The following is a 57671-nucleotide window of genomic DNA, read 5'->3' on the forward strand; positions in this document are numbered from 1 at the left end:
GAGATAGCTGACGCCGCGCAAAAAGAACATCCCCGCAAGCGTAATGATAAATGCCGGGATCTTCAGGGCGTCGATCAGAAGCCCCATAAATGCGCCGAAGGCACAGCCCATCACCAGCACTAGCGGAAACGCCAGCAGCGGCGAGAGGCCGAAATCGCCAATCACTTTTGCCAGAAACACGCCAGTAAAGGCGATCACCGAACCGACGGAGAGATCGATCCCACCTGAGAGGATCACAAAGGTCATGCCAACGGCAATGATCCCAAGAAAGGCATTATCGGTCAGGATATTGCAGATCACTCTTGTGGAAGCAAAACCGGGAAACTGGGTCAGGCAGTAAAGATAACCCAACACAAAGACGCCGATGGTGATCATCAGTGGCAAATTACGTTTTATCACGGCTACGTACTCCTTTAATCAGACTGATAAAGCGTTGCGACTGAACAATCAGCACGCAAAGCACCACCACCGCTTTCACCACCTGGTTCATCTCTGGCGGAAAGCCCGAAAGCAAAATTCCGGTGTTCATCCCCTGAATAATCAGCGCCCCCACCACCGAAAGTAGCAGGTTAAAGCGCCCGCCCATCAGCGATCCGCCGCCAATCACCACCGCGAGAATGGCGTCCAGCTCCAGCCATAACCCAGCGTTGTTGGCATCGGCACCGCGAATATCCGCCGCCACGATAATGCCCGCAATCGCCGCACACAGCCCGCTCAACACATAAGTGAGCATGACGATGATTCGCGTGTTTACCCCGGCATTTTTTGCCGCCCGAATGTTGATACCAACGGCTTCGATAAACATCCCCAGCGCCGTTTTGCGGGTCAACAGCCAGAACAGGATAAGCGTCAGCACCGCGATAATGACCGGCGTTGGCAGGAACAACAGCGATCCACTGCCGAACCATGAGAGATCCGGCGAGTTAAACGTGACGATCTGCCCGGCGGTGATCAGTTGCGCCACGCCGCGCCCGGCGACCATCAGGATCAGAGTGGCGACAAACGGCTGAATTTTGAGGATCGCTACCAGTATGCCGTTCCACAATCCCGCCAGGATGCCGGTGCCCAGGGCGCTTAACAAAACAATCGGCAGGCTGAATCCCGCGACCGTCATCGCAGCCGTTGTGGCTCCGGCGATAGCCATCACCGCCCCTACGGAGAGATCAATCCCACCGGTGGCGATCACCAGCGTCATGCCAATCGCCAGTAACGCAACGGGAGCTGCACGGTTAAGAATGTCTATGGGGCTACCGAACAAACGCCCATCCTGAAGCACCACCTGCCAGAAATGCGGGGCTACCAGGCTATCGACCAGCAGCACCAGCAATAGTGCTACCAGCTGCGGCATCCCCGTCGGCCAGCGAAAGCGCCTTTTTGGCGTAGTGGTGTCCGGAAGAGATTGAGGCATCACACTGTTCTCCTTACGCCGCAATGGCGTTCATGATCGCCGGAACGGAAAGCTCTGCCAGCGGGATCTCCGCCACCTGTTTGCGATCGCGCATGATAATCACCCGATCGGCATAGCCCACCAGCTCTTCCAGTTCGGAGGAGATCACCAGCAGCGCCAGACCATCGGCGCATAGCGTTTCAATCAGGCGGATGATCTCGGCGTGGGCACCAACATCAATGCCGCGGGTTGGCTCATCGAGGATCAGAAATTGCGGTCGGGTCAGTAGCCAACGTGAAAGCAACACTTTTTGCTGATTGCCGCCGGAGAGAAATTCAATCGGTTGTTCAGTTGAAGGTGTGCGAATGCCAAGCTGGCGGATAAAGCGTTCGGCAATCTCTTGCTGTTCTTTGCGGGAAATGGGACGTAGCCAGCCGCGCTGGGCCTGGAGAGCGAGGATGATATTTTCCCGCACCGAGGCGGCAGCGATGATGCCATCGGTTTTCCTGTCTTCCGGGCAGAAGCCAATGCCCAGTACCGAAGCCTGATGTGGCGATCGCAGGTTTTGCGGTTTGCCTTTGATCAACGCCGTGCCGCTGTCAGCAGGTTTGATACCGAAGATCACTTCGGCGGTTTCGGTACGTCCTGATCCCAGCAATCCAGCCAGACCGACGATCTCGCCGGGGCGTACTTCGAGATCAAACGGTGCGATCGTTCCTTTTTTGCCGTAATTTTTGAACGCGGCAACGGGTTTGTCGCTCAACAATGTTCGCCCGGCACGCTGTAGCGCGTGGGTATCCAGCTCGCGCCCCAGCATCATTTTTACCAGTTCGATCTGCGGTAGCTCGCACGTTTCCCGACAGCCTACGAAACTGCCGTTGCGTAAGACGGTGATCCGATCGCTGACCTGATAGACCTGATCGAGAAAGTGAGTGACAAAAATCAGGCTGACGCCGCGATCGCGCAACTGACGCATCAGGTCAAACAGTAACTCCACTTCCTGGGTGTCGAGACTGGCGGTGGGTTCATCGAGGATCAGCACTTTGGCAGAGAGATCGATAGCCCGACAAATAGCGACGATTTGCTGCATCGCGACTGAAAAGCGGTTGAGCGGTTCGCGCACGTCGAGGGAGAAACCGTAAGATGCCATCAGTTCGGTGGCGCGCTTTTCCATCTCTTTGCGGCGTAGAAGGCCGAAGCGTTTGGGTTCGCGGCCTATAAATAGATTATCAGCGACCGACATATTGGGTAGCAGGTTGACTTCCTGATAGACGGTGCCAATGCCGAGTTGTTGCGCGTGGGCGGTATTTTTCGGTGAGATAGCCTGGCCTTCCAGCCAGATGGTGCCGCGATCGGCGTGGTATACACCAGTTAATGCTTTGATTAGCGTTGATTTTCCCGCCCCGTTTTCACCGAGCAGCGCCATGATTTCGCCACGGCGCAGGCTGAAATCAACGTTGTCTAACGCTTTGACGCCGGGGAAAAATTTACTTAATCCTTCGGTGCGGAGGATCTCCTGGTGTTGGTCGGTCGTCATGGTTTCCCCCGGTGTAAAGCGTGCTCCCAGTAGGCATGATAAGACGCGGTAAGCGTCGCATCAGGCTTCAGTGCACCATCGCCGGATGCGGCGCGAGCGCCTTATCCGGCCTACGAATCGGCATCAGGCATAGCAACCCTCAATACCCCATATTTTTCTTCTTCTCTAATTCTTCTTTTGCGGTATCAGGCAGGTAAAGGGTGGATTTGGTTAACGTCAGCTTTTCAGGCATGGTGCCGTCTTTTTTGTATTTCTCCAGCGCGTCGAAGGCGGGACCTGCCATATTCGGCGTCAGTTCAACACTGGCGTTCGCTTCGCCATCCATCATCGCTTTGTAGATGTCCGGTACACCGTCAATGGAACCCGTGAGGATATCTTTGCCCGGTTTCAGGCCCGCTTCTTTAATTGCCTGAATTGCACCAATCACCATGTCGTCGTTATGGGCGTAAACCATGCAGATGTTTTTGCCGTTGTTTTCCGCTTTGATAAAGCTCTCCATGACTTCTTTGCCTTTACTGCGGGTGAAGTCACCTGACTGCGAGCGGATGATTTTGATATTTGGCGCATTCTTAATGGCTTCGGCAAAGCCTTTCTTACGGTCAATGGCGACGCTGGCCCCAACGGTGCCCTGCAGCTCCACCACGTTGCATGGTTTGCCATTCACTTCTTTTACCAGCCAGTCACCAATCAACTTGCCTTCGAGGATGTTGTCGGCAGTGACGGTGGTCATATAGAGAGATTTGTCTTTCACATCAATGGAACGATCGAGCAAGAATACCGGGATTTCGGCATCTTTCGCCTCTTTTAATACCGGTTCCCAACCTGTCGCGACCACCGGAGCGATAAAGATCGCATCCACCCCTTGTGCAACGAAGGAACGTACCGCTTTAATCTGGTTTTCCTGCTTTTGCTGACCATCGGCAATTTTCAACGTGATTCCGCGCTTTTCGGCTTCACTTTTCGCCACATTGGTTTCTGCGGCACGCCAGCCTGATTCCGATCCGACCTGCGAAAATCCAACGGTTAATGGAGCGGCCAACGCCATAGACGACATGGCTGCCGAGACTGCAGAGACTATAAGTAAGCGTTTCCACATAGGGTTGTCCTCGTCGGGGTAGTTATTATTGGTTAAAAGATGTTCGCGAAAAAACTATAGACAATTCGTTATGTAACAGATTGCGTTACATCACACTTCAAAAAAGTAAATAAAACGTTAATCACAAGTTTGTAATCGCTTTCATCTCACTATGAAAAATGCGGCTACGGTTATGGATTTTCCTGCTCTGTATACCGTCTTAAAACTGGTGAAAAAGGAAAATGAAGACGAAAACAAGCGAAGACATTCGGCGCGAGTTGGCTATAATACTCGGCACTTGTTTGCCACATATTTTTAAAGGAAACAGACATGAGCTTACTCAACGTCCCTGCGGGTAAAGATCTGCCGGAAGACATCTACGTTGTTATTGAGATCCCGGCTAACGCAGATCCGATCAAATACGAAATCGACAAAGAGAGCGGCGCACTGTTCGTTGACCGCTTCATGTCCACCGCGATGTTCTATCCATGCAACTACGGTTACATCAACCACACCCTGTCTCTGGACGGTGACCCGGTTGACGTACTGGTCCCAACTCCGTACCCGCTGCAGCCGGGTTCTGTGATCCGTTGCCGTCCGGTTGGCGTTCTGAAAATGACCGACGAAGCCGGTGAAGATGCGAAACTGGTTGCGGTTCCGCACAGCAAGCTGAGCAAAGAATACGATCACATTAAAGACGTTAACGATCTGCCTGAACTGCTGAAAGCGCAAATCGCTCACTTCTTCGAGCACTACAAAGACCTCGAAAAAGGCAAGTGGGTGAAAGTTGAAGGTTGGGAAAACGCAGAAGCCGCTAAAGCTGAAATCGTTGCCTCCTTCGAGCGCGCAAAGAATAAATAAGTTCTTCTGGCGTAATAACCCTGAACGCCGGGCTTCGGTTAGTAAGGGTTTTTTTATGCCCGCGATAAATAAACACACCTTATTCCACCACCGCCTGCAAGCGTAATAACGCCTCTTCCACCACCTCATCCGCAGCCAGACCAATACGCTTTGCCAGCCGGGCGTGTAGATCCATCATCCGCACCTGATTCACCAGCACCACGCCGTGCACATCGCCTTCTTCGCAATGTAAAGGAACGCTAAATCCGGCATAACGGGCAAAATTTCCGCCCTGCGTAATGGGGGCCACCAGCGTCATTCCCAGTTGATTAAAGGCTTGAACGGAGAGCACAAGCGCAGGTCGACCAGCACCTTGCTGTTCATGGCCGCTTGCTGGATCAAAGCCAACCAGCACAATGTCTCCCCGTTCAAATTCACTTTTCTTTACCATATTTCGTCACCCGCAGGGGTGGATTTACCCCAGACATCCTGCTCGCTAAGTTCCGCGGCGTTCATGTCACACTGTGCCAGCAGTTCATCAAGCGAGTAGCGCCTGGAGATGGGTGTCAGAATCAGTTGATTGTTGCTCACTTGCGCCTCCACGCTCTGCCCCGGCTGTAAGTTAAGTTCTTTCATTACGATATTGGGAATGACCATACCTGCACTGTTCCCCCATCTTTTTATGGTAATACGCATCTGCACCTCCTTAAGTTATACAAAGTATAACTCACGGTGCTACAGGAAACGTTTTACCCCTGCGCATTTGTGAATGCCAGCAGAGTTTTTTATGCGTTAATAGATATGGAAAGCGGCTCGGAGAGAAAAGCAAAAGGTGAGGAAATTACAAAACAGAATGCGAGTCGTCTCGCAAAAAACAACGCCACCCGAAGGTGGCGTATGCATATGGTTACTTATCCCTGTCTAACCAGTCGCCGCTTTCAATTAGCTTTAATCCATCGACGGGTCGTTGATAAACGTACATCCATGCACTCCCGTACGGCGTCTGAATCAACTGGCGCGCGTATTCACCGCCCCTGGTGCGCAAGGCATCAAGTTCGGCCAGCGTGGCGTTGTCAATACGATAAACTTCACCGTGTACCGTTCCGTTCCCCGGAACTGCGCCTGGATAGTGGCCCAGGCTATACAACTGGTAGTTATCGATACTGAAATCGCCCAGTAACTGGGCATTGGTCATCCAGTGACTGTTGCCTTGTTTGTGGCGTAAACTGCCGTAGACAAATATTCGCATTGCTAAAACTCGAACTGATAGAGCAAATCCAGTGCCTGGTCTACACCAGACACGGCTTCCAGATATAGCTTAGGCATCAGGCGATAACGTAACGTGAGTGTTGCTATAGAGTCAAATATACCCACGCCGTATTTCACTTGCAGACCTGGCAATACATAGCCGCTGACCACTACCTGGGAGGAGTCGCCTACTCCCTGGGTGTCGAGCGCTAAATTGCTTACGCCAAACGTCTCGCCGATTTTACCCACAATCTGGCCACTTTGCGCAACCCCCAAACCAATCAGCATCGAGGTCATTGCCGCACTGTCGCTCTGATCGCTCTCCAGCCCTTGTCCACGTAGCAAATAAGACAAGGCAGCTTGTTGCGACATCGCCGGGTCAGAGAAGATCTCCGCTTTCGGTTCGTCCGCCAGACCAGTGACGCGAACTCCGGCGATTACGTCGTCTTCTGTAGCATCCGGGTTACGAATAGCTTCAATATTAAGATACGGTTGATCTGGCGGACCAGAGAACAGTAACTCACCTTTACGCACAATCAGATCCTGACCATAGGCATGGAAGCGCCCTTCAGGGATGTTGATCTGCCCGTTCAGACCCAGCCCTTGTTTGTCCTGAACGACATTGAGATCGCCCGTCAGCCGCGCTTTCAGGCCAAAGGCGTCAATGCGCACATTGTTGCCAACGTGGACAATCAGGTTACTGTTAATCGGAATCGACGCCGTTTTCGGCTCTTCCGGTTGCAGGTTATCGTTAAGCATCACCACATCGCTGGAGACGCCTACTGCGCTTTCCGGCAGATCGTGCACCACGATGCGCGCCCAAGGGACATCCACGCGACCATCGAGGGTAAACAGGTTTGGTGTAGCCTCGAATACAACATCTGGCGATACATCCATTCGTACCATCGGCGGCACGGTGATCCGCACTTTACTGCCTTTCGCCGTTACCCGCGCCCGCCAGTTTTCAATTTGGCTCCAGTCGGCATCACCGTTCAGGTAGATTTCACCCTGCTGGGTCCGTACTGTACCGGCAAGCGTCGAGCGCATACCGTTAAAGTTGACCGCAAGCTGGCTCGGTTGCATATCAAACGGCATAAAGTTGCCATCGATATCCACACCCGTAACCTGAAGCTGACCAAACAACTGCGGGCTTTGCACATCACCACCCAGACGCAAGTTGGCACTCACCATCCCCGCTGCTTTTTCCCCACGGGTAAAGATGGGGTTTATCATCGCAAGGTTGAAGTTACGGATATTGACGTTGCCACCAAGATTACGGCGGCCTTGCGGATCGGTCACCTGCACCTGTCCATCAAACTGGCCGTTATTGGTCAGGCGGATGGTCCAGCCCAATTCGGCACGGTTGTTACGCAATTCCGCCGTCAGATTCAGTGTCTGAAACGCCACGGGCAACGCCGCATCGTTGACGGTTTGCGTTACCTGCACGTTACGCCCCGAAAGGGTGATACTGCCCTGCGGCAGCCCCTCTTTCGTGGTGTCCCAGGCAACGTCCGCTTTACCCGTGAAGATACCGCTGGCCTGAGTGGTTTCTGGCATAAACGGTTTCAGCATGGCGAGGTCGAAGCGGTTGAGATTCACCACCGCACGCCCTTCGGCCCCCGCATCGATAGTTTGCGGCACGCACAGTTCCGCATTCGGGTTAAGCCAGCAGTGTGGCCCGATGCTGATTTTTTGCTCCTTATTGCGGTAATCCAGCGCAATATCGCGGGTCAGCGACCACGGGCCAACCGGCGTCTGGAAGCGGGTATTGCTAAGAGTTCCCTTCCAGCGTTCTTCTTTGCGATCAAAACTTCCTGCCAGATTAAGCTGCCCGGAGACAGGCTCCCCCTGAATCCGCAACTGTAGCTCGTGCTGCTTTTCGCTGCCTTTGGCATTCAGGGTGACGAGGTTGATATTTACATCCGGCTGCGAAATTTGCTCAACGCGTACGTCGAGTTTCCCGGCGATCTAATCGGTGGATTTGATATCGCCTTCCACGCGAACCTGCGCCACGGAAAGTTCCTGCCAGCGCAGGCCGCGCGCGGTGATATCTGCCAGTAGTTGTGGCGCTTCCACCGTGCCGCGTACTTTCACCAGCCCTTTCGCTGTACCGCCAAGCCCCGGCAGCGCGTTATCCAGCCCCGGCGCGTTGATGGTGGCATCAAGATTGAGATCTTTTACCCCCAGCTCGCCTTTCACTTCGGCACTGTTTGGCCCGAGTTCCAGATGAAGCCCTGGGATCATCCACTGCATATAACTGTTGCCTTTCAGCGTGCCGTCAACGTTCACTTTGTTCTGTTTAACGTTACCGGTCAGCTTCAACTCCGGCACGTCCATCTGCCAGGTGCCGCCGTACAGGCTACCGCGGGTTTTAATCAAGCCATTGAGTTTCGACGGCCAGTCCGGGAACTCTTTGGCGGTGTTAATGCCGTTAAGCGTTAGCTCACCGCGCCAACTAATGGCCTGTTGCCAGTCGAGCAACGCCTTGAGTTCAGTTTTCCCTTCCAGCGCCGCGACGGTGAGTTTGTCGAGATTGACCTGCTGTTCATTACCTTTGGCGTCGAGGGTAATAGTCGCGGACGGGATCTCCTGTCCCTTCACTGCCGTACGCATAGAGAGCGTGTAATCGGTCATTTTGCCGGTAAGTTTCAGTTTCAGATCATCCGCCTGATACTGCTTCTCACCAGTGAACGGCCAGTAAAGCTGTTTGCTGTTCACTTCCACGTTGAGCGGCAATCCGGCTTCCGCCAGTCGCGTCTGGGCGCGTAAATCCATATCCACCGGACCGGAAAGATTAACGCCAATCTCCAGCTGTTCGCGCAGCGCGCCGCCCATTTTCAGCTTCACTTTTTCACCTTTCAACGGCTCCACGTTCAGTGTACTGTTGAGAGTGATGTCCACCGGCCAGTTGTCTGACAGCTGCGCCGTGCCGCTGGCGTTGACGATCCCTTGACTGGAATCGATATCCAGGGCGTCCAGTTTAGTATTGCCGTCAATGCTGCTCACTTTCAGCAGCATGGTGCTCACGGTGATGTCCGTGTCGCCCGTCACGCGCAGCTGCTCGCCCTTAAACTCTTCAATGTTCAGGTTAAGCGGCAAATGCACGTCGGTCATTTCCGGCAATACCGGGCGAGAAAAGAGATCTTTCAGCGTTTCGCCGAGCGGCTTTTCATCCGGCTGCGGATTTTCAATTTTCGGTTCGACCACTTCTTCCTGCGCCACTTCCGCCACTTTCGGCAGAGCAATCAGCAGGCCTTTCAGCGACGTCGGTTTCAGGGTCAGGGTTTTCTCCTGCCAGTTCAGGCCGGAGGTGAAGTCCATCACCGATACCGTGGTGTCATCAATCTTAATGTTGACGTTGTCCAGTGCCACCCGTGTCAGGGTGATGGGATACGGCGTGGAGAGATCCAGCGGACCGCTATCTTCCTCTTCTTCAACCTGTTCAGAAGGAGGCATTTTTTTACTGTCGATGTTGACCTGAATGTCTTTCAGCGCCAGATCATTAATACAAACACTGCTGTTCCACAGGCACTCAAGCCCGACAGCCAGATGCAGATTGCCCGCTTTTACCGCCACGCCTGGCTGCTCATAACGAACGTCAGACAAGGTGAGATCGCGCCAGCCGCCGGTGACCTTGCCAATATCCAGTCCTGGCACCCAGCGATCCGCCGCTTTAAATACCAGATGCAGGCCGCTGGTGGTGCCCACCAGAAACGCCACCGATCCCAGCAACAGTAAGATAACGATAACCACGCCGAGGCTGATTTTTTTCCATAAACTCATAATTCTGGCCCCAGACCGATGTAAAACTGTAACCCGTGTTCGTCTTTATCCGCGACCGGTACGGCAAAATCGAGTTTGATTGGCCCGACCGGCGATTCCCAGCGCACGCCGACCCCGGTACCGGTTTTAAAGTCGCTGCGGCGAATATCGCTTACCGCTTCGCCACTATCGACAAACACCGCGCCCCACCATTTTCCGGTCACGTTGTACTGGTATTCCAGCGATCCGGTTATCAACTTCGAGGCCCCTTTCAGGTCACCGTTGGCGTATTTCGGAGCGATAGATTTGTATTTGTAGCCACGAATACTGCGGTCGCCCCCGGCGAAGAAACGCAGATCCGGCGGTACTTTGTCGAAATCACCGGTTTCAATCCAGCCCAGCGTGCCGCGTGTAACAAAACGATGGCGATCGTACAGTGTGCGGATCCAGACGTTCTGCGCCTGGAAAACGGAGAAATCGACATCTGAACCCCAGGCCGTGTTGGAGTAGTCGATAGAGTAGCGTTGCGAGTCGCCCCAGGTTGGCATCAGGCCACCACGAGAACGCGTGCGGCTAATCATCACCCCAGGATAAAACAGCATCGTGGTATTGGTAATTTCACCCTGAGTAAAGTGGTCGAGACTCCAGCGCAGGTTAATGGCACGCTGCCAGCCGCTGGAGAGATCCCAGTAGCGAGAAGCCACCAGCGTAGTGGAGTCAGATTCGGTATCGTTCAGGTCAGTGCGCTTAAAACCGCCCTGCACCAAATAATATTGTTCCAGTGGATTCTTCAGCAGCGGCATTTTATAGCTGAAGTCGAGGGTCTGTTCCGGCGCGGAAATACTAGTACTGGTGGTCAGACTGTGACCATAAGAGTTCATCCACGGCTTTTTCCACGTCGCTTTCACGCGCGGTCCCACGTCCGTAGAGTAACCGACCCCGGTTTCGATGGTGTTTTCTGTTCGCGGCGAAACCACGCCCGTCAATGGTAATACTTTCGTTTCGCGCGCTTTATCAAATTGTGGAGCCACCACCACCGAGTTAAACCAGCCGGTAGCAGAAAGTCGGCGGTTCAGTTCTGCCAGATCTTTCGATTCGTACTCATCGCCCTCTTTAAACGGCACCAGATTTTGCAGGTATTCATCGCGGATTTGTGATCCTTCAAAGGTCACATGCCCAAAGCGGTAACGTTCGCCACTGTTATAATCAATATCCCAGAAGGCTTTATGCAGGCCGAGCGCAATGCCCAGCTGCGCTTTGGTAAATTCGCTATCGAAATAACCTTTACGCAACGCAATGCTGGTTAAGGACTTTTTGAAATTTTCATAATCGCCCTGGTTCAGTACCGTGCCAATAGCCGGGCGAGTATCGAGCAATTTCAAATAGTCTTTATCGGTCCGCGCGCCGCCGCGCAATACCACATCGGTGCCGCCAATTAACACCGGCACGCCTGGCGTGACTTTGGCGATCAATACCTGCCGCCCTTTCTTTGGCGGTGGACGGAGATCAAATTCAATGGTCGGCTGGTAATAACCCAGCGCTTTCAGACCTTCGCGGATGGCATCATCGACGCGTGCGCGAAAGCGACGGTCTGGCGTCACTTCATCACTTTCAATCGTAGAAAGCTGCGCACGAACGTTCTTTTCCAGCTGTCCCGATAACCCCTCGACCTGTAGACGGACGTTCGCGGCGACGGCAGATCCGCTTAAGCAGAGTAAGCTTACACAGCATAACTGTCGGATATAGCGCACATTTTCTCCTGAATATCCTTTTTTCCTGCCCCTGGAACGCCGTTAAACGGCTTAACAAAAATCCAGTAATATGGATTAAAAAGCAGACTAAACCCCAAATATTTCTTATGTTTTACTTTAGACCTATTCACGGTGGTTATTGTGTGCAAATACGCCTCTTGTTACAACCTTAACCCCAATGACCGATTTTCGGGAGAGCGACACCATGAGTTTATTTGATAAAAAGCATCTGGTTTCCCCCGCCGATGCCCTGCCTGGACGTAACACCCCGATGCCCGTAGCCACGCTGCATGCGGTCAACGGTCACTCAATGACCAATGTACCTGACGGAATGGAGATTGCCATTTTTGCGATGGGTTGTTTCTGGGGTGTGGAGCGTCTGTTCTGGCAGTTACCCGGCGTTTACAGCACCGCCGCAGGCTATACCGGCGGCTATACGCCAAATCCGACTTATCGGGAAGTGTGCTCCGGTGATACGGGTCATGCCGAAGCGGTACGCATTGTTTACGATCCTTCCGTCATCAGCTATGAGCAGTTGCTACAGGTATTTTGGGAGAATCACGATCCCGCCCAGGGAATGCGTCAGGGCAATGACCACGGCACGCAGTATCGTTCAGCGATTTATCCGCTGACCCCAGAACAGGATGCCGCAGCTCGCGCCAGTCTGGAACGTTTTCAGGCGGCGATGCTTGCCGCCGATGACGATCGTCACATCACCACGGAAATCGCTAACGCCACACCGTTTTATTATGCCGAAGATGACCACCAGCAATATCTGCATAAAAACCCGTATGGTTACTGTGGAATTGGCGGAATTGGCGTCTGTCTGCCGCCGGAAGCATAGCGTTACGGGTACAAATGTAGTTTGTTGATAAAGTGCTCTTTGTCTATGCCTGATGCGGCGTAAACGACTTACCAGGCCTACAAAATCGTCCAAATTCAATATATTGCAAGGACTGCGTAGGCCTGATCGGCATAGCGTATCAGGCAGTTTTGCATTTTTCAGCTGTCTGAATTTTAACCCTCTGGCGGCTTTACAGTACCTTACGCTATACTAGCCACTGAAAATGCCGGTTCACTTTCTTCGAATCGGCTTTCAATGTGTATTTCACACAAATTAATCAACTTCCCCTTCCGAGGATCTGGCCTGAAAGGTCGGATAAGATATGTTAAACAGTATTTTAGTCATACTCTGCTTGATCGCTGTAAGTGCGTTCTTCTCGATGTCCGAGATCTCGCTTGCCGCCTCACGCAAAATCAAACTTAAACTGCTGGCTGATGAAGGCAATATAAATGCCCAACGCGTTCTGAATATGCAGGAAAATCCCGGCATGTTCTTTACCGTGGTCCAAATCGGTCTGAACGCAGTGGCGATTCTCGGCGGTATCGTCGGTGATGCGGCATTTTCTCCAGCTTTTCACAGCCTGTTCTCCCGCTATATGTCGGCAGAGCTCTCTGAGCAACTGAGCTTTATTCTCTCTTTCTCGTTAGTGACTGGCATGTTTATCCTGTTTGCGGATTTAACCCCGAAACGCATCGGTATGATTGCGCCAGAAGCTGTGGCTTTGCGTATCATCAACCCGATGCGCTTCTGCCTGTACGTTTGCACCCCGTTGGTGTGGTTCTTCAACGGCCTGGCGAACATAATCTTCCGTATTTTCAAACTGCCAATGGTACGTAAAGATGACATCACTTCTGATGACATCTACGCGGTAGTGGAAGCCGGTGCGCTGGCGGGCGTGTTACGTAAACAGGAACACGAGCTGATTGAAAACGTCTTTGAGCTGGAATCCCGTACCGTTCCGTCTTCAATGACACCGCGTGAAAACGTGATTTGGTTTGATCTCCACGAAGATGAGCAAAGCCTGAAGAATAAGGTGGCGGAACATCCGCACTCTAAGTTCCTCGTCTGTAATGAAGATATTGACCACATCATCGGTTATGTCGATTCTAAAGACCTGCTGAACCGCGTGCTGGCTAACCAAAGCCTGGCACTGAACAGCGGCGTACAAATTCGCAACACGCTGATTGTGCCGGATACGTTAACCCTTTCAGAGGCGTTGGAAAGTTTTAAAACCGCAGGTGAAGACTTCGCGGTGATCATGAACGAGTACGCGCTGGTGGTGGGGATCATCACCCTCAATGACGTGATGACCACGCTGATGGGCGATCTGGTCGGTCAGGGGCTGGAAGAGCAGATTGTCGCCCGTGATGAGAACTCATGGCTGATTGACGGCGGCACCCCAATTGACGACGTCATGCGCGTGCTGGATATTGACGAGTTCCCGCAGTCGGGCAACTACGAAACCATCGGCGGCTTTATGATGTTTATGCTGCGTAAGATCCCGAAACGCACCGATTCGGTGAAATTCGCCGGCTACAAATTTGAAGTGGTGGATATCGATAACTACCGCATCGACCAGCTGCTGGTGACCCGGATCGACAGCAAGGCCACCGCCCTTTCGCCAAAACTGCCTGACGCTAAAGATAAAGAAGAAAGCGTCGCGTAACCCCCAGAAACATCAACGGCTCCTGAATCAGGAGCCGTCTTATTACTGCATAGCACTTTTTACTGCATAGCACTTTGGTTAAGCCATCTCTGTTTGCAGACGCATAACCTGACGGTTAACTTCGGACATCACTGACAAATGCAGCTTATCCTTCACTTTTGGGATAAGAATCTTACCCTTATCGAATTCAAAAGCGCCAACGTCCTTGATGTATAACCGTCCACGGAACAGGATCTTTACGTACTTCGCCACCTGAAGTGGGTTGTACCGTTGGAAAATTTTCATTGTTATCTTCTGCTGAGTATTACGCCTGTGCGGTGCCACAATCGGCCCAACTATTATGAGGCGCAAATTTTAATGCTTAGTGACTATAGACTATCCGGGCAATGTTTCCACCGCGTATAACTTTTTTTACCTAAAGGTTACAATTATTCAGAATTATCTTTTTACCGAAGCGCGGTCTTCAGTATAAGCATTCATTTTTCATATGATTTGTGCGCTTGACCGCAAACTGGCATCACACTTGCGGGAAATTCGATAAATAGCACATATGATTAAAACTCAGACCCAAGTGGTCGGATCACCTGCATATCATAAGAAGGAAACACCATGACCCTACGCAAGATTCTGGCACTCACCTGCCTGCTGTTGCCGATGATGGCTTCCGCACATCAGTTCGAAACCGGTCAGCGAGTGCCGCCGATTGGCATTACCGATCGGGGCGAGTTGGTGCTTGATAAAGATCAGTTTAGCTACAAAACCTGGAACAGCGCGCAGTTAGTGGGAAAAGTGCGAGTACTGCAACATATTGCTGGTCGCACCTCTGCAAAAGAGAAAAACGCGACGCTGATTGAAGCGATTAAATCAGCGAAGTTACCGCACGATCGTTACCAGACCACCACCATTGTTAACACCGACGACGCGATTCCGGGTTCAGGGATGTTTGTGCGCAGCAGTCTGGAGAGTAATAAAAAGCTTTATCCCTGGTCGCAGTTTATTGTCGATAGCAATGGCGTCGCGCTCGGTGCCTGGCAGCTGGATGAAGAAAGTTCCGCTGTAGTGGTGCTGGATAAGGATGGTCGCGTGCAATGGGCCAAAGACGGGGCGCTCACACCGGAAGAGGTGCAGCAAGTGATGGACCTGCTGCAAAAGTTGCTCAAATAATGGCAATAACATAAATTCTGCAAAAATAATTTTCCCCTATCGTTATCTATGGGATAGGGGAATTAAGTCTCTGAGTTCTTACGCCGAACTAATACTGGTAACGCTAGTTGCTCTTTTTTAAACGCCTCAATGGTCGATTTATATTTCTCGCAAATCTTTTCTTTGGTAATATCGCTATCTGCGGCCAGATTCGCACTTACTATCGCATCCACTTGTTCGGCTAATTCGACTTGTTGGCAACCTGCATTAACCAGAAAATTATAAATAAGAGAGTAATCTTCATCCTCCAAAACAACAGAGGAACCATTACGAAAACGTTCATCCCCTCCATAGATTTTAAGCGCAAAGCCCAAAGATTCTATGACTATGGCAAAATTATCATCAATTATTTTTTCGTAAATATACCATCCATCGCATTCTTTAATTCCACCTCCTGGTATTTGGAGTTCAAATTTACCCCGTTTTAATTTGCTTACTATATCCTCCAATAAGGCATAACCTAAAGACACGTCACCAATCGCCTGGTGAATATAACCTTTAATCCTTTTCGGTATGTCAGACTGTTTTTTCTGTAGAATATCCCAGGCATACAATCGTCTGTTTTGTTCTAACGGAAATTCACGGTTTTTGAAATCCATGAATGAGTTATATTCATTTATTGTTATGGGTATTTCTTCGTATTCAAATCCACTACCTCGCAATGTCATTGTATATTCGGCACCGTTATCTTTAAGGCTGAAACTGATAAGAAACTTATCCATGGCGTGAACAGTTTCATTTTTTGATGAAAGCACCTGATAACCACTTTTATCAATCTAAGTTGCGCAACGAAAGAACTCCCTCAAAGTTAACAGGCTATCATAATTCGAAATCCAATCTTTTTTCTTAAATGCATGATGGATGTTGTTAAAAAAATTGTTTGAATGTGTTTTTGTATACGAAGACTTTACAAATAACTCCACCGCACCAATAAAATTATTGTGTCTGATCCTGGGTAACATATGACAACCTTATTTTATTTGGTTACTTTATGTCGCCATTAAATATCTCACTATAGAAGTAAACTATCAAAAAACGCTCATTATTAAAATGTAACTTATTAGCAATTGAATTTTTGCACTTTAAATACAATCTCTTTTTATTTATAACTTTTTAGGTTGGGAGAAATCAGGATGGCAGAATCAGGAAATACACTGTTTCTGCCATCTGAATTTAGTAAATAGACACTCTGAACCCCGGATTCAGGAACGACTCACGCGGAGTGTAATCCAGCGGTTTACCCTGCCAGTCGTGAACGTGCGCTCCGGCAGCTGCAGCTACAGCATGTCCAGCGGCGGTGTCCCAAATATTCGTTGGTCCGAAGCGCGGGTACAGCTGCGCCTGTCCTTCCGCCACCAGGCAGAATTTCAGCGAAGAGCCGATGGACGTGGTCTGATGTTCGCCAAGCTGTTGCAGATACTCTTTCAGCTCCGCATCCGCATGGGAACGGCTGATCACCACCAGCGGCGGGCGCGCATCGCGGACCTGAATCTGCTTGCGCACACCGCACTCTTCTTTCCACGCTTTGCCTTCTGCCGCGCTGTACATTACGTTCATTACCGGCGCATACACCACGCCTAAAATCGGTTTGCCATGGTCAATGAGCGCAATGTTAACGGTGAATTCGCCATTACGTTTAATAAACTCTTTAGTACCATCCAGCGGGTCTACCAGCCAGTAACGCTGCCAGTGCTGACGGACTTCCCAACCGGGAGGATCTTCTTCAGAAAGGACCGGAACATCCGGTGTCAGCGTACGTAAACCGTCCATGATAACGGTGTGAGCGGCAATATCCGCTGCCGTTACCGGAGAATTGTCCGCTTTGCTGACGACGTCCATCGGTTTCGTCCCGTCGTAGACCTGCATAATGGCATCGCCTGCATTCCGTGCAAGCTGGCATACTTGATCTAACATTTCTCCACCTCGTCTCTGTGAGCGGTGTTAACTTATTGTTTTACTTATACCCTATCGTTAATGAATGCGCCAACTGTGATAGTGTCATCATTTTCAAAGCGTAAAATTGTGGCATTCTTCACTGTTCTATAAGTAAGACGTTTATTCTCCCTTTTCTTTCGTATTCCCGATGATAAAAGGATGTCCCTGATGATTAAGTTTAGCGCAACGCTCCTGGCCACGCTGATTGCCGCCAGTGTGAATGCAGCGACGGTCGATCTGCGTATCATGGAAACCACTGATCTGCATAGCAACATGATGGATTTCGATTATTACAAAGACACCGCCACGGAAAAATTCGGACTGGTACGTACGGCAAGCCTGATTAACGATGCCCGCAATGAAGTGAAAAACAGCGTACTGGTTGATAACGGCGATTTGATTCAGGGGAGTCCGCTGGCCGATTACATGTCGGCGAAAGGATTAAAAGCAGGTGATATTCACCCGGTCTATAAGGCATTAAATACGCTGGACTATACCGTCGGAACGCTTGGCAACCACGAGTTTAACTACGGTCTGGATTACCTGAAAAATGCGCTGGCAGGAGCGAAATTCCCTTATGTAAATGCCAACGTCATTGACGCCAGAACCAAACAGCCAATGTTTACACCGTATTTAATTAAAGACACCGAAGTGGTCGATAAAGACGGAAAAAAACAGACGCTGAAGATTGGCTATATTGGCGTCGTGCCACCACAAATCATGGGCTGGGATAAAGCTAATTTATCCGGGAAAGTGACGGTGAATGATATTACCGAAACCGTGCGCAAATACGTGCCTGAAATGCGCGAGAAAGGTGCCGATGTTGTTGTCGTTCTGGCACATTCCGGGCTATCTGCCGATCCGTATAAAGTGATGGCGGAAAACTCAGTTTATTACCTCAGTGAAATTCCGGGCGTTAACGCCATTATGTTTGGCCATGCTCACGCCGTTTTCCCAGGTAAAGATTTTGCTGATATCGAAGGGGCTGATATCGCCAAAGGCACGCTGAATGGTGTTCCGGCGGTAATGCCAGGCATGTGGGGCGATCATCTTGGTGTGGTCGACTTACAACTCAGTAATGACAGCGGTAAATGGCAGGTGACGCAGGCGAAAGCGGAAGCACGACCGATTTACGACATCGCTAATAAAAAATCCCTCGCGGCGGAAGACAGCAAGCTGGTAGAAACACTCAAAGCCGATCACGATGCCACACGCCAGTTCGTCAGCAAGCCAATCGGTAAATCTGCCGACAATATGTATAGCTATCTGGCGCTGGTGCAGGACGATCCGACCGTGCAGGTGGTGAACAACGCGCAAAAAGCGTATGTCGAGCATTACATTCAGGGCGATCCGGATCTGGCAAAACTGCCGGTGCTTTCAGCTGCCGCACCGTTTAAAGTCGGTGGTCGCAAAAATGACCCGGCAAGCTATGTGGAGGTGGAAAAAGGCCAGTTGACCTTCCGTAATGCCGCCGATCTTTATCTCTATCCCAATACGCTGATTGTGGTGAAAGCCAGCGGTAAAGAGGTGAAAGAGTGGCTGGAGTGCTCCGCGGGACAGTTTAACCAGATTGATCCCAACAGCACGAAACCACAGTCACTCATCAACTGGGATGGTTTCCGCACTTATAACTTTGATGTTATTGATGGTGTGAATTATCAGATTGATGTTACCCAGCCCGCCCGTTATGACGGCGAGTGCCAGATGATTAATGCCAATGCGGAAAGGATTAAGAACCTGACCTTTAATGGCAAGCCGATTGATCCGAACGCCATGTTCCTGGTTGCCACCAATAACTATCGCGCTTACGGCGGCAAATTTGCCGGTACGGGCGACAGCCATATCGCTTTTGCTTCACCGGATGAGAACCGCTCGGTGCTGGCAGCGTGGATTGCTGATGAGTCGAAACGTGCGGGGGAAATTCACCCGGCGGCAGATAACAACTGGCGTTTAGCACCGATAGCTGGCGATAAGAAACTGGATATCCGTTTCGAAACCTCTCCGTCAGATAAAGCCGCAGCGTTTATTAAAGAGAAAGGGCAGTATCCGATGAATAAAGTCGCGACCGATGATATCGGGTTTGCGATTTATCAGGTGGATTTGAGTAAGTAAAACACTTCTTTTTCGGCCTATAAATCATCAACCGCATCCGGCATTTATTGGCGGATGCGATGCTGGCGCATCTTATCCGCCCTACAAGCCATGCACCGTAGACCAGATAAGCTCAGCGCATCCGGCAGTTATGCCGCACGTTCATCCCGCACCGCCAACACCTCGGGCAAATTCAACTCAATCCAGTCCGCCAGTGCAGCAACCTTTTCGCTCACCTGCTCGCCCAGCGGCGTGAGGCTATATTCCACATGCGGCGGCACCACCGGATACGCGATACGGTTAAGAAAACCATCCTGTTCTAACGCCTGTAACGACTGCGCAAGCATCTTTTCACTCACCCCACCGATTTTGCGCCGCAGGTCGCTAAAGCGATGAGTACCTTCGCGTAGCGCCACCAGAATCAACACCCCCCAACGGCTGGTGACGTGTTTCAACACCTCGCGCGACGGGCACTGTTCCGCAAAGAGATTACCCTCTTTCAGTTGTTGCGACAGGCTAACCTGACTCATTTCATACTTACCTTTTTGTACGTACTTACTAAAAGTAAGTTTAGGTGTTAGCGTATTTAAACACAAGACAAAACGATGGAGACTTCCCATGATCGCTATTACTGGTGCCACTGGCCAACTTGGTCACTATGTTATTGAATCCTTGATGAAAACGGTTCCTGCCAGCCAAATAGTGGCTATCGTTCGTAATCCGGCAAAAGCCCAAGCCCTGGCAGCACAAGGCATTACCGTGCGTCAGGCTGACTACGGCGATGAAGCCGCACTGACATCTGCACTTCAGGGAGTGGAAAAACTACTGCTGATCTCTTCCAGCGAAGTGGGTCAACGTGCCCCGCAGCATCGTAATGTTATTAATGCCGCAAAGGCGGCTGGCGTGAAATTTATCGCTTATACCAGCCTGCTACATGCAGATACCTCCCCGCTCGGCCTCGCCGATGAGCACATCGAGACGGAGAAAATGCTGGCTGATTCTGGCATCGTTTACACCCTGCTGCGCAACGGCTGGTACAGCGAAAACTACCTCGCCAGCGCCCCGGCAGCACTGGAACACGGCGTATTTATCGGTGCGGCGGGCGATGGCAAAATCGCCTCAGCAACGCGGGCAGATTATGCGGCAGCTGCGGCACGCGTGATTAGCGAAGCCGGTCACGAAGGCAAGGTTTACGAACTGGCGGGCGATAGTGCCTGGACGTTGACACAGTTAGCGGCAGAGCTGACCAAACAGAGCGGCAAACAGGTTACCTATCAAAATCTGAGCGAAGCCGATTTCGCCGCGGCACTGAAAAGCGTCGGACTGCCCGACGGACTGGCGGATATGCTGGCGGATTCTGACGTTGGCGCATCGAAAGGCGGTCTGTTTGATGACAGCAAAACACTTAGCAAATTGATTGGCCACCCAACGACAACGTTAGCCGAAAGCGTAAGCCATCTTTTTAATGTTAATAACTAGTTAATTAAAGTGGCATCCTCCCGCATCCTCTCTGATAATGACGGGATGCCGGGAGCAATCATGTCTGCTTCCTGAACTTTCTTCTGACAGATCAATGGATGCCAGTAATGATTAGCGGCGTGCTGTACGCCCTGTTAGCAGGGTTGATGTGGGGGCTTATTTTTGTCGGGCCGTTGATCGTGCCGGAATACCCGGCGATGTTGCAGTCGATGGGGCGTTATCTGGCGTTAGGGTTAATTGCGCTGCCCATTGCCTGGCTGGGACGCGTGCGTCTGCGTCAGTTGGCGCGTCGCGACTGGCTTACCGCCTTGATGCTCACTATGATGGGCAACCTCATCTATTACTTCTGCCTTGCCAGTGCCATTCAACGTACTGGCGCGCCTGTTTCCACGATGATTATCGGCACCCTGCCGGTGGTCATTCCTGTCTTTGCCAATCTGCTTTATAGCCAGCGCGACGGCAAACTCGCGTGGGGAAAACTCGCCCCAGCACTGATTTGTATTGGCATCGGCCTGGCGTGTGTGAATATTGCTGAGTTAAACCACGGACTCCCCGATTTTGACTGGGCACGTTATACCTCTGGCATCGTGCTGGCGTTAGTTTCCGTGGTCTGCTGGGCGTGGTATGCCCTGCGCAACGCCCGCTGGCTGCGGGAAAATCCCGACAAACATCCGATGATGTGGGCAACAGCGCAGGCGCTGGTCACACTGCCGGTTTCACTTATCGGCTATCTCGTCGCTTGTTACTGGCTGAATACGCAAACGCCGGACTTCTCCCTACCCTTTGGCCCCCGTCCGCTGGTGTTTATTAGTCTGATGGTTGCGATAGCCGTGCTTTGCTCATGGGTTGGCGCACTCTGCTGGAACGTCGCCAGCCAGCTATTACCGACAGTGATTCTCGGGCCGCTGATTGTTTTCGAAACGCTGGCAGGTTTGCTGTACACCTTTTTACTCCGCCAGCAAATGCCGCCGCTAATGACGCTGAGCGGTATCGCGCTGTTAGTGATTGGCGTGGTCATCGCGGTCAGAGCAAAACCAGAAAAACCTTTAACTGAATCTGTCTCAGAAAGTTGACACGCTGGCAGTGAGTTAAATAAGCCTCTGCTACGTAAGGGTTATAGCTTTTGCCTTAAAGATGCATTTAAAATACATCTTATCTTATTAAGAATGAGGTATCAGCTATGGCTTATCGCGACCAACCTTTAGGTGAACTGGCGCTCTCTATTCCTCGCGCTTCAGCTCTGTTTCGTAAATATGATATGGATTACTGCTGTGGCGGTAAGCAGACGCTGGCGCGCGCGGCGGCACGTAAAGAACTGGATGTTGAGGTCATTGAAGCTGAACTGGCAAAGCTCGCTGAACAACCGATTGAGAAAGACTGGCGTAGCGCCCCGCTGGCAGAAATCATCGACCATATCATCGTGCGCTACCACGATCGTCACCGCGAGCAACTGCCGGAGCTGATTCTGCAAGCGACTAAAGTCGAGCGCGTTCACGCCGACAAACCGAGCGTGCCAAAAGGGCTGACAAAATACCTGACCATGCTGCATGAAGAGCTTTCCAGCCACATGATGAAAGAAGAGCAGATCCTCTTCCCGATGATCAAACAAGGCATGGGCAGCCAGGCAATGGGGCCAATCAGCGTAATGGAAAGCGAGCACGATGAAGCGGGCGAACTGCTGGAAGTGATTAAACACACCACCAATAACGTCACACCGCCGCCAGAAGCCTGCACCACCTGGAAAGCGATGTATAACGGCATTAATGAACTGATTGATGACCTGATGGATCACATCAGTCTGGAAAACAATGTACTGTTCCCACGCGCGCTGGCGGGTGAGTGATCTAAAAGCTGGATGGCATTGCGCCATCCAGCATGATAATGCGGTTATTTCCGCAGTTCAGCAGCCCGCTTCTTACCAATAAACAGCCAGCCCAACCCCAACGCGATAAACCACAGCGGGGTAACCAGCAGCGCCTGGCGAGTGTCATCTTCCAGTGTCAGCAACACGACCACGAACACAAAGAACGCCATACATACCCAGCACATCAGCTTGCCGAGCGGCATCTTGTAGATCGACTTCTCATGTAGATGAGGACGCTGTTTGCGATACACAAGGTACGAGCAAAGGATAATCGTCCAGACGAACATAAACAGAATCGCGGAAACGGTTGTAATCATCGTGAACGCGCCAATCACACTAGGATTCACATACAACATCACCACGCCGCCGAGCAGACAGATACACGAGAACGTCAGCCCTTTCGCGGGTACTGCGCGCTTAGAAAGTTTAGCGAACGCTTTCGGTGCCACACCTTCCTGCGCCAGACCAAACAGCATACGGCTGGTAGAGAAGACGCCGCTGTTAGCGGAAGACGCCGCAGAGGTCAGCACCACAAAGTTGATCACGCTTGCGGCAGCAGGCAGCCCTACCAACACGAACAGTTCAACAAACGGGCTTTTCTCCGGGACTACCGAACTCCACGGCGTCACGGACATAATCACAATCAGCGCGAAGACGTAGAACATAATGATACGGATCGGAATGGAGTTAATCGCGCGTGGCAGTGATTTCTCTGAATCTTTGGTTTCCGCAGCTGTTGTACCTACCAGCTCAATCCCCACGAAAGCGAAAACCGCTATCTGGAATCCGGCAAAGAAGCCACTTAAACCTTTCGGGAACCAGCCGCCGTCATTCCACAAATGCGCGAATGACGCTTCCACACCAGTCGGTGACTGAAAGTGCATCGCCACCATGACCAGGCCGACGACAATCAGCGACACAATGGCGACGATTTTGATCATCGCAAACCAGAACTCCATCTCACCGAACATTTTCACGGTGGCGAGATTGAGCGTCAGCAGCAGCACTATCACCGCCAGCGAGGCGACCCAGTCGGAGAGATCGGGGAACCAGAACTGAGCATAAGCCGTGATCGCCACCACGTCTGCCATACCGGTTACAACCCAGCAGAACCAGTAAGTCCAGCCGGTGAAATATCCTGCCCACGGCCCGAGTAAATCGGAAGCGAAGTCACTAAAAGATTTGTATTCCAGATTCGAAAGCAGCAATTCCCCCATTGCCCGCATCACGAAAAAGAGCATAAAACCAATGATCATATAAACGAAAATGATCGACGGCCCGGCAAGGCTAATCGTTTTGCCAGACCCCATAAACAACCCCGTACCAATGGCACCGCCAATGGCAATAAGCTGAATATGTCGGTTTGTGAGATTGCGCCGTAGCGACTGTTCAGCCGGAGCCTGATCATCGGCAACGACTTTTACCTGATCTACCATGTTTTTTTCTTCCTGTACCTGTCTGTGTTGTTCAGGCTCTACGGCCTTTAGTCAGTCTATGATACGACGAATCTGTATCGGGACTCATCGATATTAGGTAACAATACGCGGGATGAATACTAAGATTTAGATCTAATGTTAATTTTATGTTTAAAGTGAGTGTCATATCACGGTGATAACGCGAAACAGCTCACAAAAATACACGCTTACGGGGTCTTTGCAACACAAAATAGCGCCGTTTGGCAAACTGAAGGGTTTATTGCTGAATGCCTGCTCCCCTCTCGTTCGAGGGGAACAGAATGCGCTGCTTAGAGGATTTCCAGCAGTTCGACTTCAAACACCAGGGTGCTGAACGGAGGGATGGATGCGCCTGCGCCGCGCTCGCCATATGCCAGTTCCTGCGGGATAGTCAGTTCCCATTTAGAACCTACCGGCATCAGAGTCAGTGCTTCAATCCAGCCAGGGATCACGCCATTAACCGGGAATTCAGCGGGTTCACCACGAGCAACGGAGCTGTCAAACACGGTGCCGTCGATCAGTTTACCGGTGTAATGAACACGAACGCGGTCGGTACGTGCCGGAATTGCGCCTTCACCCTGGTTGATCACGCGGAATTGCAGGCCAGATTCGGTGCTATTCACACCTTCTTTTTTGGCGTTTTCTTCCAGGTATTTCACACCTTCAGCAGCCATCGCCTGGAAACGCTGACGACGAACGGCATCGGCGCGCTCGTGGATTTCACGCAGCGCGCGATGCACCACATCAACCGGAACAGCCGGATGTTTGCCTTCCAGCGCATCGGCAATACCTGCAACCAGTGCTTCTGGCAGCAGCCCTTCCAGGCCAGATTCACTCAGTTGTTGCCCTACCTGCAAACCAATGCCGTAGCTTGCTTGCGCTTCGATGGTGTCAAAAGTTGGGGTGGTCATCGTATTTCCTTTCTTAGGGTATAAAGTAGCGGGCAGCATATCAGCCACACTTCTTTGGGTAAAACTTTGTCGCGGGAATGATGACAAATCCCAGGGAAAAAGAAACAATAGCAATATCCCGTATGAATATAATAAAGGCGGGTTTACCACGGACATCATAGCGTTAGCTTATTCATAGGCTATGATTGAGGAACAAGACGCGGAGCAGGAGGAAACCATGCCCGGGCGCTTTGAACTAAAACCAACCCTGGAGAAAGTCTGGCACGCGCCGGACAATTTTCGCTTCATGGACCCGCTGCCGCCGATGCATCGTCGGGGGATCATTATTGCCGCCATTGTATTGGTGGTCGGATTTCTGCTTCCATCTGATGATACGCCCAACGCGCCGGTGGTGACGCGTGAAGCGCAGTTAGATATTCAGTCGCAATCACAACCGCCGACAGAAGAACAGCTGCGGGCGCAATTAGTTACCCCACAAAATGATCCTGATCAGGTGGCTCCGGTCGCTCCAGAACCTATACAGGAAGGCCAGCCAGAAGAGCAGCCGCAAACTACCCAAACGCAACCATTCCAGCCAGATAGCGGAATTGATAATCAATGGCGCTCTTACCGTGTCGAACCCGGTAAAACGATGGCGCAGCTGTTCCGCGACCACGGACTGCCCGCTACCGATGTCTATGCAATGGCGCAGGTAGAAGGCGCGGGTAAGCCGCTGAGTAATTTGCAAAACGGGCAGATGGTGAAAATCCGCCAGAACGCCAGCGGCGTGGTGACGGGCTTAACCATTGATACGGGGAATAATCAACAGGTCCTGTTCACCCGCCAGCCGGATGGCAGTTTTATTCGTGCGCGGTAGATGAAGGGTCAACCAAAAGCCAGCTAAGGATTGTCTCTTTGATGACCTTACGTCTGGCTTCCAGTGCCTGGGGTGAAACCATACTGATGTGATAAACCAGGCCAAGCGTATGCTGGTTGATCAAATAATATCCGCCAAGCGCAGCAATATTAATATTCACCTGCAATGGGTCGATATCTGGCTTAAAAATATTGTGTTTCTTCCCTTCATCCAATAAGGATTCCATTAACTGCAAGTGCGCATGGTTAATTTCTAAGAGACGCTGTGATTTTGCATAATGCACACCTTTACTTTGATTTTCACTATGCACAATTTTTAAAAACCAAGGATTAGCAATATAATAATCCCATGTAAAATCAATAATTTTCTCAATGGCTTTTTGTGGCTGGCTAACCTGCTGATTAACGAATACACCGATACCGACAGCGTAGAATAATTACATACCGCACAACAAGAATGTACGGTGTAAGGCGTGGAAGTCATTTTCTCCCCGGGTGCATCGTTATATCCATAATGAGCGATTTTTGATATTAATATCTTTCACCATCCGCTATTTTCACCACTTCAGAAAACAAACTTATTTTTATTAATATCGATTTTTTTCTGTGAACATTCAGCTGCGATATTTATAAAAACATTAAACAGGTAACATTACAATGACATTACCAACGACTATTTATTCATTTCCTGCATATTTATCTCGTTTTTCGTCCACCGACAAACCAGTAAAATTAAAATTTCATCAATACGCACGCGCTACATTACTTTCAAATCGTGGAAGAGATCATAATTGCGATGGCAGACGTACTGTTGAGATCCACAAACTAGATCTCTCAGACTGGCAAGCATTCAATAAGTTAGCGACGAGGTGTAATGCTTACGATGGAATCACAATGAATGGTGATAATTCTTTTGGATGGAACCATGAAGCTACATTAGATAATATTCACGCCCAGAAATACAATAAAGCTTACGCGGGTGCGAGGTTAACCGCAGAACTGAAATATTTATTGCAAGATGTCGAATCCTTCGAACCCAACAGTAAATACACAATACACGAAGTGGTTTTGGGACCTGGTTATGGTACTCCAGACTATACCGGCCAAACGATAGGATACGTTGTAACCCTTCCTGCCCAAATGCCTAATTGCTGGTCATCTGAACTACCAACAATCGATCTTTATATCGACCAACTTCGCACTGTTACAGGCGTTTCTAATGCCCTCGGATTCATCATTGCTGCATTGCTAAACGCGTATTCTGATTTACCCCATGATTTGAAAATTGGTCTGCGTTCCTTATCAAGTTCAGCCGCAATCTACTCGGGTTTGGGTTTCGAGCGAGTGCCGCAGGAGCGAGACATCAGTTGCGCTCGTATGTATCTAACGCCAGCAAACCATCCTGACTTATGGACACAAGAGAATGGTGAATGGATCTACTTGCGAAACTAATACCTGACGAAAAATAGAAAGCAAAACGCCGACCAATGGTCGGCGTTTTTACGTCTCGTTGAATAACGAATTATTCAGCTACTACGTTTACGATCACTTTCGCGAATACTTCGCTGTGAACCTGGAAGCTCACTTCGTGTTCGCCAGTGGTACGCAGAACGCCGTTCGGCAGACGAACTTCGCTCTTAGCCACTTCAACGCCAGCTGCAGTTACAGCGTCAGCGATGTCGCGAGTACCGATGGAACCGAACAGTTTACCTTCGTCGCCAGCTTTAGACGCGATGGTAACAGTTTCCAGTGCATTGATTTTCTCAGCGCGAGCATTAGCAGCTGCCAGAACTTCAGCCAGTTTAGCTTCCAGTTCAGCGCGACGAGCTTCGAAGAATTCAATGTTTTTCTTGGTAGCTGGAACAGCTTTACCCTGCGGTACCAGGAAGTTACGAGCATAGCCCGCTTTAACGTTTACCTGATCACCCAGGCTACCCAGGTTTGCTACTTTATCAAGCAGAATAACTTGCATTACCTTATCCTCTCAAAGTCGTATTAATGGACCGTGACCGATTACTGATGGCGATCAGTGTACGGCAGCAGGGACAGGTAGCGAGCGCGTTTGATAGCGCGAGCCAGCTGACGCTGGTATTTTGCACGGGTACCGGTGATACGGCTTGGGACAATCTTACCGCTTTCGGTGATGTAGTTTTTCAGCGTAGCGATATCTTTATAGTCGATCTCTTGAACGCCTTCCGCGGTGAAACGGCAGAACTTGCGACGACGGAAATAACGTGCCATATGGCTAGTCTCCAGAATCTATCAATTCAATCTGCTCGGCATGCAAAACCATTTTGCTCAGTCCGTTCTTTGCCTTGTGGCATGAAATGAACCCCTGAACGGTTATGCGACTGCCGACCGTTATACTGTGAGTAATGGCCTGGTTTTCGTGTCCGCTAACAATAACGGGCATTTGACACCACGCCTGCCGGTGAAAGCCGGCTTCCTCCTGCACAGAACGATGCTCAAGCACGAACTGGCAGTGAGGAATTCCTGATGGACTGACCTTTCGAAGGGGAGCCCTGCACACGGTGCCGGACAACACCAGACGGTTGGTCATCAGAAATTACTCTTCAGAATCCCCAGCTTCAGCATCATCAGCGGTTTCGTTTGCGAAATCATCGCGACGCTCACGGCGCTCGTCTTTCGCTTTAACCATCGGAGATGCTTCGGTAACAGCGTGCTTGGTACGCATAACCATGCTGCGGATAACGGCATCGTTGAAGCGGAAGGTAGTTTCCAGCTCATCGATCACTTCCTGCGGAGCTTCAACATTCATCAGAACGTAGTGTGCTTTGTGCAGTTTGTTGATCGGGTAAGCCAGCTGACGGCGGCCCCAGTCTTCCAGACGGTGGATCTTGCCTTCTGCACCAGTGATGGCAGCAGTGTAGCGCTCGATCATGCCCGGAACCTGTTCGCTCTGGTCAGGATGGACCATAAAAACGATTTCGTAATGACGCATCGAATTGCTCCTTACGGATTATTCAGCCTCCTGTCTGGGTCAGCCGAATCCCGGGGAGGCAAGGAACGTGTTAAAGGTCGGCTGAAAAATGACGCGTTATAGTACTTGTATGCCTCGCTAAACTCAAGGGCAGAGCCGAAATAAATCTCCCCTTTCGCAATTAACCTCTAACACGCTGATTTGAAGTTCATCACACTTCATCATGGTGTTTTTTTGAACAACTGCATCAGAAATGGTCACCATCAACTTCTTTATCATTGATTAAAATTAAATCAGAAGATCATCACAGAGGAGAGCACACAAAGTCAGCCGTCGAGGAGGTATCTATGTTCAGTCGTGTTTTAGCCCTTCTGGCTGTGCTTTTGCTAAGTGCAAATACATGGGCAGCCATTGAAATTAATAACCACCAGGCCAGAAATATGGACGATGTGCAAAGCTTAGGCGTGATTTATATCAATCATAATTTCGCCACTGAAAGCGAAGCACGTCAGGCATTAAATGAAGAAACAGATGCGCAAGGCGCAACGTACTACCACGTAATTCTGATGCGGGAACCGGGGAGTAACGGCAATATGCACGCCAGCGCGGATATTTATCGCTAGCACCAGGTATAACCAACGAAACATTGCCATAGTTTGCTTTGCCCCCTTCGCAGGGGGCTTTTTTTTGAAAAACGGCTGCGGAATTAGACCAGTTATCTCCCGAGGAAGGAAATTTCCGCAGCGCGTGTTCTACTTCTGCCCGTAATAAGCGTTAGGACCGTGTTTACGCATGAAGTGTTTATTCATCAGGAAGCTGTCGATGTGATTGAGTTGTGGGTTAATGCCGCGGGCAATCCACGCCATTTTCGCCACTTCTTCCATCACCACCGCGTTATGCACCGCATCGTGAGCATCTTTCCCCCAGGCGAACGGCCCGTGCTGATACACCACAATTCCCGGCGTATGCAGCGGCTCGGCGTTGCCCAGCGTTTCGATAATCACTTTGCCGGTGTTCAGTTCATACTCGCCCTGCACCTCTTCTTCGCTTAACCCGCGCGTACACGGAATGTCGCCAAAGAAGTAGTCGGCGTGCGTGGTGCCTAACGCCGGGATCGCCAGCCCCGCCTGCGCCCATGCGGTGGCATGAGTGGAGTGGGTATGGACAATGCCACCAAGCGACGGGTAACGACGGTAGAGTTCGAGATGCGTCGCAGTGTCGGAAGATGGGCGATACTCCCCTTCCACCACCTTGCCGCTCATATCAACCACCACCATATCGGCCGCTTTCATGGTTTCGTAGGCAACGCCGCTGGGCTTGATCACCACCAGCCCGCGTTCGCGGTCGATAGCGCTGACGTTGCCCCAGGTAAAGGTCACCAGCCCGTAGCGCGGCAGCTCCATGTTGGCTTCAAATACCTGCTGTTTTAGCTTTTGCATTATGCCGCCTCCACCATGCCCGCTTTCGCCATGCGCGCTTTCACCCAATCACGCGCTTTCGCCACTTCTGCCGCCGGGTCTTCCGCCGTTTCGCTCCACATCTCAATCAGGTACGGCCCGCAATAGCCACTCTGTTTGAGCGTTTCGAAACAACGTTCGAAATCCACTACACCTTCGCCAAACGGCACGTTTTTGAAGACGCCAGGTTTGGTGTCTTTCACATGTACCGCGACGATATGCCCGATTCCGGCCTGCAACTCCATCTGCACATCGTTGTCCCACGCCGACAGGTTGCCGATATCCGGGTAGAGCTGGAACCACGGATTGTTGAGATAGTGCGCGTATCCCAGCGCCTTGCTGATGGAGCTCATCAACGGATAATCCATGATCTCCATCGCCAGCGTCACCTGCGCGCGGCTTGCCATCTCAACGCTCTCTTTCAGGCCGTCACGGAAACGACGACGCGTTTCGTTATTGGCTTCCTGATAGTAAACGTCATAGCCCGCCAGCTGGATCACGCGAATACCGACATCCTGGGCGAACTGGATAGCTTTACGCATAATCTCCAGCCCCTGCGCCCGCACCGCGTCATCTTCACTGCCCAGCGGGAAACGACGATGAGCAGAAAGGCACATGGACGGCACGCGCACGCCGGTTTCAACAATCGCATTGACCAGCGCCAGACGCTGCTCGCGGCTCCAGTTGAGGCGCGACAGGCGATCGTCAGTTTCATCTACCGACATTTCGACAAAATCGAAGCCTAACGTTTTTGCCAGTTGCAGGCGTTCCAGCCAGCACTCCCCGGCGGGGAGCGCTTTTTCATAGATGCCAAGCGGGATTTGTTTGGACAACATATCCGCTCCTTAGCCCCACAGTTCAGCGATGGAACGTTTGAACTGACGTGCGGCTTCCACCGGAGAAGCGGCATCACGGATACTACGGCCCGCGATAAAGACGTGAATCGGAATACCCTTGAACAGCGGCAGATCTTCCAGCGCCAGGCCTCCGGTGACGGTGACTTTGAAGCCCATATCGGAAAGACGTTTGATCGCGGTGATGTCCGCTTCGCCCCACGCCACGCCTGCGGCCTGCGCGTCACGGCTGCGGTGATAAACCACCTGCCCAATGCCTGCATCGCGCCACTGTTGCGCCTGTTCCCAGGTCCAGTAACCGGTCAGTTCGATCTGCACGTCGCCGTTAAACTCTTTTGCCACGTCCAGCGCGCCTTTGGCGGTGTTGATATCCGCACAGCAAATTACCGTCACCCAGTCAGCGTTGGCTTCGAAGCACATACGCGAAAGGATTTTGCCTGCATCGGCAATTTTGGCGTCTGCCAGTACGATTTTGTGCGGGTAGAGCGCTTTCAGGTCACGAACCGCACGCACGCCTTCGCCCACGCACAGAATGGTGCCCACTTCGATAATGTCGACTTCTTCGGCAATCAGGCGAGTGGTTTCGTAGGCGCTATCCATAGTCTGGTTGTCCAGCGCGACTTGCAACATCGGTAATGACATGTTCAATTCCTTCTTAAGCTGCCGCGTTGGTGCGGTCAATGAGATCCAGTACTTCCTGCTCGGTACGGCAGGCGCGTAAACGGTCAAAATTCTCTTCATCTTCAAACAGGTTGACGATCTGCATGATGCCCACTTCCTGGTGAGTATTGGCATCGACCGCCGCCATGGTGATGAGGATATCCACCGGATCGTTGTCATCGTGGTTGAACTCCAGCGGCTTTTTCAGCGTTACCAGAGAGAAACCGGTTTTCTTAACGCCCTCTTCCGGACGCCCGTGCGGCATTGCCAGGCCCGGAGCGATAACGAAATAAGGACCGAACTGTTCAACGCCATCCAGAATCGCCTGGTAGTAACGCGGCTCTACCACATCTGCCGCCACCAGCAGGTCAACGCCGATTTTCACCGCTTCCTGCCATGTCTCTGCTTCAGCCTGCAGGCGGATGGATTTATTTTCCGCCAGCGAATCACGTAATTTCATGGCGCGTCCTTACTTCACATCCTGCGGGAAATGCTCTTTGATCACTTCCAGCAGTTTCGGGCCAAAGTCGGCAGGAGAGAGCATGTTGCGCACGCCAACCACGTATTTGTTGCCGGTCACGGTGATTTCGCCCGCAATGTGCGTAGAAGCGATGATGATATCCGCGCCACTCAACTCGCTTTTGTACTCGCCAACCGCGCAGCTGTTTACCGTATGGTCAATGTTTGATTGGGTTAAAAACTGGTCCACTTTCATCTTCATGATCATGGAACTGCCTTGTCCGTTGCCACACACAGCCAGAATACGTACGGTCATAATCAAAACTCCTTATTAAGCAGACTGTTCTGCCAGTTGTTTTTCTGCATCTTCTTCTGCGCGCAGCGCGCGGCCAGCGAAGAACATATAAGCCAGTGCAATTACAATGATGACGGCCATAAAGGCGATACCGATGGAGAAGAAGCCTTGCATCATCGGCGGTGCCAGAATCGACCAGTCCGCCATGCCCATCCAGGCACTCATACCGGTGAGTTTCACCGCCCAGACGCAACCAAAGATTTCGATCATCCCCATCACCAGACAAATCTTCAGCGCCGCACGCCAGCCGCCGAAGTGGTTAGCGAACACGCCGATGGTGGCGTTAGAGAAGAACATCGGGATAAAGCCAGGAATAATCAGGATCGAGGAGCCGCAGGCGACCAGGATGCCAACCGCAATCAGCTGACCGATGGTGCCCCACATAAAGCCCCAGACCACGGCGTTCGGCGCGAAGCTATAGATAGCTGCACAGTCAATCGCCAGAACCGCACCTGGGATCAGGCGCTGGGAAATGCCGTTAAATGCTTCAGAGAGTTCCGCCACAAACATGCGCACACCCTGCGTGATGATGAAGATCGCCACCGCAAAGGAGAAACCAGTTTGCAGGATGTACACCGTCCAGTGCACTTTGCCTGCCATCGCCTGCACGGTGTCGATACCGAAGGAGAGCAGAATGGCACCAAAGAAGATGGTCATCACAATCGCCGTGGAGACGATGTTGTCGTGGAAAATGTTCAGCCAGCCCGGCAATTTGAGGTCTTCAACGCTCTCCTCTTTTTTGCCGAGGAACGGCGCGACTTTATAGGCAATCCATGATGCAAACTGCTGCTGGTGACCGATGGAGAAACCACAGCCATCCGTCACTTCCTGAGTCGGCTTGTACATCATGTTGGAAGTGATGCCCCAGTAGAGCGAAACCAGAATCGCGGTACAGATAATGGTGGTCCACATGGAGTAGCCGAAGATAAACAGCGTAACGGCAATCAACCCGGCCTGCTGGAACATGATGTGGCCGGTCAACATGATTGTGCGAATGCCGGTAATGCGACGCAACAGCACGTAACAGATGTTCAGCGCCAGCGCTAACAATACGGCGTAACCCACCCAGCTATAGGCATCGCCCATGCGGTCGATGGTTGCCATCATTGAAGCGTAGGTATCGGAAATTGCGCCGTTAATGCCGTAGACTTCGGACATTTTCGCCACCACCGGTTTGAAGGTGCTGGTGAGGATGCCGGACCCTGCCTGCAACAACATGAAACCAATTATGGTTTTAATCGTGCCTTTAATAATAACGCTGACACTTTTGCGCAGTAGGATGTAGCCCAGACAGGTCACAATACCCAGCAACAACGGGGCATTGGTCATGACCTGGTTAAAAAACACGGTAAAGATGTTGTAGAGGATCTCCATAACGATCTCCTGAAGAAGAGGTAACCGGGTATTCCACACACCCGGAATGTTGTGCACTCACTCTAATTTTCAAAAGTAATCACAACAAGATTATTTATGATTAAATGTGACGCGACCCGCAAATAATTCCACATGGATAGAGTGGGATTCACACAACGAAACAATTATCCATTTAAATTCATTTAGTTAATTGAATTACACATTCCATTAAATCTTTCCATACTCAAAATCAACAACAACTTCCCTGGCAAAAAGTCAAAAAATGGTCATTGCCTTCCTGAAAAAATAGTGTCAGGATTAATCAAAACCAATCACATATTGATTCGAATTGAACTATCATGAAGGTAAATGGCGATGAGTAAAGTGAAAAGTATCACCCGTGAATCCTGGATCCTGAGCACTTTCCCGGAGTGGGGTAGCTGGTTGAATGAAGAAATTGAACAAGAACAGGTCGCTCCTGGCACATTTGCGATGTGGTGGCTTGGCTGCACCGGGATCTGGTTGAAATCGGAAGGTGGCACCAACGTTTGCGTTGATTTCTGGTGCGGCACTGGCAAACAAAGTCACGGTAACCCGTTAATGAAACAGGGTCACCAGATGCAGCGCATGGCTGGCGTGAAAAAACTGCAGCCAAACCTGCGTACCACCCCGTTTGTTCTTGATCCGTTTGCGATTCGCCAGATCGACGCGGTACTGGCGACTCACGATCACAACGATCATATCGACGTTAACGTCGCTGCTGCCGTGATGCAGAATTGTGCAGATGACGTACCGTTTATCGGACCGAAAACCTGTGTGGATTTGTGGATTGGCTGGGGCGTACCGAAAGAGCGTTGCATCGTGGTCAAACCGGGCGATGTAGTAAAAGTGAAAGACATTGAAATTCATGCGCTTGATGCTTTCGACCGTACTGCACTGATCACCCTGCCTGCCGATCAAAAAGCGGCTGGCGTACTGCCAGATGGCATGGACGATCGCGCGGTGAACTACCTGTTCAAAACGCCTGGCGGCTCCCTGTATCACAGCGGCGACTCCCACTACTCTAACTATTATGCGAAGCACGGTAACGAACATCAGATCGACGTGGCGTTAGGATCGTACGGCGAAAACCCGCGCGGTATCACCGACAAAATGACCAGCGCCGATATGCTGCGTATGGGTGAAGCGCTGAATGCGAAAGTAGTGATCCCGTTCCACCACGATATCTGGTCAAACTTCCAGGCCGATCCGCAAGAGATCCGCGTGCTGTGGGAGATGAAAAAAGATCGCCTGAAGTATGGCTTCAAGCCGTTTATCTGGCAGGTGGGTGGCAAATTTACCTGGCCGCTGGATAAAGACAACTTCGAGTACCACTATCCGCGCGGTTTCGATGATTGCTTCACTATTGAACCGGATCTGCCGTTCAAGTCATTCCTGTTATCTGTCGTTTATACCGGGTAGCGTGGAGAAGTTCGCGCTATCCGGCGTAGTATTTCCTGGCTATTTCAAATATCATCTAAAAAAATCAAATTTTATCGGAATAGCTCATGACTGAAGCACAAAGACATCAAATCCTCCTGGAAATGCTCGCACAATTGGGCTTTGTGACCGTTGAGAAAGTCGTTGAGCGTCTGGGAATTTCGCCTGCCACTGCGCGACGCGATATCAATAAACTTGACGAAAGCGGCAAACTGAAAAAAGTGCGCAATGGCGCAGAAGCTATTACCCAACAGCGCCCGCGCTGGACGCCGATGAATCTGCATCAGGCGCAGAATCACGATGAAAAAGTACGTATCGCTAAAGCGGCCTCGCAGCTGGTTAATCCGGGCGAAAGCGTAGTCATCAACTGCGGCTCCACCGCGTTTCTGCTTGGGCGGGAAATGTGTGGCAAGCCAGTGCAAATCATCACTAATTATCTACCGCTGGCAAATTACCTGATCGATCAAGAACATGACAGCGTGATCATTATGGGCGGACAGTACAACAAAAGTCAGTCCATCACTTTAAGCCCGCAGGGCAGCGAAAACAGTCTCTATGCCGGGCACTGGATGTTTACCAGCGGAAAAGGGCTGACCGCAGAAGGGTTGTATAAAACCGATATGCTGACAGCAATGGCAGAGCAGAAGATGCTGAGCGTGGTAGGGAAACTGGTGGTACTGGTTGATAGCAGTAAGATTGGCGAACGCGCGGGAATGCTTTTTAGCCGTGCCGATCAAATCGATATGCTTATCACCGGCAAAAATGCTAACCCGGAAATCCTGCAACAACTGGAAGCGCAAGGGGTCAGCATTCTGCGTGTTTAAAGATGCTGGCGGAAAAATGTCACGGCAGCATCTAACGCCTCAGGCGTAATGCGGTGACGCACGCCTGGCTGCCATGAACAGGTTAGCAGTTTATCCCGTCCCGTCTCGCTTAAGGCCTGCTGCAAACGTAGTGATTCGTCGGCAGGCACAACGTCATCGTCGAGGCCATGCCACAGCAGTAGAGGTCTGTCACTAAGTTGTTCCAGGTGGTTTGTCGCTTCCCACTCTGCCAGTGGCGCGACAATGTTATTGAATTCATTCTGCTGTGCTGCCGTTTCAGGTATCAGCGGTGGAAACAGTGAACGGGCGAGTGATGTAAAATAGCCCGATCCCATCATGCTGGCGGTACATCTCACCGTGGGGTGGCGAGCGGTAATCCCCAGTGCCGTCATCGCGCCCATCGACGCGCCACCGACTGCCAGACGGTCATCAAGCAGCCAGTTTTCTTCGGCTATTGCCGCACGTAAAGTAGTGAATTCCTGCATACTTTGTAGCAAGATTTGCCAGAATTGATTTAACCGCCGCGCTGCGTCACCACTAAAACGGCTACCGTGATCGGGCGCATCCGGCATGATCACCCGCAAACCAGCCTGCGCCAGCGCAACGGCAAAATAGCTATACACCAGACTGGATGAAGTAAAGCCGTGATAAAAAATTACGCACGGTAACGGGGTATCTTTTTGCCCGACAGGATAAGCATGAAGAACGGGAATATCTGCCAGCTCGCGTGATTCTATTTCAATCATCTGTCTCTCCTTTTTGTCTGGTATGACATGAAGAAATCCTTAGCACAAGTTTCTGCTGGCGGTATTAGTTCATAATGTTGAGATGTGGGTTACGCTTTCGTCACGTTTTCATTCGAAAATCGCGTACCAGGTAACAATTCGGGAACATTCCCCCAAAGTTAAATTAATAAGGCACTACACTATGGTTAGCAGGAAACGTAATAGCGTTATTTACCGGTTTGCCAGTTTATTATTGGTGTTGATGTTAAGTGCCTGTAGCGCACTGCAAGGTACGCCACAGCCAGCACCGCCAGTAACGGACCATCCGCAAGAGATTCGCCGCGACCAGACGCAAGGGTTACAGCGAATAGGTAGCGTAAGCACGATGGTTCGGGGTTCTCCGGATGACGCATTAGCAGAAATCAAAGCGAAAGCTGTCGCTGCAAAAGCTGATTATTACGTTGTCGTCATGGTGGACGAAACCATCGTGACAGGACAGTGGTATTCACAAGCCATTTTGTACCGTAAATAAATCAGACAACTTACATAGTCAGCTTTACATTGCTTTGCGTCCCTATGCGTTTACCTGTGCACAATAAATTACCGGCTGGAAGCCTGGGCGTTTATTACCGCGATGGAATGCCCTGCAACATGTGGGGAAACGAAAAATGGAGCTGACGATGAAACAATTACTTGCCTCACCCTCGCTGCAATTAGTGACTTATCCTGCGAGCGCCACGGCACAGTCTGCAGAATTCGCCAGTGCTGACTGCGTGACGGGCCTGAATGAAATAGGTCAGATCTCAGTTAGCAATATTTCAGGGGATCCGCAGGACGTGGAACGTATCGTGGCGTTAAAGGCCGATGAACAAGGTGCGTCATGGTACCGCATTATTACCATGTACGAAGACCAGCAGCCTGATAACTGGCGCGTACAGGCGATACTGTATGCATGAGTGTCATCTACAGCAAATGAACAATGCCGGATGCGGCGCGAGCGCCTTGTCCGGCCTACAATTTTCACATATTTCATTTAGTTAATCGAAACCAGCGTCGCATCAGTCGTATACGCTTACACACACACTCCCCCCGTCGCCCGCAGCAATAAATCATTCTGGATCTGCTCTGACAACCGTACGCCGCCGCGCGTATCTAACATCACCTGACACCACGCCTGCGCCATTGGCGGAGAAGCATATTTCAACATTTGCGCACCGCAGCCCAGCAGGAATAGCTGATGAGTAATCTCTCGCCCCAGTTCTTCAGCTGGCTTACGCAGCTGCTGCTGTAAACGACGAACCGCGCGATCAAAATAGCGATCCTGCCCTTTCACTTCCACAAATGCTTCCGACAATAAGTCGTATACGCCCGCTTGCTTATTGAGAACGCGCAACACATCCAGGCACATAATATTGCCGGAACCTTCCCAAATACTGTTTACCGGCATCTCCCGGTAAAGCCGCGGCAGCTCACTCTCCTCGCAATAACCAATGCCGCCCAGCACCTCCATCGCTTCGGCCACAAACGGCATACCTCTTTTGCAGATCACAAATTTTGCCGCAGGCGTAAATAAACGCGCCCACAGGGCTTCTTTGGCATCGGCACGCCGGTCCCACGCTCGCGCAAGACGAAACAGCAACGCCGTTTGCCCTTCAAGCTGAAGTGCCATGCGACTTAAGACATGACGCATAAGGGGCTGTTGGATCAATGGATTACCAAAAACATGGCGTTGATGTGCATGATAAATCGCCAGCGAAAATGCACGGCGCATCATGGCATGGCTACCCAGGGCGCAATCAAAACGCGTCATCCCACCCATTTTCAGGATCAGACGAATTCCTTCCCCTTCCAGCCCCAACAACCAACCAATGGCATCCTGAAACTCCACTTCGCAACTGGCGTTAGAGCGATTACCCAGCTTATCTTTCAGCCGCTCGAGGCGAATCGCGTTGCGTTGCCCGTCAGGCAAAAAGCGCGGCACAAAAAAGCAGGACAGACCACCCGCGGTCTGCGCCAGCACCAGATGCGCATCGCTTTGCGGAACCGAGAAAAACCATTTATGCCCCACCAGCCGATAAGAGCCATCTTCCAGACGCTCTGCACGGGTGGTGTTGCTCATAACATCGGAACCGCCCTGCTTTTCCGTCATTCCCATGCCAATCAACAAACCGCGTTTTTGCCCACCTGGCAATAAGTGAGAATCGTAGCGATCGCTCAATAGCGGCGTGGTCCAGTCCTGAAACGGCGCGGGTAACATCTGTAACAACAATGGCGTGGCGGCAAAGGTCATGGTTATCGGACATAACGACCCTGCCTCAACCTGCGCATGTAACATAAAACGCGCCGCGCGCGCCACAAATGCGCCGGAGCGAGCGTCTTCTTCCCAGGCAAGATTGTGCACCCGATTGGTACATAGCGCCTGCATCAGCAGGTGCCAGGCGGGGTGAAAACGCACATCGTCCAGACGGCGTCCTTGCGCATCGTAGCGCAATAATTCAGGCGGATTCACATTCGCCAGCCGCCCCAGTTCAAGGGATTCAGCCGTTCCTAACTGCTGACCAATACTGGCTAGAAAATCGCTATCCCAGCCAGCACCTTCACGCGTTACCGCTTCGCAGAGCGCGCCATCAGACAGGTATAAGTTGCTGTTATTTAATGGTATAGGTTGATTAAAAACGGTGTGAGTTTGCCAGTGCACTGTGTCTCCCTCCATCAATGGCAGTCACCATTAGTATGGTCACTGCCATGGATTCATGACAGAAAGAGATTGCTAAAACATTTTTATCCAGCAATGTAATGCGGAACGAAACGTGAGGTGTCTTTGGTGATCAGTGTGTTATCTTCACGGATCCCCATTCCGCACGCTTCATCATCGACAATCCAGCTACCGATGAGTGTGTAGCTATCGCCAAACCGCGGCAGAGGTTGAAACGCCTGGTAGATCATCGGTTCATCGGCGTAATCACCATCAGCGTGGTCAACAACGTTATTCTTGCCGTCAAAAATGGTGACGTTGCCGCCTTCGCGCGAATAGATTGGTTTACGCACATAGCTTTCGCCAGCGGCAATCTGCGGTTTCTCGCCATCGAACCAGGACGCAAGAAGATTAGGATGACCAGGGAAGAAGCGCCAAAGCAGCGGCATTAGCCCTTTATTACTCAAGATACTTTTCCATAACGGCTCCACCCATTGCTCGCGACGCTTGCGCAGCAGCGGACCGTTATCGTCACGCATCATCCACTCCAGCGGATACAGCTTAAATGCACGCTGGATGACATTATCATCAAGATCGGTCAGTACGCCGCCGACGCCCAAACCGAGATCTTCAATGTAGATAAACCGCGACTCCTGCCCTGCCTGCTGGGCGCAGTCCTGCAAGTACAGCACGGTACTCCTGTCTTCATCGGTGTCCTGACAGCAGCAAAAATAAAACGGTTCCCGACTGTAAAGCTCGCTAAAGCGTGAAATCAGGCGTTCCTGAATAGCATTGTACTGATCGGCATCACGCGGAATAATGCCGCTGCGCCGGGCATCCTCCAGCCACAGCCACTGGAAATAAGCCGACTCGTACAATGAAGTTGGCGTATCGGCGTTGTACTCCAGCAGCTTCACCGGCGCATTGCCACACCAGGCAAAATCCATCCGTCCATACAGCGAAGGATCGCGGGCGCGCCAGCTTTCAGCGATCACATCCCAGTACAACGGCGGGATCGCCAGTTGCGTCAGGATCTCTTCATCTTTTACCGCGCGATCCACCACCTCAAGGCACATCTGATGCAGTTCCGCAGTCGGTTTTTCGATCTGCTCTTCAATCTGGCGCAGAGTAAAACGGTAAGCCCGACTCTCATCCCAATAGATTTCATTGTCGATGATATGAAAGTCGAAACCGTTGTCAGCGGCGATCTGGTCCAGATCCCGTCGCACAGGAACGTTGTGTCTCAGCATGATTAGCCTCCCCAATGCCCACGGGCGCTGGAAGAACGACCATAGCCGCCGCGAGAAACGGTAGACGCTTTTTTGGTGGTAAAGCCGCCCGAAGAGTAAGACTCTTTTTTGCCAGAACCGGAGCGCCAGGAGTAATCACCAGAAGTGCTGCGCCAGACTGGGCGCGAAGCAAAAGAGGAACCGCCGCTGTTATAAACAAACGGCTCATCGCGATCTTTACGAATAACCCGGCTTAACAAAAATCCAGAAACGACCGGGATCCAACTCTGTTCAACATTGTCGTAGTAGCAATTTTCGTACTTAGACTGACAGTTCTGCTGAGTCATATTCTTCGGAACATCGGCATAAAATGCCGTTTTGGCGTTGTTCCAGCCACGCGCGCAAATGTCGGCATTATTACCGTCATCAATACAATCCTGCACTGTCGCGTAAAACGTTCCGTCGCCGTCGTTATCGACATCGCTACTATCGCTACAACCTTTCAATACGAAAAAAGCGGCACCGCCCATTAGCGCCAACGTTAAGTATTTTTGTGCGTAGCGATTGCGGCACGGTTCAAAAGGATTATTCGGTCTACCAATGCGACTAATCGCTCCGTGACCAATTTTACTGTTATTTCTTGATTTGCGTTTTCTGGCCATGATCGTCCATTACCATGTCATACAAGCTGCGTTAAAAATACCGCCAGCCAGCGCGGCGGTTCCCATAAACATTCCTGCTGCGGTATTGTGATTAATAATTTTTTCGCTTAATGCGGGCATATAAAGTCTGACACCAGCAAAAACGAGTAACTGAATCACCAGTGCAATCCCGCCCCAGGCGAAATAGTCTGGAATACTCACCGCATTGATTGCCGCACTGGATAAGGGGATAACGTAACCCAACAATGTACCGCTGAACGCCAGTGACGCCGCGGTATTATTGTTTTTGATTAACTGCCATTCGTTGTGCGGTGTAATTTTAGAATAGATAAACAGAAAAATAATCACCATAGCCACGCCAATAAAAAAATAGGCGCTAAAGGCAAGAAGTGAATCCAGTATATGCATTGTAAACGTCCTTGTAATTAACCAATAATATGAAGTGATGTCAGCGGGATATCGACACCCAACGCGCGCGAAAATAACCACTCTGGCTCGCCGAGATCGTTAAAAGATTCCTCACCATTTAGCAGCAAATATTCGTAAGTATCTTCGGTTACTTGCCGTTGGTAGCCCATGGTAAAATTATGGACCTCCCATTTGGCATGGTTTTGATTTTCTACTTTTTCCAGCATGTAGACGGGTTCGATATTTCCCGGTTCTTCGCTGTTAAAAAATCGCTGCCAGCGTTTTTCCTGCCAGTTTAAGGTCATTGCTCCCATCGCTTTGGCGTTGATCGCCTCGCGCCAGTGACTCTCTTTACTGATACCGTAGCTCTCTTCATAGACAAAGAGCTTGATATCATCAATGTCATCAATATCTTCGCCGCCGGTGGTATTGATTTGCAGAAACTCATCGCCTGAAGTGTAGTAGCGGAAAATCTGACTACCGCCGCCCAGATCGATGTGGCTGACGGCGGCTACCGTAAATTCCTCACCCGGCAGCGCAATCAGCAATTCATCTTCCAGCAAACGAAACGCTAACGTGTCGAGCGTAAAGCCACTATTGAGATGAAGTCCCAGCGGACCACGAGCGATAGCTGGCTTATTATCCTTGCCAAACAGACGCTGGAAAAAACCAGACATATTTTATCCTTAAAATAGTTGCCAGCCTTTTAGCGAGGCTGGCAAAAAAATTACTCGCCCTGTTGGCGTTGCAGTCTTGCTAATACATCCTGGGCGCTACTTTTATTGCTACCGCCAATTCCGGCTTCCGCCAGCTTTTCGTCAAGGTCGCGACCGTCTGCGACTTTCTCCAACTGTGCGGCAGCATCCAGGCGAGCCTGACGTTCGGCCTGACGCGTTTGCAGGCGTTTTAAGGATTCTGCCGCTGTCGAAACGCTGGAAGATGCGCCAACGGTAGAGGTTGTTACAGCCTGTTGTGCACGCTGCATGGCTTCAGTGGCTTTAACGACTTCCATTTGCTGCTCAAACTGAGCGATACGCTGCGCTGTCGCTGTAACTGCTTTTTCCACGCCATCACGGGAGACTTCCAGATTCGACAACACTTGCTCTTCAGCGGTAATGAAATTCTCAAGGCGCGCGATTTCTTCAGCAACTTCGTTAATCAACGACGGATTAACGTTCTTGCTTAACGCTTCCAGCGCACGGGCTTCCAGACTGGCTTTGCGCTCACGTAAATCTTTCAGCTTATCGTGACTTAATTTCACCCGCGCCAGCAGATCAACGCGAGATTTTCCGGCTTTATCGAGTTCAGCTTTAGCGTCACGAATATGCTGTTCCAGCATGCGCACGCCCTGGGTTTCTTCAATGGATTCTTCCGCCTGGGAGATAAACGATTTCCCCAGCGTAAATAAACTTTTTAAAATTCCCATAAATACCCGTCCTTGTAATTAGTGTGAATATTCTTCTGTAATTTCAGCCAGATCCAATGCGTTATCTACCAGCGAGGTTATCTCAAGCAGGATATCTTCAAGAGAAGATTTAAGCGATAACGCCCCGAAAACAATGTAATACTCTTCCTGTTGTACGCTGGAGATCCCTACCGATGACAACGGCATCATCTTCTGATTTCTTAATAAGAAGGTATTAAATTCATCTGGATTGCTGATACTACTCACCGGACAAATAAAGGTTTCGATAATCATTTGGCGGGAAGTAAAAAGAATATTGATTTGCAAATCGCCATAATCATTCATTTTAATAATTAATGCGTTCTCGCTATTTGTTACATCAATATTTTGTTCAGGTACAGTTTGCAGCGCCGTCGCTAGCGCCAACGGATTCCATGTCATATATTATTCCATATAGATTAAGTTTAAATATTAATAAAATGAATATTTGCAATACGTAATTATCTTACCAGCTATAGACAAAAAAAAACCATCCAAATCTGGATGGCTTTTCATAATTCTGAGAAATTAGCTGCGCTGGCGCACCGCTTCAAATAAGCAAATTCCGGTCGCAACCGAAACGTTCAGGGAAGAAACGCTTCCAGCCATCGGGATGCTGATCAACTCATCGCAATGTTCACGAGTCAGGCGACGCATACCTTCACCTTCCGCACCCATCACCAGCGCCAGGCGTCCGGTCATTTTGCTCTGATAGAGTGTATGATCCGCCTCGCCTGCCGTACCGACGATCCAGATATTCTCTTCCTGCAACATACGCATGGTGCGCGCAAGGTTAGTCACCCGAATCAGCGGAACGCTTTCTGCCGCGCCGCAGGCTACTTTTTTCGCCGTAGCGTTGAGCTGTGCGGAGCGATCTTTCGGCACAATCACCGCATGAACGCCTGCGGCGTCCGCACTACGCAGGCACGCGCCGAGGTTGTGCGGATCGGTTACGCCGTCGAGGATCAGCAGGAACGGTTGATCGAGCGAAGCGATCAGATCCGGCAGATCGTTTTCCTGATACTGACGTCCTGGCTTCACGCGGGCGATAATGCCCTGATGCACGGCACCGTCGCTTTTCTCGTCGAGATATTGGCGGTTTGCCAACTGGATAACCACGCCCTGAGACTCAAGGGCGTGAATCAGCGGTAACAGACGTTTATCTTCACGGCCTTTTAAAATAAAGACTTCCTGAAAACGTTCAGGGGCGCGCTCCAGCAGGGCCTGCACTGCGTGGATGCCGTAAATCATTTCGCTCATTAATGTACTCGTTGTTTACGTTTTGCCTGATGCACTACGTTTATCCGGCCTACATGATCTCTGCAATATATTGAATTTGCGTGATTATGTAGGCCGGATAAGGCGTTCACGCCGCATCCGGCATGAACAAAGCGCATTTTGTCAGCAATCTAACCCTCTTCTTTTAAAGAGGGTATTGATCACTCTGCCACTTTTTTCTTCGCCGCACGCTTCGCTTTGGTCGCTGCAGCTATTTTCTGCGTTTTCGCCGATGGCTTTTTCGCTTTTCTCGCGTCTTTCTTCGCCGCTTTCGGCTTCGTTTTTTTCTCACCGCGGAAGGCGCTGTCTGGCTCAAAGTTTACCTTTTTACCGACCTGACGACGCTTGCCGCCTTTTTTACCTGCATCGCCTTTTTTCGCTTTCTCGCGCGCCGTTTTACCGACGTTGCGCGGTGCGCGTTCGCTGGAGATCAGGCTAAAGTCGATTTTGCGCTCGTCCATATTAACCGCTTCGACGCGAACTTCCACGCGATCGCCCAGGCGATAAGTCTGGCCGCTGGATTCCCCCATCAGGCGTTGCCCTACCTGGTCAAAGCGATAGTAGTCATTGTCCAGCGAAGAGACATGGACCAGACCATCAATGAACAAGTCGTCCAGACGGACGAAGAAGCCAAAGCCAGTGACGCTGGAAATTACGCCTTTAAAGACGTTACCTACCTGGTCGAGCATGAAGTCACACTTCAGCCAGTCAGCCACATCGCGCGTTGCTTCGTCGGCACGACGTTCCGCCATCGAACAGTGCTGACCCAGTTGCAGCATCTCTTCCATCGAATAATGGTAGCCGCCGGTTTCAGTGGTGTTGCCCTGATGCCCCTGCTCTTTCGCCAGCAGATATTTAATGGCGCGGTGCAGCGTCAGGTCTGGATAACGACGAATCGGCGAAGTAAAGTGCGCATAGGACTGCAATGCCAGGCCAAAGTGACCACGGTTTTCTGGATCGTAAATCGCCTGTTTCATCGAGCGCAGCAGCATGGTTTGCAGCATTTCTGCATCAGGACGATCGGCAACCGACTCCAGCAGCTCCGCGTAGTCACGCGGTTCCGGCTTGTTACCGCCCGGCAGTTCCAGCCCCAGCTCCGCCAGCACTGAACGGAAAGAGGTAATCGCTTCGGTGCTCGGCTTGTCGTGAATACGGAACAGTGCCGGTTCTTTCGCTTTCTCAACGAAACGCGCCGCCGAGATATTCGCCAGAATCATGCACTCTTCAATTAATTTGTGCGCGTCGTTACGCTGGGTCTGTTCGATACGTTCAATACGGCGTTCAGCGTTGAAAATGAACTTCGCTTCTTCGCTCTCAAATGAGATCCCACCGCGTTCTTCACGGGCTTTATCCAGCACTTTATAGAGGTTATGCAACTCTTCGAGATGCTTAACCAGCGGGGCGTACTGCTCGCGCAGATCCTGATCGCCCTGCAGAATATGCCAGACTTTGGTGTAGGTCAGACGCGCGTGAGAGCTCATCACCGCTTCGTAGAATTTGTAGCCCGTCAGGCGGCCTTTCGACGAAACCGTCATCTCGCACACCATACACAGGCGGTCTACCTGCGGGTTGAGCGAACACAGGCCGTTAGAGAGCACTTCCGGCAGCATCGGGATAACCTGCGAAGGGAAGTACACCGACGTGCCACGGTTACGCGCTTCTCTGTCCAGCGGCGTTGACGGACGCACATAGTAGCTGACGTCGGCAATCGCGACCCATAAACGCCAGCCGCCGCCGCGTTTTTTCTCGCAGTAAACTGCATCGTCAAAGTCACGGGCGTCTTCGCCATCAATGGTGACCAGCGGTAAATCGCGCAGATCAACACGGCCCGCTTTTGCTTCTTCCGGCACTTCTTCTTTCAGCCCGGCAACCTGTTGCTCAACAGCCTGCGGCCAGATGTACGGAATTTCATGGGTACGCAGAGCGATATCAACCGCCATGCCGGTGCCCATATTGTCGCCCAGCACTTCGACGATTTTACCCACCGCTTTGGTGCGGCGAGTCGGACGCTGAGTCAGTTCGACTACGACCACAAAGCCCATCCGCGCGCCCATGATCTGATCGGGCGGGATTAAGATATCGAAGCTCAGACGGCTGTCGTCAGGAACCACAAAGCCGACGCCCGCTTCGGTAAAGTAGCGACCAACAATCTGGCTGGTTTTTGGCACCAGTACGCGGACAATACGCGCTTCACGACGACCTTTACGGTCAGCACCCAGCGGCTGAGCCAGCACCTGATCGCCATGAATGCAGGTTTTCATCTGCTCGCTGGAGAGATACAAATCATCTTTACGCCCTTCAACCCGCAGAAAGCCGTAGCCATCACGGTGGCCAATAACGGTACCTTTCACCAGGTCGAGGCGTTCCGGCAGCGCATAGCACTGACGACGAGTGAAGACCAGTTGACCATCGCGCTCCATCGCGCGCAGGCGGCGACGCAGGCCTTCAAGCTGCTCTTCGCCTTCAATGTGCAGTTCTACCGCCAGCTCATCACGGCTGGCCGGTTTTTCACGTTTGGTTAAATGTTCGAGGATAAATTCCCGACTAGGGATGGGATTCGCGTATTTTTCAGCTTCGCGTTCCTGGAAAGGATCTTGTGACATCTCGGTTCCTCCGTTGTCATCTCTGATGAAGATTTTCGTCACTCCACCAGCAATAATTTATAAAGCGGTTGATTCTCTTCAACCAAATCGGCAAGCGTGTAGTTATCCAGTTCCGTAAGAAAACTTTGCACGGCCTTAGAAAGTGCCTGTTTCAACCTACAGGCAGGTGTAATGTGGCAAAACTCACTGCTGCAATTCACCAGCGATAAGGGCTCCAGCTCGCGCACCACATCACCAATACGTATCGCACTCGCCGGTTTACCCAGGCGAATGCCGCCATTTTTTCCACGAACAGCAGTCACGTAGCCGGCACGACTAAGTTGATTGATTATTTTGACCATATGATTACGGGAGACGCCGTAGACGTCAGTCACTTCAGAAATACTGGTCATCCGCCCTTCTGGCAATGACGCCATGTAGATCAGCGCACGTAATCCGTAATCAGTGAAACTCGTTAACTGCACATCAACCTCAAAAGGGAAATCGGGAAAAAATACATTTATATTGATGATAAACCAGCCACAAGCTGTGTCGCTAATTTATTTCAGTTCGGGGAAGGAAAAAAGCGAGGATTTAACACTGTGTCGGATAGCGTAATGGCTTACCCGACACAGCAATGTATCACACTGTTCGCCCGGCAGGCAAAATATCTGCCAGGCGTACCAGAATTACGCGTCGAACGGGTCGCGCAGAATCATGGTTTCAGTACGATCCGGACCGGTAGAGATGATATCGATCGGCACACCAGTCAGCTCTTCAATACGCTTGATATAGTTCAGCGCCGCCTGCGGCAGGCCGCTACGATCTTTCACGCCGAAGGTGGATTCAGACCAGCCCGGCATGGTTTCGTAAATCGGCTCTACACCTTTCCAGTCGTCAGCTGCCAGCGGAGTGGTAGTCACTTCGCGACCATCCGGCATACGGTAAGCCACGCAGAGTTTAACCTCTTTCAGGCCATCCAGAACGTCCAGTTTAGTCAGGCAGAAGCCAGACAGGGAGTTCAGCTGTACCGCACGACGAACGGCAACGGTGTCCAGCCAGCCGGTACGACGACGACGCCCCGTAGTTGCGCCGAATTCGTTACCCTGCTTGCAGAGGAACTCGCCAGTTTCATCAAACAGTTCGGTCGGGAACGGACCTGCACCTACACGAGTGGAGTAAGCTTTGAGGATACCCAGAACGTAATCAACATAACGCGGGCCCAGGCCGGAACCGGTCGCCACGCCACCAGCAGTGGTGTTGGAAGAAGTTACGTACGGATAAGTACCGTGGTCGATATCCAGCAGCGTACCCTGCGCACCTTCAAACATGACGAAATCGCCACGCTGACGCGCCTGGTCGAGCAGGTCAGAAACGTCAACCACCATAGAAGTCAGGATGTCGGCAACAGCCATCGTATCATCCAGAACTTTCTGGTAATCAACCGCTTCAGCTTTGTAGTAGTTAACCAACTGGAAGTTGTGATATTCCATCACTTCTTTCAGTTTTTCAGCGAAGGTTTCTTTGTCGAAAAGGTCGCCAACACGCAGACCGCGACGTGCTACTTTATCTTCATAAGCAGGCCCGATACCACGACCGGTGGTGCCGATCGCTTTCGCGCCACGCGCTTTCTCACGCGCGTTATCCAGCGCAACGTGATAATCAAGGATCAGCGGACATGCTTCAGACAGCAGCAGACGCTCACGAACGGGGATGCCACGGTCTTCCAGTTCTTTCATCTCTTTCATCAGCGCGGCCGGAGACAGCACAACACCGTTACCGATGATGCTGGTTACATTCTCGCGGAGAATACCTGATGGAATAAGATGGAGAACGGTTTTTTCACCGTTGATTACGAGAGTATGGCCTGCGTTGTGACCGCCCTGGTAGCGTACAACATATTTAGCCCGTTCAGTCAGAAGATCGACGATCTTACCTTTACCTTCGTCACCCCATTGGGTGCCCAGTACGACGACGTTGTTACCCATTTTTCAAAATCACCGTTTGCTTAAAAATGGATTCTACCATCGCTTTTTCAGAGTTACAGCACTTTTTGCACTCAAAAATGACCTCGATCAGTCTGTTTTTTGTTCAGCCAATCGTTTTCCTCAACATGTAGTAGACCACAACGCCCGCAACCACAAGTCCACCGCCAAAACGACGTAAAATATTATCGGGCAAATTGGTCATCGCAGAGATCATCTTCTTCCATGCCTTCGGGTAAAGCATCGGCCCTAAACCTTCCAGTACCAAAACCAGGGCAAGCGCCAGCCAGATTGTCGAATTCATTCATTATCCTTATAGAAAAAGAAAACCACCGACATCCCTGAGGATGCGGTGGCTTTATTGACCTGTACCGCAGTCGTTATATTAACGCGTTGCGGAAGTCGGCGTCTTCATGTAGCGGAAGAAATCGCTATCCGGGCTCATGACCATCACGTCCTGATTGCCAGAGAAGCTGTTCTCATAAGCACGCAGGCTACGGATGAATGCGTAGAAGTCCGGATCTTTACTGAATGCATCAGCAAACAGTTTGGCTGCTTCGGCATCGCCTTCACCACGCATGATGCGGCCCTGACGCTCAGCTTCTGCCAGCGTTCTGGTCACTTCATAGTCGGCAGTCGCGCGCAGTTTTTCCGCTTCTTCCTGACCTTGTGAACGGTGACGACGCGCTACCGCTTCACGCTCGGCGCGCATACGGTTGTAGATCGCTTCAGACACTTCGGTCGGCAGGTTGATCTGCTTGATACGCACATCGACAACTTCAATACCCAGCGCCGCCATACTGTTCGGGTTGATGACCGGAACTTTGCCCTTCGTCTCAGCCGTTACGCGCTCTGCCGCTTCGGCAATGGCGTTATCTGCCGCCGGGGTAGTAACTTCATCTTCTGTACCCGCAGAACCGGAGTTCAGCGCGTCACGTACTTCGAGGGTCAGACGACCACGGGAATCGGTGACGATATCTTTCACGTCCAGGCGACCAATTTCAGAACGCAGACGGTCAGAGAACTTACGTTTCAACAGCACTTCCGCTTGCGAAATGTCGCCACCACCCGTTGCCAGGTAGTAACGGCTGAAATCGCTGATGCGCCATTTGATGTAAGAGTCGACGATCAGGTCTTTCTTCTCTTTGGTCACAAAGCGGTCGGCCTGGTTGTCCATGGTCTGAATACGTGCGTCGAGCATTTTCACCGTTTCAATGAACGGTATCTTGAAATGCAGACCCGGCTCATAAACCAGAGGTTTGTTGTCATCGTCACGCAGTACCTTACCAAAACGCAGCGTAATACCGCGCTCACCTTCTTTGACGACAAAGACAGACATGTAAAGCACTACCAGCACGATGATGATAATCGCGATAACTGACTTACGCATCGTTATTCCCCCTGACGCTGGTAGTCGTTACGCTGCGCGTTGGCGCGGCGTTGGTCCATAATATCGCCCTGACTGGTGGACGACGTGTTGCTTGCTCCACTGGTTGTGGAGGAAGAGGCTGGCGGCAGACGCAGCAGATTGCTGGCACCGTTATCGCTCTTCGCCGCAGGGGCGTTACCACCTTTCAGCATCTGGTCTAACGGCAGAACCATCAGGTTGCCACCTTTATCGTTAACCAGCACTTTGCGGGTGTTACCCAACACTTTTTCCATCGTCTCGATATACAGACGCTCGCGAGTAATTTCCGGCGCGGCTTTATATTCCGGCAGAAGTTTAGCAAAGCGCGCCACTTCACCCTGAGTTTCCAGGATGGTCTGGGCCTTGTACGCACGCGCCTCTTCGAGGATACGTTGCGCCTGACCGTTCGCACGCGGCTGAACTTCGTTGGTATACGCTTCTGCTTCACGAATGTATTGCTGTTCGTTTTCACGCGCGGCAATCGCATCGTCAAACGCCGCTTTTACTTCTTCCGGCGGACGAGCAGCCTGGAAGTTGACGTCCAGCAGCGTGATACCCATGTCATACGGACGAATCGTCTCTTCCAGTTCGCGCTGAGTATCGCTACGAATCACGGTACGACCTTCCGTCAGAATGCGGTCCATGGTGTATTTACCGATAACTCCACGCAGGGCGCTGTCGGTAGCCTGACGCAGGCTGTCATCCGGGCTGGTCACGCTATACAGATATTTTTCCGGATTGGTGACGCGGTACTGCACGTTCATCTCAACGCGCACTACGTTCTCGTCCGACGTCAGCATCACACCAGAAGCGGCCAGTTCACGCACGGCTTCCACGTTCACCGGTTTGACTTCGTCGATAAACGTCGGTTTCCAGTTCAGACCCGGCTCAACCAGATGGCTGAATTTACCAAAGCGTGTTACCACGCCGCGTTCGGCTTCTTTAATGGTATAGAAACCACTGGCCGCCCAGATAATGACAATCGCTGCCGCTGCGATGGTAACGACACGACCGCCAAGCTGCGGGCGCGGGCCTTGCGATGAACTGCCACCGCCAGATCCGGTGCCTTTACCGCCGCCCAGACCACCGAGCTTTTTGCTCAGTTTGCGGAAGATATCATCTAAATCAGGTGGCCCTTGATCGCGACCGCCTTTGTTTCCATTTCCCTCAGAGTTGCCGCCAGGTTTGCTGCTTCCCCACGGGTCGCGGTCTTGTCCGTTATTACCGGGCTGATTCCACGCCATGTTTGTGCTCCATATTTGTTATGCGGTGATCCCTGTTGTCTTTCGACGCCAGAGGATATGACTCCACGCTTCAGACGCTACGCCGTTAGATCAGGTAATCGATCAACGCCGGTTCTTGTTTACAGAGGCGACGCCAGTCAACGATCGGCATACGAACTTGCAGACTTACGCTGCCGTCCTCCTCCATCCACTCTTTTTCTATTGCCTGAAGCTGATAAAAACGACTTCTCAGACGCCCTTCCTGCGGTGGCAGACGCAATGTATGCTGCGCCACCTCGCCGGAAAGCCGCTCCGTCAAAGCCTGAAAAAGCTGTGGTATCCCCGCTCCGGTCTGTGCGGAAAGCCAGACACGGTTCGGTTTGTTCTCTTCGTCCCGATCAATACGCGGTTCGAAATCTTCCAGCATATCGATCTTGTTCATCACCAGCAGGGTTGGGATCTCGTGAGCGTCGATCTCTTCAAGAACCGTATTCACCGCTTCGATGTTTTCTTGTACACGCACATCCGCCGCATCAATGACGTGCAGCAGTAATGTGGCTTGCCGCGTCTCTTGTAACGTGGCTTTAAATGCCGCCACCAGATCGTGCGGCAGGTGGCGAATAAACCCTACGGTATCTGCAAGTACGGTTTCACCGACATCTGCAACGTCAATACGCCGCAACGTCGGGTCGAGGGTGGCAAACAACTGGTCTGCCGCGTAGACCCGCGCTTCGGTGATGCGATTGAAAAGGGTAGATTTACCGGCGTTGGTATATCCCACCAGCGAAACAGTAGGAACGTCGGCTTTGATACGCGATTGCCGCCCCTGCTCACGCTGCTTTTCAACTCTTTCCAGGCGCGACTGTATCTGCACGATGCGATTACGCAACAAACGACGGTCGGTTTCGAGCTGGGTTTCACCCGGACCACGCAAACCTATCCCGCCTTTCTGTCTTTCAAGGTGGGTCCAGCCACGCACCAGGCGCGTAGCCAGATGGCGCAGCTGCGCCAGCTCAACCTGCAACTTACCCTCATGGGTACGCGCACGTTGGGCGAAAATATCTAAAATAAGGCCGGTGCGGTCGATAACACGACACTCGCACAAACGCTCCAGGTTACGCTCTTGCGCCGGGCTCAGGGCATGGTCAAAAAGAACGACCGAAGCACCCGTCGCTTTGACAGCTTCCGCAATTTCAACTGCTTTACCTTCACCTACAAAATACTTTGGGTGCGGCGCTTTACGGCTACCGGTAATCACCTGCAATGCTTCGACACCGGCGGAAGAGACCAGAGATTCAAACTCCTGGAGGTCTTCCATATCTTTGTCTTGCGTAAAATAGATGTGTACCAGTACCGCCTGCTCACCAGCATCATAACGGTCAAACAAGCGTATAACCCTCTAAATAGATCAGCGGGGAACGCAGGATCGCTGGCTCCCCGTGTAAAAAAACAGCCCGAAACCTTATTCGGTTTCTTCGCTGTCCTGTTGCGCGGAAGTATTCTGCGCGCTGCTACCATGATGGTAGTTACTGCTGGTACCGCCACCGGCGTTGTTACTGTGATGAGAAACCGGGCGAGACGGGACAACAGTAGAAATCGCGTGCTTGTAAACCATCTGGCTGACCGTGTTTTTCAACAGGATCACGAACTGATCAAAAGACTCGATTTGCCCTTGCAGCTTAATACCATTCACCAAATAAATAGAAACTGGAACACGTTCCCGACGCAGTGCGTTCAGGAACGGATCTTGTAAAGATTGCCCCTTAGCCATTCTCTCTTTTCCTTATATGCTTATTTGTACTTTGAACCTTTCGATTCTGAAAAAATTGCGCACGATACGTCTCAATTGTACACATTCAGCCTGCGATAGCACCAACAACCTGTAATACTTCGTCACGCGCCTGTTCTGGTTTTTCACTGTCAAGCCAGTGAACCCCTTCCCAACCACGCAGCCAGGTTATCTGCCGCTTCGCCAACTGTCTCGTGGCGCAAACACCTCGATAAACCATTTCATCGTATGAGATTTCGCCTTCAAGGTAAGACCACATCTGGCGATAACCCACGCAACGAATGGAAGGCAAGTCCGTATGCAAATCTCCTCGGGCAAAAAGCGCCCGGACTTCTGCTTCAAAACCTGAAGCCAACATCTGATGAAAACGCTGCTCAATGCGTTGATGGAGCAGTTCACGGCTCGCCGGGGCGATGGCGAACTGATGCACCTGATACGGTAGAGCGTCTCCTGACGTTTGCGTCAGTTCCGTTAAAGTTTTACCCGAAATGAAAAAAACTTCCAGTGCCCGGGAAAGCCTTTGTGGATCATTTGGATGAATCCTTGCTGCCGCAACCGGATCTACCTCCTGAAGTTGACGATGCAATGACTCCCAACCTTGCTCTGCCGCCTGTTGCTCAATTCTGGCCCGTACTTCCGGGTCTGCCGACGGTAGCGGCGACAACCCTTCCAGCAATGCCTTGAAATACAACATCGTACCGCCCACTAACAGTGGGATCCGCCCCGCCGCGGTGATATCGGCCATTTCCGCCAGCGCATCGCGGCGAAAATCAGCAGCCGAGTAAGCCTGCGACGGATCGCGAATATCCAGCAATCGGTGCGGCGCGGCGAGTAACTCTTCAGCGTTCGGCTTCGCCGTCCCGATATCCATCCCTTTGTAAATAAGGGCAGAATCAACGCTTATCAACTCTACTGGTAAAATTTTACGCAGCTCAATGGCTAACGCCGTTTTACCGGAGGCCGTCGGCCCCATCAAAAAAATCGCCTTAGGCAGGCTCGCCTTACTGATATCACTCATCTTTCAGGGCTTTTATCGCCGGATGTAAATCAACAGATTGTAACAGACCACCCGGCGGCGTTTTCACAAGTTGCGGACATAACCGTTCCACGTCCGCCAGCAGGGTTATGGCCTGTGCCATTGACCACTGCGCATGTTCGCTCATCAGATTTCGTGCAATCCACTGCGCAATATTGCCAGGTTCGAATACGGACTGCTTCGCCAGGTAGCCTATCAGTTCAGGAATCAAGATTTGTAAATTTTGTTGGCGTAAGGGTAAAGGCACTGCCCTGATGGTCACATGCTGTGCATCTGACTGGAAATCAATACCCAATTCCGCCAGGGCAGACTGCGCTTTTTCTAATGCCGATTTTTCTTCGGCAGAAACTTTTAGCCGCAACGGAATCAGCAGCGGCTGGGCGCAAACGGGCGCTTCACCCGGCGTCAATTGTGCCTGACGCAGCCAACGTTCTGCCACTGGCAAGGATAAAAGTGAAATGTTGCCGTCGCGCTCCAGCAACGCACAGTCGGAATGGACGATAGTCAGTACCCGACCAAAACTCTGACTGTTCGCCGCAAGTGCAGGTTCCTGCGGTTCCGGCGCTTTTAATTTTTGCATCGGCGCGGGCGTTTGCAAAAGCTGGCGATACACTTCACCTTGCTGTTTCTGGTAGCCTGGCTGCGCATTCGGCCAGGGGGCAGCCGGACGACTGCCTGATGCTGGCGCAGGAGTGTAGCGCGGAGCTACCGGCTCACGAGCTGCCGGTTCTGCAAAGTGATTGCGCCCCGCCGCCACGCGGTTTTCCGGAATGGAACGCGGTGCAGGTTGGGGTTCATCGTCCAGCGGTAGCGGCGTTTCCAGTTGCTGTTGTAGCACGCTCAGCACGCCCTGATAGATAAAATCATGCACCAGACGCGACTGATGGAAACGCACTTCGTGTTTGGCGGGGTGCACGTTGACGTCCACCTGATGTGGGTCGATCTCCAGATACAACACAAATGCCGGTTGCTGATCGGCCCCCAGTTTGTCTTCGCAGGCCTGGCGGATCGCGTGATTGATCAGGCGATCGCGCATCATGCGACCGTTCACGTAGCAATACTGAATTTCTGCCAGTGCGGGCGTGGTGTGATTTGGATCGGCCACCCAGCCGCGTAGCGTGAGATCGCCGTGTTGCCATTCAATCGCCAGCGCTTGTTCAAGAAAAGCGGTGCCGCAAATCGCGCCTAAGCGCCGTTCTTTTTGCCCGCCTTCCGGCACTGCGCGGTACTGACGCACAATTTTACCGTTATGCGACAGGTTGATCGTGACGTCGAAACGCGCCAGCGCAATGCGGCGGATGATCTCATCAATGTGGTTAAATTCGGTTTTCTCGGTGCGCAGGAATTTGCGCCGCGCCGGGGTGTTGTAGAACAGATCCAGCACCTCCAGCGTCGTCCCCACAGGATGCGCCGCCGGTTTTACCGTCACGTTCATATCGCGCCCTTCGGCATAGGCCTGCCAGGCTTCCTGCTGTTCTGCGGTGCGTGAAGTGAGCGTCAGGCGGGAAACCGAACTGATACTCGCCAGCGCCTCACCGCGAAAGCCCAGGCTGATAATGGCTTCGAGATCGTCCAGAGAGGCGATTTTACTGGTGGCATGACGAGCCAGCGCCAGCGCCAGCTCATCTTTTTTGATACCGCAGCCGTTATCACGAATGCGGATAAGTTTCGCCCCACCGCGTTCGATATCAATATCGATACGCGTCGCACCTGCATCGAGGCTGTTTTCCACTAGTTCTTTGACTACCGACGCAGGTCGCTCGACCACCTCACCTGCGGCAATCTGGTTCGCCAGTTGTGGCGGTAAGACCTGAATTGGCATCAATCGTCCTTAGTTTGGCAGCGTGCGATCTGGCGTCGTCACCGTACTGGCAGTTTGTGCCGTTGCACCCTGCGGCGCAGATTGCATCGGATGCGCAAGGAAGTAATTGCGCAGGCCTTTGTAAATGGCTTCTGCCAGCTGTTGTTGGTAATCGTCGCTCGCCAGCAAACGTTCTTCGCTGTTGTTGCTGATAAAACCGGTTTCGACCAGTACTGATGGGATATCCGGCGAGCGCAGAACGCCAAGGCTGGCGTGTTCTGGTCGACGTTTATGTATTTCGCCAATGCGTTGCAACTGACTGATCATACTGGTCGCTACATCATACCCTACCCGCTGGGAATGACCGAACTGTAAATCCAGCACCGCCTGGCTTAAATAGGGGTCAGACTGACTGTTCGCCAGCACATCACCCGCCCCACCCAGCAGCTCCGACTGTTTCTCGTGCTGCTCCAGCCAGCTGGCCATTTCACTGTTGGCGCGACGGTTAGAGAGCACCCATACGGAAGCGCCAGTCGCACTGCGGTTCGGTGCGGCATCAGCGTGAATCGACACGAGGAAATTGGCGTTTTGCTTACGTGCCACATCACTGCGCCCCATCACCGAGATAAAGTAATCCCCGTCACGGGTTAAAACGCCTTTAAACATCGGATCGTCATTGAGCAAAGTACGCAATTTACGCGCGATGGCGATGGTGACATTTTTCTCCCGCGTACCACCGGGGCCGATAGCGCCAGGGTCCTGACCGCCGTGTCCGGCATCAATAGCGATGATAATTTTATCGCCAGTGTTAGCCGTCGCGCGCGCTGCCGGACGCGTTACCGTATTACTGCTGATAACACCCGTAGTGCGGTTACTTTCCGTTTTAAACGGATTGCGCGCCGGTTCGCTGACGCGCGGTGCGACAACCGCAGGCGTTTCAACGCGTTTCGCAACCACGGGCGGCGGAGGAGGCGGTGGCGGCACATCGGCGTTAATCGTAAAGACGACAGTGTAATTGCTGCCATTCTGCCGCTTCACCGCTTCGGTTTTACCGTTTTCGGTAAGATCGACCACCAGCCGTAGCGTTTGTGCATCTTTAGGCGTTCCAGAGCGAATCGCCTT

General features: G+C 51.5%; 58 protein-coding genes and 3 pseudogenes (2 of these 61 running past the window's edge). 15 read left to right on the plus strand and 46 right to left on the minus strand.

Features of this window, described 5'->3' with window-relative positions:
* The 4 genes from yjfF to ytfQ form a co-directional block, all read right to left on the minus strand.
* A protein-coding gene (yjfF, locus tag KXD89_RS19585) for a galactofuranose ABC transporter, permease protein YjfF (protein ID WP_000596014.1) crosses the window boundary here: on the minus strand, positions 1-399 show its 5' portion. The gene continues 597 nt to the left of window position 1, outside the view; the window shows 399 of its 996 coding nt (coding positions 1-399); its start codon is at positions 397-399; its stop codon lies beyond the left edge, outside the window.
* On the minus strand, positions 386-1408 hold the full coding sequence (gene ytfT / locus KXD89_RS19590) for a galactofuranose ABC transporter, ATP-binding protein YtfT (RefSeq protein ID WP_001313531.1): 1023 nt from the start codon (positions 1406-1408) through the stop codon (positions 386-388). The genes yjfF and ytfT overlap by 14 nt, the downstream gene beginning before the upstream one ends.
* Positions 1409-1421: 13 nt before the next feature.
* Positions 1422-2924: a galactofuranose ABC transporter, ATP-binding protein YtfR gene (ytfR, locus tag KXD89_RS19595; protein ID WP_000205805.1), complete on the minus strand. Its 1503-nt coding sequence runs from the start codon at positions 2922-2924 to the stop codon at positions 1422-1424.
* Between the two features lie 139 nt (positions 2925-3063).
* Positions 3064-4020: a galactofuranose ABC transporter substrate-binding protein YtfQ gene (gene ytfQ / locus KXD89_RS19600; RefSeq protein ID WP_000265913.1), complete on the minus strand. Its 957-nt coding sequence runs from the start codon at positions 4018-4020 to the stop codon at positions 3064-3066.
* 309 nt (positions 4021-4329) lie between these two features.
* Here ytfQ and ppa point away from each other — a divergent pair, with 309 nt between their 5' ends.
* Positions 4330-4860: an inorganic diphosphatase gene (gene ppa, locus KXD89_RS19605; protein ID WP_000055075.1), complete on the plus strand. Its 531-nt coding sequence runs from the start codon at positions 4330-4332 to the stop codon at positions 4858-4860.
* Between the two features lie 79 nt (positions 4861-4939).
* Here the strand turns inward: ppa and chpB are convergent, their stop codons facing one another.
* From chpB to tamA, 5 genes and pseudogenes are all read right to left on the minus strand, one after another.
* Positions 4940-5290, minus strand: a complete 351-nt coding sequence (chpB, locus tag KXD89_RS19610; RefSeq protein WP_000239577.1) for an endoribonuclease toxin ChpB — start codon at positions 5288-5290, stop codon at positions 4940-4942.
* On the minus strand, positions 5284-5535 hold the full coding sequence (gene chpS, locus KXD89_RS19615; RefSeq protein ID WP_001223208.1) for a type II toxin-antitoxin system antitoxin ChpS: 252 nt from the start codon (positions 5533-5535) through the stop codon (positions 5284-5286). Before chpS ends, chpB begins: the two co-directional genes overlap by 7 nt.
* A gap of 211 nt (positions 5536-5746) precedes the next feature.
* Positions 5747-6088 carry a gamma-glutamylcyclotransferase gene (locus KXD89_RS19620; RefSeq protein ID WP_001219160.1) on the minus strand — a complete coding sequence of 114 codons (342 nt, stop codon included), beginning with the start codon at positions 6086-6088 and terminating at the stop codon, positions 5747-5749.
* 2 nt (positions 6089-6090) lie between these two features.
* Positions 6091-9870, minus strand: a pseudogene (gene tamB, locus KXD89_RS19625) (autotransporter assembly complex protein TamB).
* A complete protein-coding gene (gene tamA, locus KXD89_RS19630) occupies positions 9867-11600 on the minus strand; it encodes an autotransporter assembly complex protein TamA (RefSeq protein ID WP_001269327.1) in 1734 nt (577 codons plus the stop codon). Before tamA ends, tamB begins: the two are co-directional and overlap by 4 nt.
* A gap of 205 nt (positions 11601-11805) precedes the next feature.
* On the opposite strand from tamA, the gene msrA reads away from it, so the two are divergent.
* Together msrA and KXD89_RS19640 are read left to right on the plus strand one after the other, a co-directional pair.
* Positions 11806-12444 carry a peptide-methionine (S)-S-oxide reductase MsrA gene (gene msrA / locus KXD89_RS19635; protein ID WP_001295196.1) on the plus strand — a complete coding sequence of 213 codons (639 nt, stop codon included), beginning with the start codon at positions 11806-11808 and terminating at the stop codon, positions 12442-12444.
* A 322-nt stretch (positions 12445-12766) separates the two neighbouring features.
* Entirely contained in the window at positions 12767-14110 is a 1344-nt protein-coding gene (locus tag KXD89_RS19640; RefSeq protein WP_000935036.1) for a hemolysin family protein, read from the plus strand.
* 78 nt (positions 14111-14188) lie between these two features.
* Here the strand turns inward: KXD89_RS19640 and KXD89_RS19645 are convergent, their stop codons facing one another.
* On the minus strand, positions 14189-14395 hold the full coding sequence (locus KXD89_RS19645) for a DUF1107 domain-containing protein (RefSeq protein WP_000689228.1): 207 nt from the start codon (positions 14393-14395) through the stop codon (positions 14189-14191).
* A 324-nt stretch (positions 14396-14719) separates the two neighbouring features.
* On the opposite strand from KXD89_RS19645, the gene KXD89_RS19650 reads away from it, so the two are divergent.
* Positions 14720-15274 carry a YtfJ family protein gene (locus tag KXD89_RS19650; protein ID WP_000175279.1) on the plus strand — a complete coding sequence of 185 codons (555 nt, stop codon included), beginning with the start codon at positions 14720-14722 and terminating at the stop codon, positions 15272-15274.
* Between the two features lie 62 nt (positions 15275-15336).
* Here the strand turns inward: KXD89_RS19650 and ytfI are convergent.
* Positions 15337-16275, minus strand: a pseudogene (gene ytfI / locus KXD89_RS19655) (protein YtfI).
* Positions 16276-16486: 211 nt separating this feature from the next.
* Complete coding sequence (cysQ, locus tag KXD89_RS19660) at positions 16487-17227, minus strand: 3'(2'),5'-bisphosphate nucleotidase CysQ (protein WP_000886919.1); 741 nt, start codon at positions 17225-17227, stop codon at positions 16487-16489.
* A 189-nt stretch (positions 17228-17416) separates the two neighbouring features.
* Here cysQ and cpdB point away from each other — a divergent pair, with 189 nt between their 5' ends.
* A complete protein-coding gene (gene cpdB / locus KXD89_RS19665) occupies positions 17417-19360 on the plus strand; it encodes a 2',3'-cyclic-nucleotide 2'-phosphodiesterase (protein ID WP_000589431.1) in 1944 nt (647 codons plus the stop codon).
* 128 nt (positions 19361-19488) lie between these two features.
* Here the strand turns inward: cpdB and KXD89_RS19670 are convergent, their stop codons facing one another.
* Positions 19489-19869, minus strand: a complete 381-nt coding sequence (locus KXD89_RS19670; RefSeq protein ID WP_000084622.1) for a helix-turn-helix domain-containing protein — start codon at positions 19867-19869, stop codon at positions 19489-19491.
* 88 nt (positions 19870-19957) lie between these two features.
* On the opposite strand from KXD89_RS19670, the gene qorB reads away from it, so the two are divergent.
* From qorB to ytfE, 3 genes are all read left to right on the plus strand, one after another.
* The gene (gene qorB, locus KXD89_RS19675; protein ID WP_000560561.1) at positions 19958-20818 is read left to right on the plus strand and encodes an NAD(P)H:quinone oxidoreductase; all 861 of its coding nucleotides are present in this window, start codon (positions 19958-19960) and stop codon (positions 20816-20818) included.
* 107 nt (positions 20819-20925) lie between these two features.
* Positions 20926-21891 carry a DMT family transporter gene (locus KXD89_RS19680; RefSeq protein WP_001350569.1) on the plus strand — a complete coding sequence of 322 codons (966 nt, stop codon included), beginning with the start codon at positions 20926-20928 and terminating at the stop codon, positions 21889-21891.
* A 107-nt stretch (positions 21892-21998) separates the two neighbouring features.
* Entirely contained in the window at positions 21999-22661 is a 663-nt protein-coding gene (ytfE, locus tag KXD89_RS19685) for an iron-sulfur cluster repair protein YtfE (protein ID WP_000331456.1), read from the plus strand.
* 44 nt (positions 22662-22705) lie between these two features.
* Here the strand turns inward: ytfE and cycA are convergent, their stop codons facing one another.
* On the minus strand, positions 22706-24118 hold the full coding sequence (cycA, locus tag KXD89_RS19690; protein ID WP_001698810.1) for a D-serine/D-alanine/glycine transporter: 1413 nt from the start codon (positions 24116-24118) through the stop codon (positions 22706-22708).
* A gap of 308 nt (positions 24119-24426) precedes the next feature.
* Positions 24427-25047 carry an FKBP-type peptidyl-prolyl cis-trans isomerase gene (gene fklB / locus KXD89_RS19695; protein WP_000211225.1) on the minus strand — a complete coding sequence of 207 codons (621 nt, stop codon included), beginning with the start codon at positions 25045-25047 and terminating at the stop codon, positions 24427-24429.
* Between the two features lie 217 nt (positions 25048-25264).
* Here fklB and ytfB point away from each other — a divergent pair, with 217 nt between their 5' ends.
* Positions 25265-25903: a cell division protein YtfB gene (gene ytfB / locus KXD89_RS19700; protein WP_001119478.1), complete on the plus strand. Its 639-nt coding sequence runs from the start codon at positions 25265-25267 to the stop codon at positions 25901-25903.
* On the opposite strand, the pseudogene KXD89_RS19705 reads toward ytfB, so the two are convergent.
* Positions 25887-26288: pseudogene (locus tag KXD89_RS19705) on the minus strand (TetR/AcrR family transcriptional regulator); the annotation flags it as partial. The gene ytfB and the pseudogene KXD89_RS19705 overlap by 17 nt on opposite strands.
* A gap of 271 nt (positions 26289-26559) precedes the next feature.
* Here KXD89_RS19705 and KXD89_RS19710 point away from each other — a divergent pair.
* A complete protein-coding gene (locus tag KXD89_RS19710; protein WP_000174714.1) occupies positions 26560-27354 on the plus strand; it encodes a DUF2686 family protein in 795 nt (264 codons plus the stop codon).
* A gap of 70 nt (positions 27355-27424) precedes the next feature.
* Here the strand turns inward: KXD89_RS19710 and rplI are convergent, their stop codons facing one another.
* Genes rplI through rpsF form a run of 4 tightly spaced genes read right to left on the minus strand, consistent with a single transcriptional unit; the run spans position 27425 to position 28864 of the window.
* Positions 27425-27874, minus strand: coding sequence for a 50S ribosomal protein L9 (gene rplI, locus KXD89_RS19715; protein ID WP_001196062.1), 450 nt, complete (start codon positions 27872-27874; stop codon positions 27425-27427).
* Between the two features lie 41 nt (positions 27875-27915).
* A complete protein-coding gene (gene rpsR, locus KXD89_RS19720) occupies positions 27916-28143 on the minus strand; it encodes a 30S ribosomal protein S18 (RefSeq protein ID WP_000135199.1) in 228 nt (75 codons plus the stop codon).
* Positions 28144-28147: 4 nt separating this feature from the next.
* Complete coding sequence (priB, locus tag KXD89_RS19725) at positions 28148-28462, minus strand: primosomal replication protein N (protein WP_001315977.1); 315 nt, start codon at positions 28460-28462, stop codon at positions 28148-28150.
* 6 nt (positions 28463-28468) lie between these two features.
* On the minus strand, positions 28469-28864 hold the full coding sequence (gene rpsF, locus KXD89_RS19730; protein ID WP_001216676.1) for a 30S ribosomal protein S6: 396 nt from the start codon (positions 28862-28864) through the stop codon (positions 28469-28471).
* A gap of 326 nt (positions 28865-29190) precedes the next feature.
* On the opposite strand from rpsF, the gene yjfY reads away from it, so the two are divergent.
* Entirely contained in the window at positions 29191-29466 is a 276-nt protein-coding gene (yjfY, locus tag KXD89_RS19735) for a DUF1471 family protein YjfY (RefSeq protein WP_000492914.1), read from the plus strand.
* 129 nt (positions 29467-29595) lie between these two features.
* Here yjfY and ulaF read toward each other — a convergent pair whose 3' ends face one another.
* The 6 genes from ulaF to ulaA are packed head-to-tail and all read right to left on the minus strand — an operon-like array spanning position 29596 to position 34002.
* On the minus strand, positions 29596-30282 hold the full coding sequence (ulaF, locus tag KXD89_RS19740) for an L-ribulose-5-phosphate 4-epimerase UlaF (protein ID WP_001170847.1): 687 nt from the start codon (positions 30280-30282) through the stop codon (positions 29596-29598).
* Positions 30282-31136, minus strand: coding sequence for an L-ribulose-5-phosphate 3-epimerase UlaE (gene ulaE / locus KXD89_RS19745; protein WP_000949502.1), 855 nt, complete (start codon positions 31134-31136; stop codon positions 30282-30284). The genes ulaF and ulaE overlap by 1 nt, the downstream gene beginning before the upstream one ends.
* Positions 31137-31145: 9 nt before the next feature.
* Positions 31146-31796 (minus strand): 3-keto-L-gulonate-6-phosphate decarboxylase UlaD, encoded by a 651-nt coding sequence (gene ulaD, locus KXD89_RS19750; RefSeq protein ID WP_000056749.1) that lies wholly within the window; start codon positions 31794-31796, stop codon positions 31146-31148.
* A 13-nt stretch (positions 31797-31809) separates the two neighbouring features.
* Complete coding sequence (ulaC, locus tag KXD89_RS19755) at positions 31810-32274, minus strand: PTS ascorbate transporter subunit IIA (RefSeq protein WP_000776517.1); 465 nt, start codon at positions 32272-32274, stop codon at positions 31810-31812.
* 9 nt (positions 32275-32283) lie between these two features.
* A complete protein-coding gene (ulaB, locus tag KXD89_RS19760; protein ID WP_000218362.1) occupies positions 32284-32589 on the minus strand; it encodes a PTS ascorbate transporter subunit IIB in 306 nt (101 codons plus the stop codon).
* Positions 32590-32604: 15 nt separating this feature from the next.
* Complete coding sequence (ulaA, locus tag KXD89_RS19765; RefSeq protein ID WP_001350568.1) at positions 32605-34002, minus strand: PTS ascorbate transporter subunit IIC; 1398 nt, start codon at positions 34000-34002, stop codon at positions 32605-32607.
* Positions 34003-34356: 354 nt separating this feature from the next.
* Here ulaA and ulaG point away from each other — a divergent pair, with 354 nt between their 5' ends.
* Complete coding sequence (gene ulaG, locus KXD89_RS19770; RefSeq protein WP_219319342.1) at positions 34357-35442, plus strand: L-ascorbate 6-phosphate lactonase; 1086 nt, start codon at positions 34357-34359, stop codon at positions 35440-35442.
* A gap of 86 nt (positions 35443-35528) precedes the next feature.
* On the plus strand, positions 35529-36284 hold the full coding sequence (ulaR, locus tag KXD89_RS19775) for an HTH-type transcriptional regulator UlaR (protein WP_000133631.1): 756 nt from the start codon (positions 35529-35531) through the stop codon (positions 36282-36284).
* Here ulaR and yjfP read toward each other — a convergent pair.
* Positions 36281-37030 carry an esterase gene (gene yjfP, locus KXD89_RS19780; RefSeq protein ID WP_000569707.1) on the minus strand — a complete coding sequence of 250 codons (750 nt, stop codon included), beginning with the start codon at positions 37028-37030 and terminating at the stop codon, positions 36281-36283. The genes ulaR and yjfP overlap by 4 nt on opposite strands.
* A gap of 181 nt (positions 37031-37211) precedes the next feature.
* On the opposite strand from yjfP, the gene bsmA reads away from it, so the two are divergent.
* On the plus strand, positions 37212-37541 hold the full coding sequence (gene bsmA / locus KXD89_RS19785; protein WP_000254633.1) for a biofilm peroxide resistance protein BsmA: 330 nt from the start codon (positions 37212-37214) through the stop codon (positions 37539-37541).
* Positions 37542-37689: 148 nt separating this feature from the next.
* The gene (yjfN, locus tag KXD89_RS19790) at positions 37690-37965 is read left to right on the plus strand and encodes a DUF1471 family protease activator YjfN (protein ID WP_000811566.1); all 276 of its coding nucleotides are present in this window, start codon (positions 37690-37692) and stop codon (positions 37963-37965) included.
* Between the two features lie 116 nt (positions 37966-38081).
* Here the strand turns inward: yjfN and KXD89_RS19795 are convergent, their stop codons facing one another.
* From KXD89_RS19795 to amiB, 19 genes are all read right to left on the minus strand, one after another.
* Positions 38082-39707, minus strand: a complete 1626-nt coding sequence (locus tag KXD89_RS19795; RefSeq protein ID WP_001350567.1) for an isovaleryl-CoA dehydrogenase — start codon at positions 39705-39707, stop codon at positions 38082-38084.
* Positions 39708-39790: 83 nt separating this feature from the next.
* Entirely contained in the window at positions 39791-40954 is a 1164-nt protein-coding gene (locus KXD89_RS19800; RefSeq protein ID WP_000943959.1) for a glutathionylspermidine synthase family protein, read from the minus strand.
* Positions 40955-40956: 2 nt separating this feature from the next.
* Entirely contained in the window at positions 40957-41595 is a 639-nt protein-coding gene (locus KXD89_RS19805; RefSeq protein WP_000101658.1) for a DUF1190 domain-containing protein, read from the minus strand.
* A gap of 9 nt (positions 41596-41604) precedes the next feature.
* The gene (locus KXD89_RS19810; protein WP_000547760.1) at positions 41605-42003 is read right to left on the minus strand and encodes a DUF350 domain-containing protein; all 399 of its coding nucleotides are present in this window, start codon (positions 42001-42003) and stop codon (positions 41605-41607) included.
* Positions 42004-42020: 17 nt separating this feature from the next.
* Entirely contained in the window at positions 42021-42680 is a 660-nt protein-coding gene (locus KXD89_RS19815; RefSeq protein WP_000012550.1) for a YjfK family protein, read from the minus strand.
* 50 nt (positions 42681-42730) lie between these two features.
* Positions 42731-43429, minus strand: coding sequence for a PspA/IM30 family protein (locus KXD89_RS19820; protein ID WP_001776061.1), 699 nt, complete (start codon positions 43427-43429; stop codon positions 42731-42733).
* An 18-nt stretch (positions 43430-43447) separates the two neighbouring features.
* On the minus strand, positions 43448-43849 hold the full coding sequence (locus KXD89_RS19825; RefSeq protein WP_000220128.1) for a YjfI family protein: 402 nt from the start codon (positions 43847-43849) through the stop codon (positions 43448-43450).
* A gap of 126 nt (positions 43850-43975) precedes the next feature.
* Entirely contained in the window at positions 43976-44707 is a 732-nt protein-coding gene (gene rlmB / locus KXD89_RS19830; RefSeq protein ID WP_001293282.1) for a 23S rRNA (guanosine(2251)-2'-O)-methyltransferase RlmB, read from the minus strand.
* Between the two features lie 179 nt (positions 44708-44886).
* Positions 44887-47328: a ribonuclease R gene (rnr, locus tag KXD89_RS19835; RefSeq protein ID WP_000076332.1), complete on the minus strand. Its 2442-nt coding sequence runs from the start codon at positions 47326-47328 to the stop codon at positions 44887-44889.
* Between the two features lie 38 nt (positions 47329-47366).
* A complete protein-coding gene (gene nsrR / locus KXD89_RS19840) occupies positions 47367-47792 on the minus strand; it encodes a nitric oxide-sensing transcriptional repressor NsrR (RefSeq protein ID WP_001177639.1) in 426 nt (141 codons plus the stop codon).
* Between the two features lie 204 nt (positions 47793-47996).
* Positions 47997-49295: an adenylosuccinate synthase gene (gene purA / locus KXD89_RS19845; protein ID WP_000527955.1), complete on the minus strand. Its 1299-nt coding sequence runs from the start codon at positions 49293-49295 to the stop codon at positions 47997-47999.
* 103 nt (positions 49296-49398) lie between these two features.
* On the minus strand, positions 49399-49596 hold the full coding sequence (locus KXD89_RS19850) for a DUF2065 domain-containing protein (protein WP_001089295.1): 198 nt from the start codon (positions 49594-49596) through the stop codon (positions 49399-49401).
* Positions 49597-49677: 81 nt separating this feature from the next.
* Complete coding sequence (gene hflC / locus KXD89_RS19855) at positions 49678-50682, minus strand: protease modulator HflC (RefSeq protein WP_001232412.1); 1005 nt, start codon at positions 50680-50682, stop codon at positions 49678-49680.
* A gap of 2 nt (positions 50683-50684) precedes the next feature.
* Positions 50685-51944 carry an FtsH protease activity modulator HflK gene (gene hflK, locus KXD89_RS19860; protein ID WP_001698805.1) on the minus strand — a complete coding sequence of 420 codons (1260 nt, stop codon included), beginning with the start codon at positions 51942-51944 and terminating at the stop codon, positions 50685-50687.
* A gap of 85 nt (positions 51945-52029) precedes the next feature.
* Positions 52030-53310: a ribosome rescue GTPase HflX gene (gene hflX, locus KXD89_RS19865; protein ID WP_000460362.1), complete on the minus strand. Its 1281-nt coding sequence runs from the start codon at positions 53308-53310 to the stop codon at positions 52030-52032.
* Positions 53311-53385: 75 nt separating this feature from the next.
* Positions 53386-53694 (minus strand): RNA chaperone Hfq, encoded by a 309-nt coding sequence (gene hfq, locus KXD89_RS19870; protein WP_001051883.1) that lies wholly within the window; start codon positions 53692-53694, stop codon positions 53386-53388.
* A gap of 85 nt (positions 53695-53779) precedes the next feature.
* Positions 53780-54730 carry a tRNA (adenosine(37)-N6)-dimethylallyltransferase MiaA gene (gene miaA, locus KXD89_RS19875; RefSeq protein WP_001280345.1) on the minus strand — a complete coding sequence of 317 codons (951 nt, stop codon included), beginning with the start codon at positions 54728-54730 and terminating at the stop codon, positions 53780-53782.
* Positions 54723-56570 (minus strand): DNA mismatch repair endonuclease MutL, encoded by a 1848-nt coding sequence (mutL, locus tag KXD89_RS19880; RefSeq protein WP_001122505.1) that lies wholly within the window; start codon positions 56568-56570, stop codon positions 54723-54725. Before mutL ends, miaA begins: the two co-directional genes overlap by 8 nt.
* A gap of 9 nt (positions 56571-56579) precedes the next feature.
* On the minus strand, positions 56580-57671 hold the 3' portion of the coding sequence (amiB, locus tag KXD89_RS19885) for an N-acetylmuramoyl-L-alanine amidase AmiB (RefSeq protein WP_000990333.1). The gene runs 246 nt beyond the window's last position; 1092 of the gene's 1338 nt are visible here — the last part of the coding sequence; the start codon falls outside the window, past its right edge — the gene reads right to left on this strand; it ends in the stop codon at positions 56580-56582.

Origin of the sequence: Escherichia sp. TC-EC600-tetX4 (assembly GCF_019356055.1) — a bacterium.
GTDB lineage: Bacteria > Pseudomonadota > Gammaproteobacteria > Enterobacterales > Enterobacteriaceae.

Bases quoted from the DNA above. Each gene is read 5' to 3' on its own strand.
- ytfT (WP_001313531.1), bottom strand. From the start codon at position 1,408: ATGCCTCAATCTCTTCCGGACACCACTACGCCAAAAAGGCGCTTTCGC.
- ytfR (WP_000205805.1), bottom strand. From the start codon at position 2,924: ATGACGACCGACCAACACCAGGAGATCCTCCGCACCGAAGGATTAAGT.
- ytfQ (WP_000265913.1), bottom strand. From the start codon at position 4,020: ATGTGGAAACGCTTACTTATAGTCTCTGCAGTCTCGGCAGCCATGTCG.
- ppa (WP_000055075.1), top strand. From the start codon at position 4,330: ATGAGCTTACTCAACGTCCCTGCGGGTAAAGATCTGCCGGAAGACATC.
- chpB (WP_000239577.1), bottom strand. From the start codon at position 5,290: ATGGTAAAGAAAAGTGAATTTGAACGGGGAGACATTGTGCTGGTTGGC.
- chpS (WP_001223208.1), bottom strand. From the start codon at position 5,535: ATGCGTATTACCATAAAAAGATGGGGGAACAGTGCAGGTATGGTCATT.
- KXD89_RS19620 (WP_001219160.1), bottom strand. From the start codon at position 6,088: ATGCGAATATTTGTCTACGGCAGTTTACGCCACAAACAAGGCAACAGT.
- msrA (WP_001295196.1), top strand. From the start codon at position 11,806: ATGAGTTTATTTGATAAAAAGCATCTGGTTTCCCCCGCCGATGCCCTG.
- KXD89_RS19640 (WP_000935036.1), top strand. From the start codon at position 12,767: ATGTTAAACAGTATTTTAGTCATACTCTGCTTGATCGCTGTAAGTGCG.
- KXD89_RS19645 (WP_000689228.1), bottom strand. From the start codon at position 14,395: ATGAAAATTTTCCAACGGTACAACCCACTTCAGGTGGCGAAGTACGTA.
- KXD89_RS19650 (WP_000175279.1), top strand. From the start codon at position 14,720: ATGACCCTACGCAAGATTCTGGCACTCACCTGCCTGCTGTTGCCGATG.
- cysQ (WP_000886919.1), bottom strand. From the start codon at position 17,227: ATGTTAGATCAAGTATGCCAGCTTGCACGGAATGCAGGCGATGCCATT.
- cpdB (WP_000589431.1), top strand. From the start codon at position 17,417: ATGATTAAGTTTAGCGCAACGCTCCTGGCCACGCTGATTGCCGCCAGT.
- KXD89_RS19670 (WP_000084622.1), bottom strand. From the start codon at position 19,869: ATGAGTCAGGTTAGCCTGTCGCAACAACTGAAAGAGGGTAATCTCTTT.
- qorB (WP_000560561.1), top strand. From the start codon at position 19,958: ATGATCGCTATTACTGGTGCCACTGGCCAACTTGGTCACTATGTTATT.
- KXD89_RS19680 (WP_001350569.1), top strand. From the start codon at position 20,926: ATGATTAGCGGCGTGCTGTACGCCCTGTTAGCAGGGTTGATGTGGGGG.
- ytfE (WP_000331456.1), top strand. From the start codon at position 21,999: ATGGCTTATCGCGACCAACCTTTAGGTGAACTGGCGCTCTCTATTCCT.
- cycA (WP_001698810.1), bottom strand. From the start codon at position 24,118: ATGGTAGATCAGGTAAAAGTCGTTGCCGATGATCAGGCTCCGGCTGAA.
- fklB (WP_000211225.1), bottom strand. From the start codon at position 25,047: ATGACCACCCCAACTTTTGACACCATCGAAGCGCAAGCAAGCTACGGC.
- ytfB (WP_001119478.1), top strand. From the start codon at position 25,265: ATGCCCGGGCGCTTTGAACTAAAACCAACCCTGGAGAAAGTCTGGCAC.
- KXD89_RS19710 (WP_000174714.1), top strand. From the start codon at position 26,560: ATGACATTACCAACGACTATTTATTCATTTCCTGCATATTTATCTCGT.
- rplI (WP_001196062.1), bottom strand. From the start codon at position 27,874: ATGCAAGTTATTCTGCTTGATAAAGTAGCAAACCTGGGTAGCCTGGGT.
- rpsR (WP_000135199.1), bottom strand. From the start codon at position 28,143: ATGGCACGTTATTTCCGTCGTCGCAAGTTCTGCCGTTTCACCGCGGAA.
- priB (WP_001315977.1), bottom strand. From the start codon at position 28,462: ATGACCAACCGTCTGGTGTTGTCCGGCACCGTGTGCAGGGCTCCCCTT.
- rpsF (WP_001216676.1), bottom strand. From the start codon at position 28,864: ATGCGTCATTACGAAATCGTTTTTATGGTCCATCCTGACCAGAGCGAA.
- yjfY (WP_000492914.1), top strand. From the start codon at position 29,191: ATGTTCAGTCGTGTTTTAGCCCTTCTGGCTGTGCTTTTGCTAAGTGCA.
- ulaF (WP_001170847.1), bottom strand. From the start codon at position 30,282: ATGCAAAAGCTAAAACAGCAGGTATTTGAAGCCAACATGGAGCTGCCG.
- ulaE (WP_000949502.1), bottom strand. From the start codon at position 31,136: ATGTTGTCCAAACAAATCCCGCTTGGCATCTATGAAAAAGCGCTCCCC.
- ulaD (WP_000056749.1), bottom strand. From the start codon at position 31,796: ATGTCATTACCGATGTTGCAAGTCGCGCTGGACAACCAGACTATGGAT.
- ulaC (WP_000776517.1), bottom strand. From the start codon at position 32,274: ATGAAATTACGTGATTCGCTGGCGGAAAATAAATCCATCCGCCTGCAG.
- ulaB (WP_000218362.1), bottom strand. From the start codon at position 32,589: ATGACCGTACGTATTCTGGCTGTGTGTGGCAACGGACAAGGCAGTTCC.
- ulaA (WP_001350568.1), bottom strand. From the start codon at position 34,002: ATGGAGATCCTCTACAACATCTTTACCGTGTTTTTTAACCAGGTCATG.
- ulaG (WP_219319342.1), top strand. From the start codon at position 34,357: ATGAGTAAAGTGAAAAGTATCACCCGTGAATCCTGGATCCTGAGCACT.
- ulaR (WP_000133631.1), top strand. From the start codon at position 35,529: ATGACTGAAGCACAAAGACATCAAATCCTCCTGGAAATGCTCGCACAA.
- yjfP (WP_000569707.1), bottom strand. From the start codon at position 37,030: ATGATTGAAATAGAATCACGCGAGCTGGCAGATATTCCCGTTCTTCAT.
- bsmA (WP_000254633.1), top strand. From the start codon at position 37,212: ATGGTTAGCAGGAAACGTAATAGCGTTATTTACCGGTTTGCCAGTTTA.
- yjfN (WP_000811566.1), top strand. From the start codon at position 37,690: ATGAAACAATTACTTGCCTCACCCTCGCTGCAATTAGTGACTTATCCT.
- KXD89_RS19800 (WP_000943959.1), bottom strand. From the start codon at position 40,954: ATGCTGAGACACAACGTTCCTGTGCGACGGGATCTGGACCAGATCGCC.
- KXD89_RS19805 (WP_000101658.1), bottom strand. From the start codon at position 41,595: ATGGCCAGAAAACGCAAATCAAGAAATAACAGTAAAATTGGTCACGGA.
- KXD89_RS19810 (WP_000547760.1), bottom strand. From the start codon at position 42,003: ATGCATATACTGGATTCACTTCTTGCCTTTAGCGCCTATTTTTTTATT.
- KXD89_RS19815 (WP_000012550.1), bottom strand. From the start codon at position 42,680: ATGTCTGGTTTTTTCCAGCGTCTGTTTGGCAAGGATAATAAGCCAGCT.
- KXD89_RS19820 (WP_001776061.1), bottom strand. From the start codon at position 43,429: ATGGGAATTTTAAAAAGTTTATTTACGCTGGGGAAATCGTTTATCTCC.
- KXD89_RS19825 (WP_000220128.1), bottom strand. From the start codon at position 43,849: ATGACATGGAATCCGTTGGCGCTAGCGACGGCGCTGCAAACTGTACCT.
- rlmB (WP_001293282.1), bottom strand. From the start codon at position 44,707: ATGAGCGAAATGATTTACGGCATCCACGCAGTGCAGGCCCTGCTGGAG.
- rnr (WP_000076332.1), bottom strand. From the start codon at position 47,328: ATGTCACAAGATCCTTTCCAGGAACGCGAAGCTGAAAAATACGCGAAT.
- purA (WP_000527955.1), bottom strand. From the start codon at position 49,295: ATGGGTAACAACGTCGTCGTACTGGGCACCCAATGGGGTGACGAAGGT.
- KXD89_RS19850 (WP_001089295.1), bottom strand. From the start codon at position 49,596: ATGAATTCGACAATCTGGCTGGCGCTTGCCCTGGTTTTGGTACTGGAA.
- hflC (WP_001232412.1), bottom strand. From the start codon at position 50,682: ATGCGTAAGTCAGTTATCGCGATTATCATCATCGTGCTGGTAGTGCTT.
- hflK (WP_001698805.1), bottom strand. From the start codon at position 51,944: ATGGCGTGGAATCAGCCCGGTAATAACGGACAAGACCGCGACCCGTGG.
- hfq (WP_001051883.1), bottom strand. From the start codon at position 53,694: ATGGCTAAGGGGCAATCTTTACAAGATCCGTTCCTGAACGCACTGCGT.
- miaA (WP_001280345.1), bottom strand. From the start codon at position 54,730: ATGAGTGATATCAGTAAGGCGAGCCTGCCTAAGGCGATTTTTTTGATG.
- mutL (WP_001122505.1), bottom strand. From the start codon at position 56,570: ATGCCAATTCAGGTCTTACCGCCACAACTGGCGAACCAGATTGCCGCA.